This window comes from Pseudorhodobacter aquimaris (assembly GCF_001202025.1).
GTDB lineage: Bacteria > Pseudomonadota > Alphaproteobacteria > Rhodobacterales > Rhodobacteraceae > Pseudorhodobacter > Pseudorhodobacter aquimaris.
In genome coordinates this window covers 1-57,671 of sequence record NZ_LGHS01000070.1, presented here as the reverse complement: position 1 = coordinate 57,671, position 57,671 = coordinate 1, and the positions used below count along the sequence as shown (strand labels likewise).

The 57,671-nt window shown below is 58.9% G+C and carries 53 protein-coding genes, 1 tRNA gene, 1 pseudogene and 1 riboswitch (1 of these 56 running past the window's edge); of the genes and pseudogenes, 17 read left to right on the top strand and 38 right to left on the bottom strand.

The features are described from left to right. Both AKU94_RS14650 and ilvD read right to left on the bottom strand, forming a co-directional pair. Positions 1-522, bottom strand: the 5' portion of a protein-coding gene (locus AKU94_RS14650; RefSeq protein ID WP_050528007.1) for a hypothetical protein. Its footprint begins 63 nt before the window's first position; only the first 522 of its 585 coding nucleotides appear in the window; it begins with the start codon at positions 520-522; its stop codon lies beyond the left edge, outside the window. Then, positions 503-2,236, bottom strand: a complete 1,734-nt coding sequence (gene ilvD / locus AKU94_RS14645; RefSeq protein WP_050528006.1) for a dihydroxy-acid dehydratase — start codon at positions 2,234-2,236, stop codon at positions 503-505. The genes AKU94_RS14650 and ilvD overlap by 20 nt, the downstream gene beginning before the upstream one ends. Positions 2,237-2,498: 262 nt before the next feature. On the opposite strand from ilvD, the gene AKU94_RS14640 reads away from it, so the two are divergent. After that, a complete protein-coding gene (locus AKU94_RS14640; protein WP_050528005.1) occupies positions 2,499-3,383 on the top strand; it encodes a peptidoglycan DD-metalloendopeptidase family protein in 885 nt (294 codons plus the stop codon). A gap of 75 nt (positions 3,384-3,458) precedes the next feature. Beyond that, entirely contained in the window at positions 3,459-4,436 is a 978-nt protein-coding gene (gene mbfA / locus AKU94_RS14635; RefSeq protein WP_050528004.1) for an iron exporter MbfA, read from the top strand. Here mbfA and AKU94_RS14630 read toward each other — a convergent pair. Further along, positions 4,433-5,260 carry an LOG family protein gene (locus AKU94_RS14630; protein WP_050528003.1) on the bottom strand — a complete coding sequence of 276 codons (828 nt, stop codon included), beginning with the start codon at positions 5,258-5,260 and terminating at the stop codon, positions 4,433-4,435. The genes mbfA and AKU94_RS14630 overlap by 4 nt on opposite strands. A gap of 85 nt (positions 5,261-5,345) precedes the next feature. On the opposite strand from AKU94_RS14630, the gene dapD reads away from it, so the two are divergent. Together dapD and AKU94_RS14620 are read left to right on the top strand one after the other, a co-directional pair. Beyond that, positions 5,346-6,170, top strand: coding sequence for a 2,3,4,5-tetrahydropyridine-2,6-dicarboxylate N-succinyltransferase (gene dapD, locus AKU94_RS14625; RefSeq protein ID WP_050528002.1), 825 nt, complete (start codon positions 5,346-5,348; stop codon positions 6,168-6,170). A gap of 83 nt (positions 6,171-6,253) precedes the next feature. After that, on the top strand, positions 6,254-7,003 hold the full coding sequence (locus AKU94_RS14620; RefSeq protein ID WP_050528001.1) for a YoaK family protein: 750 nt from the start codon (positions 6,254-6,256) through the stop codon (positions 7,001-7,003). Here AKU94_RS14620 and AKU94_RS14615 read toward each other — a convergent pair. From AKU94_RS14615 to AKU94_RS14545, 15 genes are all read right to left on the bottom strand, one after another. After that, positions 7,000-8,589 carry a GMC family oxidoreductase gene (locus AKU94_RS14615; protein ID WP_050528000.1) on the bottom strand — a complete coding sequence of 530 codons (1,590 nt, stop codon included), beginning with the start codon at positions 8,587-8,589 and terminating at the stop codon, positions 7,000-7,002. The two genes, AKU94_RS14620 and AKU94_RS14615, sit on opposite strands and share 4 nt — an antisense overlap. 60 nt (positions 8,590-8,649) lie before the next feature. Continuing rightward, the gene (locus AKU94_RS14610) at positions 8,650-11,364 is read right to left on the bottom strand and encodes a DUF2339 domain-containing protein (protein WP_050527999.1); all 2,715 of its coding nucleotides are present in this window, start codon (positions 11,362-11,364) and stop codon (positions 8,650-8,652) included. Between the two features lie 24 nt (positions 11,365-11,388). Beyond that, positions 11,389-12,039 (bottom strand): DUF1523 family protein, encoded by a 651-nt coding sequence (locus tag AKU94_RS14605; protein WP_050527998.1) that lies wholly within the window; start codon positions 12,037-12,039, stop codon positions 11,389-11,391. A 13-nt stretch (positions 12,040-12,052) separates the two neighbouring features. Next, positions 12,053-12,319 carry a hypothetical protein gene (locus AKU94_RS14600; RefSeq protein WP_050527997.1) on the bottom strand — a complete coding sequence of 89 codons (267 nt, stop codon included), beginning with the start codon at positions 12,317-12,319 and terminating at the stop codon, positions 12,053-12,055. Then, on the bottom strand, positions 12,316-13,665 hold the full coding sequence (locus AKU94_RS14595; protein WP_050527996.1) for a DUF6638 family protein: 1,350 nt from the start codon (positions 13,663-13,665) through the stop codon (positions 12,316-12,318). The genes AKU94_RS14600 and AKU94_RS14595 overlap by 4 nt, the downstream gene beginning before the upstream one ends. Further along, on the bottom strand, positions 13,662-13,982 hold the full coding sequence (locus AKU94_RS14590) for a hypothetical protein (RefSeq protein WP_050527995.1): 321 nt from the start codon (positions 13,980-13,982) through the stop codon (positions 13,662-13,664). The genes AKU94_RS14595 and AKU94_RS14590 overlap by 4 nt, the downstream gene beginning before the upstream one ends. Then, positions 13,979-15,913 (bottom strand): AAA family ATPase, encoded by a 1,935-nt coding sequence (locus tag AKU94_RS14585; protein ID WP_050527994.1) that lies wholly within the window; start codon positions 15,911-15,913, stop codon positions 13,979-13,981. Before AKU94_RS14585 ends, AKU94_RS14590 begins: the two co-directional genes overlap by 4 nt. Before the next feature lie 18 nt (positions 15,914-15,931). Further along, positions 15,932-17,056: a hypothetical protein gene (locus tag AKU94_RS14580; RefSeq protein ID WP_050527993.1), complete on the bottom strand. Its 1,125-nt coding sequence runs from the start codon at positions 17,054-17,056 to the stop codon at positions 15,932-15,934. 1 nt (position 17,057) lies between these two features. Next, positions 17,058-18,110 carry a GumC domain-containing protein gene (locus AKU94_RS14575; RefSeq protein ID WP_050527992.1) on the bottom strand — a complete coding sequence of 351 codons (1,053 nt, stop codon included), beginning with the start codon at positions 18,108-18,110 and terminating at the stop codon, positions 17,058-17,060. 88 nt (positions 18,111-18,198) lie between these two features. Then, positions 18,199-19,038 carry a pantoate--beta-alanine ligase gene (gene panC, locus AKU94_RS14570; protein ID WP_083445087.1) on the bottom strand — a complete coding sequence of 280 codons (840 nt, stop codon included), beginning with the start codon at positions 19,036-19,038 and terminating at the stop codon, positions 18,199-18,201. Further along, a complete protein-coding gene (panB, locus tag AKU94_RS14565; RefSeq protein WP_050527990.1) occupies positions 19,038-19,877 on the bottom strand; it encodes a 3-methyl-2-oxobutanoate hydroxymethyltransferase in 840 nt (279 codons plus the stop codon). The genes panC and panB overlap by 1 nt, the downstream gene beginning before the upstream one ends. A 146-nt stretch (positions 19,878-20,023) precedes the next feature. Continuing rightward, positions 20,024-20,845, bottom strand: coding sequence for a L,D-transpeptidase (locus AKU94_RS14560; protein ID WP_083445086.1), 822 nt, complete (start codon positions 20,843-20,845; stop codon positions 20,024-20,026). A 159-nt stretch (positions 20,846-21,004) separates the two neighbouring features. After that, positions 21,005-21,844, bottom strand: a complete 840-nt coding sequence (locus AKU94_RS14555) for a C40 family peptidase (RefSeq protein ID WP_050527989.1) — start codon at positions 21,842-21,844, stop codon at positions 21,005-21,007. Continuing rightward, positions 21,844-23,220, bottom strand: coding sequence for a leucyl aminopeptidase family protein (locus tag AKU94_RS14550; protein WP_050528150.1), 1,377 nt, complete (start codon positions 23,218-23,220; stop codon positions 21,844-21,846). The genes AKU94_RS14555 and AKU94_RS14550 overlap by 1 nt, the downstream gene beginning before the upstream one ends. 102 nt (positions 23,221-23,322) lie before the next feature. Further along, positions 23,323-23,691 (bottom strand): hypothetical protein, encoded by a 369-nt coding sequence (locus AKU94_RS14545; protein WP_232295777.1) that lies wholly within the window; start codon positions 23,689-23,691, stop codon positions 23,323-23,325. Positions 23,692-23,843: 152 nt separating this feature from the next. On the opposite strand from AKU94_RS14545, the gene AKU94_RS14540 reads away from it, so the two are divergent. The 3 genes from AKU94_RS14540 (at position 23,844) to AKU94_RS14530 (ending at position 25,864) form a co-directional block, all read left to right on the top strand. After that, positions 23,844-24,491: a carbonic anhydrase gene (locus AKU94_RS14540; protein ID WP_050527987.1), complete on the top strand. Its 648-nt coding sequence runs from the start codon at positions 23,844-23,846 to the stop codon at positions 24,489-24,491. A 47-nt stretch (positions 24,492-24,538) separates the two neighbouring features. After that, the gene (locus AKU94_RS14535; RefSeq protein ID WP_050527986.1) at positions 24,539-25,153 is read left to right on the top strand and encodes a leucine-rich repeat domain-containing protein; all 615 of its coding nucleotides are present in this window, start codon (positions 24,539-24,541) and stop codon (positions 25,151-25,153) included. A gap of 120 nt (positions 25,154-25,273) precedes the next feature. Beyond that, complete coding sequence (locus AKU94_RS14530; RefSeq protein ID WP_050527985.1) at positions 25,274-25,864, top strand: hypothetical protein; 591 nt, start codon at positions 25,274-25,276, stop codon at positions 25,862-25,864. A 60-nt stretch (positions 25,865-25,924) separates the two neighbouring features. Here the strand turns inward: AKU94_RS14530 and AKU94_RS14525 are convergent. The 11 genes and pseudogenes from AKU94_RS14525 to AKU94_RS14475 form a co-directional block, all read right to left on the bottom strand. Further along, positions 25,925-26,946: pseudogene (locus tag AKU94_RS14525) on the bottom strand (aspartate-semialdehyde dehydrogenase). A gap of 70 nt (positions 26,947-27,016) precedes the next feature. Then, positions 27,017-28,252, bottom strand: a complete 1,236-nt coding sequence (locus AKU94_RS14520) for an MFS transporter (protein WP_050527984.1) — start codon at positions 28,250-28,252, stop codon at positions 27,017-27,019. A 96-nt stretch (positions 28,253-28,348) separates the two neighbouring features. Beyond that, positions 28,349-29,200, bottom strand: a complete 852-nt coding sequence (locus AKU94_RS14515) for a 2-dehydro-3-deoxygalactonokinase (protein ID WP_050527983.1) — start codon at positions 29,198-29,200, stop codon at positions 28,349-28,351. 56 nt (positions 29,201-29,256) lie between these two features. Further along, on the bottom strand, positions 29,257-29,952 hold the full coding sequence (locus AKU94_RS14510) for a thiamine ABC transporter ATP-binding protein (RefSeq protein ID WP_050527982.1): 696 nt from the start codon (positions 29,950-29,952) through the stop codon (positions 29,257-29,259). Beyond that, positions 29,939-31,477, bottom strand: coding sequence for a thiamine/thiamine pyrophosphate ABC transporter permease ThiP (locus tag AKU94_RS14505; RefSeq protein ID WP_050527981.1), 1,539 nt, complete (start codon positions 31,475-31,477; stop codon positions 29,939-29,941). The genes AKU94_RS14510 and AKU94_RS14505 overlap by 14 nt, the downstream gene beginning before the upstream one ends. After that, positions 31,453-32,433 (bottom strand): thiamine ABC transporter substrate binding subunit, encoded by a 981-nt coding sequence (gene thiB / locus AKU94_RS14500; RefSeq protein WP_050527980.1) that lies wholly within the window; start codon positions 32,431-32,433, stop codon positions 31,453-31,455. Before thiB ends, AKU94_RS14505 begins: the two co-directional genes overlap by 25 nt. Positions 32,434-32,592: 159 nt before the next feature. Beyond that, a riboswitch (TPP riboswitch) is annotated at positions 32,593-32,700 on the bottom strand. A 41-nt stretch (positions 32,701-32,741) separates the two neighbouring features. After that, the gene (locus AKU94_RS14495; protein WP_050527979.1) at positions 32,742-33,281 is read right to left on the bottom strand and encodes a dihydrofolate reductase family protein; all 540 of its coding nucleotides are present in this window, start codon (positions 33,279-33,281) and stop codon (positions 32,742-32,744) included. Between the two features lie 81 nt (positions 33,282-33,362). After that, the gene (locus AKU94_RS14490; RefSeq protein ID WP_050528149.1) at positions 33,363-34,157 is read right to left on the bottom strand and encodes a cytochrome c1; all 795 of its coding nucleotides are present in this window, start codon (positions 34,155-34,157) and stop codon (positions 33,363-33,365) included. A gap of 20 nt (positions 34,158-34,177) precedes the next feature. Continuing rightward, a complete protein-coding gene (petB, locus tag AKU94_RS14485) occupies positions 34,178-35,491 on the bottom strand; it encodes a cytochrome b (protein WP_050527978.1) in 1,314 nt (437 codons plus the stop codon). A gap of 9 nt (positions 35,492-35,500) precedes the next feature. Further along, entirely contained in the window at positions 35,501-36,064 is a 564-nt protein-coding gene (gene petA, locus AKU94_RS14480; protein WP_050527977.1) for a ubiquinol-cytochrome c reductase iron-sulfur subunit, read from the bottom strand. 249 nt (positions 36,065-36,313) lie between these two features. Next, positions 36,314-36,922, bottom strand: coding sequence for a glutathione S-transferase (locus AKU94_RS14475; protein WP_050527976.1), 609 nt, complete (start codon positions 36,920-36,922; stop codon positions 36,314-36,316). Between the two features lie 109 nt (positions 36,923-37,031). Between AKU94_RS14475 and AKU94_RS14470 the strand changes: the two genes are divergently transcribed. Next, on the top strand, positions 37,032-37,598 hold the full coding sequence (locus tag AKU94_RS14470; protein ID WP_050528148.1) for a peroxidase-related enzyme: 567 nt from the start codon (positions 37,032-37,034) through the stop codon (positions 37,596-37,598). A 27-nt stretch (positions 37,599-37,625) separates the two neighbouring features. Here AKU94_RS14470 and AKU94_RS14465 read toward each other — a convergent pair whose 3' ends face one another. From AKU94_RS14465 to AKU94_RS14455, 3 genes are all read right to left on the bottom strand, one after another. After that, a complete protein-coding gene (locus AKU94_RS14465; protein WP_232295776.1) occupies positions 37,626-38,681 on the bottom strand; it encodes a fatty acid desaturase in 1,056 nt (351 codons plus the stop codon). A 236-nt stretch (positions 38,682-38,917) separates the two neighbouring features. Beyond that, a complete protein-coding gene (ykgO, locus tag AKU94_RS14460) occupies positions 38,918-39,043 on the bottom strand; it encodes a type B 50S ribosomal protein L36 (RefSeq protein WP_050527975.1) in 126 nt (41 codons plus the stop codon). 99 nt (positions 39,044-39,142) lie between these two features. Then, positions 39,143-39,217 (bottom strand) — tRNA-Val (locus AKU94_RS14455). A 202-nt stretch (positions 39,218-39,419) separates the two neighbouring features. Here AKU94_RS14455 and AKU94_RS14450 point away from each other — a divergent pair. After that, complete coding sequence (locus AKU94_RS14450) at positions 39,420-40,274, top strand: N-formylglutamate amidohydrolase (RefSeq protein WP_050527974.1); 855 nt, start codon at positions 39,420-39,422, stop codon at positions 40,272-40,274. Between the two features lie 44 nt (positions 40,275-40,318). Here AKU94_RS14450 and clpB read toward each other — a convergent pair whose 3' ends face one another. Together clpB and AKU94_RS14440 are read right to left on the bottom strand one after the other, a co-directional pair. Then, positions 40,319-42,931, bottom strand: coding sequence for an ATP-dependent chaperone ClpB (gene clpB, locus AKU94_RS14445; RefSeq protein WP_050527973.1), 2,613 nt, complete (start codon positions 42,929-42,931; stop codon positions 40,319-40,321). A gap of 150 nt (positions 42,932-43,081) precedes the next feature. Further along, entirely contained in the window at positions 43,082-43,855 is a 774-nt protein-coding gene (locus tag AKU94_RS14440; RefSeq protein ID WP_050528146.1) for a hypothetical protein, read from the bottom strand. Between the two features lie 131 nt (positions 43,856-43,986). Here AKU94_RS14440 and pyrF point away from each other — a divergent pair, with 131 nt between their 5' ends. The 5 genes from pyrF to radC all read left to right on the top strand — a co-directional run bounded on the left by pyrF (position 43,987) and on the right by radC (position 49,613). Continuing rightward, positions 43,987-44,682, top strand: coding sequence for an orotidine-5'-phosphate decarboxylase (pyrF, locus tag AKU94_RS14435; protein WP_050528145.1), 696 nt, complete (start codon positions 43,987-43,989; stop codon positions 44,680-44,682). A gap of 16 nt (positions 44,683-44,698) precedes the next feature. After that, positions 44,699-45,319: a TIGR02466 family protein gene (locus AKU94_RS14430; RefSeq protein ID WP_050527972.1), complete on the top strand. Its 621-nt coding sequence runs from the start codon at positions 44,699-44,701 to the stop codon at positions 45,317-45,319. 241 nt (positions 45,320-45,560) lie between these two features. Next, positions 45,561-47,468: a molecular chaperone DnaK gene (dnaK, locus tag AKU94_RS14425; protein WP_050528144.1), complete on the top strand. Its 1,908-nt coding sequence runs from the start codon at positions 45,561-45,563 to the stop codon at positions 47,466-47,468. A gap of 75 nt (positions 47,469-47,543) precedes the next feature. Next, positions 47,544-48,692: a molecular chaperone DnaJ gene (gene dnaJ, locus AKU94_RS14420; RefSeq protein WP_050527971.1), complete on the top strand. Its 1,149-nt coding sequence runs from the start codon at positions 47,544-47,546 to the stop codon at positions 48,690-48,692. A gap of 156 nt (positions 48,693-48,848) precedes the next feature. Further along, a complete protein-coding gene (gene radC, locus AKU94_RS14415) occupies positions 48,849-49,613 on the top strand; it encodes a RadC family protein (RefSeq protein WP_050527970.1) in 765 nt (254 codons plus the stop codon). A 45-nt stretch (positions 49,614-49,658) separates the two neighbouring features. On the opposite strand, the gene AKU94_RS14410 is transcribed toward radC, so the two are convergent. Both AKU94_RS14410 and secA read right to left on the bottom strand, forming a co-directional pair. Further along, entirely contained in the window at positions 49,659-50,543 is an 885-nt protein-coding gene (locus AKU94_RS14410) for a hypothetical protein (RefSeq protein ID WP_157056560.1), read from the bottom strand. Between the two features lie 172 nt (positions 50,544-50,715). Beyond that, positions 50,716-53,412: a preprotein translocase subunit SecA gene (gene secA / locus AKU94_RS14405; RefSeq protein WP_050528143.1), complete on the bottom strand. Its 2,697-nt coding sequence runs from the start codon at positions 53,410-53,412 to the stop codon at positions 50,716-50,718. 205 nt (positions 53,413-53,617) lie between these two features. Between secA and AKU94_RS14400 the strand changes: the two genes are divergently transcribed. The 3 genes from AKU94_RS14400 (at position 53,618) to mutT (ending at position 56,372) form a co-directional block, all read left to right on the top strand. After that, positions 53,618-54,502 carry a peptidylprolyl isomerase gene (locus AKU94_RS14400; RefSeq protein ID WP_050527968.1) on the top strand — a complete coding sequence of 295 codons (885 nt, stop codon included), beginning with the start codon at positions 53,618-53,620 and terminating at the stop codon, positions 54,500-54,502. Between the two features lie 171 nt (positions 54,503-54,673). Beyond that, entirely contained in the window at positions 54,674-55,906 is a 1,233-nt protein-coding gene (gene argJ / locus AKU94_RS14395; RefSeq protein WP_050528142.1) for a bifunctional glutamate N-acetyltransferase/amino-acid acetyltransferase ArgJ, read from the top strand. A 67-nt stretch (positions 55,907-55,973) separates the two neighbouring features. After that, positions 55,974-56,372, top strand: a complete 399-nt coding sequence (mutT, locus tag AKU94_RS14390; RefSeq protein WP_050527967.1) for an 8-oxo-dGTP diphosphatase MutT — start codon at positions 55,974-55,976, stop codon at positions 56,370-56,372. A 1,001-nt stretch (positions 56,373-57,373) separates the two neighbouring features. On the opposite strand, the gene AKU94_RS20935 is transcribed toward mutT, so the two are convergent. Further along, a complete protein-coding gene (locus AKU94_RS20935) occupies positions 57,374-57,460 on the bottom strand; it encodes a hypothetical protein (protein ID WP_408633656.1) in 87 nt (28 codons plus the stop codon). Then, a partial coding sequence (locus AKU94_RS20930) for a transposase (RefSeq protein ID WP_198144918.1) occupies positions 57,424-57,671 on the bottom strand: 248 nt, incomplete at its 5' end. The genes AKU94_RS20930 and AKU94_RS20935, both read right to left, overlap by 37 nt.

The window sequence follows — 57,671 nt, the reverse complement described above, 5'->3', positions numbered from 1 at the left end:
ATCGCTCATCGTTTTCCCTTGGCGGGGGCGCACCGAAAGGGTCACCAGCCGCTCACCGACTGCCATCAAGGTGCGCCAGGATTCGCTTTTTTGATCCTCCGCGCTACGGGTCAGCCCCAAGGTGATACCGCCCGGAATATCGCGTAGATCATGTATGGTAATATCGTCGTTGCTGCCCGCACCACGCAACGCGTCCTTACCCTCGGGCGTGTCGAAATAGGGGGCGAGGGCGGCTTTGGTCAGGATCACGCCTTTGGCGCCCCCCTTTGGACCCACAGTCGCTGCAAGGATCGCCCCCTCAGAGCCGTCGCAGGGCGCAAAGGCAACAAATTCCGCGCCGTCAAATATCTGGCGCGTGCGCGTAAGCGGGCAAAACTCCGCAGGTCCTGCCAGCTTTACCCCCGAAAGTGCAACGCCCCTACGTTCAGCCTGACCCGACTGTGGTGAGGCTGTGGTACCGGGTGCAACGCAGCCCGATACCAGAAAGACACAGATGCAGGCCTTACTGATCCATGTAGACATGCCGCTCTTTCTGTGCGCCGGGATGCGTCACAGCGCCAAGCCGCGCGCCCCCCACAAGCTGCGCATATTTCCAAAGGGCGCCGCTGTCATATTCGGTCTGGCGCGGGCCTTTCCAATTGGCCTTGCGGGTGGCAAGCTCTTCGTCGGTCAGATCCACCGACAGCTCGCCGGTGATGGCGTTCAGAGTGATCATATCGCCGTTTTGCAGCAAGGCGATCGGGCCACCATGGGCCGCCTCCGGGCCGACATGGCCCACGCAGAAGCCACGGGTCGCGCCTGAAAAACGCCCGTCCGTGATCAAAGCCACTTTCTTGCCCATGCCTTGACCCGAAAGTGCGGCCGTAGTCGAAAGCATCTCACGCATACCGGGACCGCCAGCGGGGCCCTCGTTGCGGATGACGATCACTTCGCCTTCCTCATAGCCGCGGGCCTTGACGGCCTCAAAGGCCTCTTCTTCGCATTCGAACACACGCGCCGGCCCTTTGAACACTTGCTGTTCCTCGGACATGCCGGCAACCTTTACAATCGCGCCTTCGGGGGCAAGGTTACCCTTCAGGCCAACAACGCCGCCGGTTTTGGTGATCGGGCTAGCGACAGGGTGGATCACACGGCCGTCAGCCTCACGCTGGATCAGGTCAAGCTCTTCGCCCATGGAACGGCCCGAGGCGGTGATGCAATCCTCATGCATCAGGCCCGCCTTGCGCAATTCTTTCATCACAACCGGAATACCGCCTGCCTCATAGAGGTCCTTGGCGACATATTGCCCGCCAGGCTTGAGGTCGACAAAATAGGGCGTATCGCGGAAAATCTCACAGACGTCCGAGAGATCGAAATCGATCCCCGCCTCATGCGCGATCGCGGGCAAATGCAGCCCGGCATTGGTGGAGCCACCCGTACAAGCCACAACCCGTGCCGCGTTTTCCAGTGACTTAAGAGTGACGATATCGCGGGCGCGGATGTTTTTCTCGATCAGGTTCATCACGGCCACGCCAGAGGCCTCGCCGTATTGGTCGCGGCTTTCATAAGGTGCCGGCGCACCCGAAGAATTCATCAGCGCAAGGCCGATCGCCTCAGAGACACACGCCATGGTATTGGCGGTGAACTGGCCGCCACACGCCCCTGCCGAAGGACAAGCGACACGCTCCAAAATCTCAAGCTCGGCATCCGACATATTGCCGGCCTGATGCTGGCCCACGGCCTCGAACACATCCTGCACGGTGACATCCTTGCCGTTCAGACGGCCCGGAAGGATCGACCCGCCATAGATAAACACCGACGGCGTGTTCAACCGCACCATCGCCATCATCATCCCCGGCAGGGATTTGTCGCACCCCGCAAGCCCCACAATCGCGTCATAGCAATGACCGCGCATTGTCAGCTCTACCGTGTCGGCAATCGCCTCACGCGAGGCGAGCGAGGAACGCATGCCTTCATGGCCCATCGCAATCCCATCGGTCACGGTGATGGTGGTGAATTCGCGCGGGGTGCCGCCACCCTTTTTCACGCCCCCCTTGACCGATTGTGCCTGACGGCTCAACGCGATGTTGCAAGGTGCGGCCTCATTCCAGCAGGTCGCAACCCCGACCCATGGCTGGTGAATCTCTTCCTCGGTGATTCCCATGGAGTAGAAGTAAGAGCGGTGCGGCGCACGCGACGGGCCTTCGGTCACATGACGGGATGGCAGTTTGGATTTGTCGAAACGGGAGTTCTTCATGGCTGGTCCTTCCGGAATGTCGCTTTGAACAAGGGGATAAAGCGGTGATGCACAAGGGGCAAGACGCGATTGCACGCAGATTGCCGCAGCTATGGTATTTTAGGCAAGGAAAAGGACAGAAAGGCGCAAGATTACATCGCCCGCACCGTTGCAAGCCCCCTAAGCGGGTTATGCTAAACGGAAACCCGCTTGCAGCGAAGGTCGATCCGGTCATAGATTTGACCACCGCCAAGCCCACCGGACCGATCCTGAGGAGCAGACCATGCCCGACTATCCCGCCCTCGCAGCAAAACTGACCGATCAACCCGATCTTTATACAGCGCTTCTGCTTGCCGCCGCAGACGGGCCGTTGGCGCTGACCGAATTGCTGGGCCATTGCACACCAAAGATCAGGTCGCGGCTGGCCTCGGTCGATCAGGGCCTGCTGCGTGCGGTGTTACGCGCAGGCGCGGGCCAAGAGGCGGTCGAGGGTGCAGGCGCAATCGTCAGCCACCTAAGAGCCGTCGATGCATCTCCAGTGTTTCGGCCCGAAATCAACAGCGGCCCCAGCATCTCCTTGCCCACCGGCGGCCAGCGCGCCGATATGCCCGCCTTTTCCGATCCGGCATTCGATATCTGGTTCACCGCACAAGGCGTGCCTTATGGCATAGGACTTTATGCGGAAAACCGCACCGTCTATGCCGCCGAACAATTTGCCGATAGCGCCAGCCATGAACGCCGTACCGTTCACCTTGGCATTGATGTCTTTGCCCCCGCAGGTGTGGCCGTCCATGCCCCCCTTGCAGGTGTGGTGCGGCATCTGACCTATAACGCCGATCCTCTGGATTATGGCCATACCCTGATATTGGAACATGACGGGCCGGTGCCATTCTTTACCCTTTACGGTCATCTGGGCGGCAGCCTGCCCGACCTGCTTGCGGTGGGCGACAGGGTGGCGGCCGGTCAGGTGATTGCCCATCTGGGCGACTGGCATGAAAATGGCGGTTGGGCCCCGCATCTGCATTTCCAGGTCATGACATCAATGCTGGAGCAAAATAGGGGTAACTTCTTTGGCGTCGGCCATGCGGGGCTGTGGTCGGTCTGGTCACAGATTTGCCCCGACCCAAACCTGATCTTGCGCCTAGAACAGTCACGTTTTTCGTTCTAAGGCGGGCAAACCATTAGGGGATTGTGTTTTTGTCAGCCACGCGGTAATTAGAACCATTCTAAACTGGAGTGAGCCATGATCCCGGGATTTTCCAACCGTCGCCGCTTTTCGGACCTGTCCGAGCAGGAAATTCTAGCGCTGGCAATTTCATCCGAAGAGGACGACGCCCGCATTTATCGCAGCTACGCGGAAATGCTGCGCAAGGATTATCCAGCCTCTGCCGCCGTTTTTGATGGCATGGCCGAGGAAGAGGACAGCCACCGCCACCGCCTGATCGATCTGCATGTCGCGCGCTTTGGCAAGGTGATCCCGCTGATCCGGCGCGAACATGTGGCCGGTTTCTATGCCCGCCGTCCGGTTTGGTTGACCGAAAACCTCGGGCTGGAGAAAATCCGGGGTGAAGCCGCCGCGATGGAGCATGACGCCCAAGCCTTCTATACCCGCGCGGCCAGCCGCACCTCTGACGCCGCCACGCGCAAGCTGTTGGGGGATCTGGCCACCGCCGAAGCCCAGCACGAAGACCTGGCGCATGCCTTGCAAGATGAGCACCTCGGCAGTGATGCCCGCAGCGAGGAAGACCGCAATGCCCACCGCCAGTTTGTGCTGACATGGGTGCAGCCGGGGCTGGCGGGGTTGATGGACGGGTCGGTTTCCACGCTTGCGCCCATTTTTGCGGTGGCCTTTGCCACGCATGACAACCACACGACCTTGCTGGTTGGTCTGGCCGCAGCCATCGGGGCGGGGATTTCCATGGGCTTTACCGAGGCCGCATCAGATGACGGGCAGCTTTCGGGGCGCGGGTCGCCGGTCAAACGCGGGATCGCCGCGGGGGTGATGACCACTTTGGGCGGGTTGGGCCATGCCCTGCCCTATCTGATCCCCGATTTCTGGACCGCCACCACGATCGCCATTGCGCTGGTATTTGTAGAGCTATGGGCAATTGCCTGGATCCAGAACCGCTATATGGAAACGCCGTTCATGCGCGCCGCGTTTCAGGTGGTGCTGGGCGGCGCGCTGGTTCTGGGGGCGGGGATGCTTATCGGGGCCGGTTAATCACAAGGGGTGGAAACAAAGGCGTCAATCGCGGCAATTGCATCCTCGGCTGTTTCGACAAATCGAAAGAGGCCAAGATCTTCGGGTGAGATTGTCCCAGCCTCGGCCAGCGCCTCCCAGTTGATAATCCGTTGCCAGAATTCCTTGCCAAACAGCAAGAAGGGAATGCGGTTCATGCGGCCGGTCTGAATCAGGGTCAGGCTTTCGAACATCTCATCCAATGTACCAAAGCCGCCGGGAAAGATGCAGATCGCAGCGGCGCGCATCAGGAAATGCATCTTGCGGATGGCAAAGTAGTGGAAGTTGAAACATAGATCAGGCGTGACATATTCATTGGGCGCCTGTTCATGCGGCAGCACAATGTTCAGGCCGATGCTTTGCCCGCCCGCCTCGGCAGCGCCGCGGTTTCCCGCCTCCATCACGCCTGGTCCGCCGCCGGTAACGATCACATTCTGACGGCCATAGCTGGCCATTGAACGTTCTGTCATCAGACGCGCAAAGGTCTGCGCCTCGGCATAATATTTGGTCAATTCAGCCAGCGTCTCGGTGCGGGCGGTGTCTTTTTTTGCAGGCTCGGGGATGCGCGCGCCGCCGAACAGCACAATCGTGGATTCAATCCCACGCTCATCCATCACCAATTGCGGCTTGAGCAATTCCAACTGCAACCGCACGGGGCGCAATTCCTCACGGCACATGAATTCATGGTCGGTAAAGGCAAGCCGGTAGGCAGGCGCACGGGTTTGCGGCGTATCGGGAACCTCGCGGACCGCTTTCACATCTTGCTGGCTGTCGCGAAAAGGGTGCTTGCGGTTGTCGTCTTTCATCAATGGTCCTTGCTCTGCAATTGCGTGACTTTGCATCAACGTCTATAGCCTTGGGCAAAGCGTGACCACCGTAAAGGAATATGACATGAACAATGCAGCCCTAGAGACCGCCATTGAAACCGCGTGGGAGGCCCGCGATGGCATCACCCCCGCCACCAAGGGCGAGACCCGCGACGCGATCGAGGCAACCCTGACCGCGCTGGATTCCGGCACATTGCGCGTGGCCGAAAAGCGGGGCGCGGATTGGCATGTGAACCAATGGGCGAAAAAGGCGGTGCTGCTGTCGTTCCGTCTGACCGATATGCATGAGATTTCCGGTGCCAATGGCAACACCAACTGGTGGGACAAGGTGCCCTCCAAGGTGCAAGGCTGGACCGAGGCCGACTGGCGCAGCGCCGGTTTCCGCGCGGTTCCGGGGTCCATCGTGCGGCGCTCGGCCTATATCGCCAAGGGTGTGGTCCTGATGCCCTCTTTCGTCAACATCGGCGCCTATGTCGATGAGGGCACCATGGTCGACGCATGGGCCACCGTCGGTTCCTGCGCGCAAATCGGCAAGAATGTGCATCTGTCGGGCGGTGTCGGCATCGGCGGCGTGCTGGAACCGATGCAGGCCGGCCCGACGATCATCGAGGACAACTGCTTTATCGGCGCACGCTCCGAAGTGGTTGAGGGCTGCATCATCCGCGAAGGTTCGGTTTTGGGGATGGGCGTCTTTATCGGCCAGTCGACCAAGATCGTTGACCGCGAAACCGGTGCGGTGACCTATGGCGAAGTGCCTGCGGGCTCGGTGGTTGTTGCGGGCTCGATGCCGTCGAAGAACGGGATCAACCTTTACTGTGCCGTGATCGTGAAGAAAGTGGATGCGCAAACACGCTCCAAAACCTCGATCAACGATTTGCTACGCGACTAAACACCTTTGCCCCGAGGGCCATGCACCGTCGGGGCGGGTTAAGACGCCCAATCATCTTTGAGCGTCACACAGGGGACATGAGGATGCAGGAACGGCGGCGGACGGTAAGAAGGCTGGCGCTTTTCAATACGCTTTTGGGGATCAGGCGGTCCAGAAACGGTGACTTCGCGCTGGGGGTGGTGCTGGCCACGATTGCGGGGGCGGCCAATGCGGGGGGGTTCTTTGCCTTGGGGCAATATACCTCACATATGACGGGCTATGTCTCGACGCTGGCCGATAACATTGCGGTGCTGAACGGCAAGGTTGTACTGGTCAGCCTTTGTGCCATCGCGGCCTTTATCCTTGGGTCTGCCACAAGCACCGCCATGATTCATTGGGCCAGGCTGCGCCGACGGCGTCAGAAATTTGCCCTGCCGATGGCACTTCAGGGGTGCTTGCTGTTCGGCTTTTCCTGGGCGGGTTATCTGACCAGCACGGCGGGGCTGACCTTTGCGCTGGCGCTTTTGTGTTTTGCGATGGGGATGCAGAACGCGACGATCACCAAAATATCGGATGCGCGGATCCGCACGACCCATGTCACCGGCCTTGTCACCGATATCGGTATAGAGCTGGGCCGCGCCGGCTTTGGCATCTTGTCACCACAAACCGGCGTGGCCGCCGACAGGGGCAAGGTCAAGACCCTGCTGGCTCTGGTCCTATCGTTCCTGATCGGCGGGGTGGTCGGGGCGATCGGCTATAACAACGTCGGGTTCTTCTTTTCGATGCCACTCGCACTGGTCCTGCTGGGGCTGTCGGTGCCGCTTTTGGTGCGACACCGCCGCAGCGCGCCCTAACCCGCCTTGATCATCGCCGCCGCCTTCTCGGCGATCATCACCGTCGGGCTGGAGGTATTACCCGACACGATTGTCGGCATGATCGAGGCATCAACCACGCGCAAGCCCGCAAGCCCATGCACCCTAAGCTGCGCATCGACAACGGCCATCGGATCATCACCCATCTTGCAAGTGCCAACAGGGTGAAAAATCGTGGTCGCAATGTCGCCGATGGATTTCAACAGAGCCTCACGCTCTGTCACCTGCGCGCCGGGGAGATGTTCCTCTGGGGCAAAGGGGGCAAAGGCAGGCTGGGCCATGATCTTGCGTGTCACCGCAATGGCATTGATCGCGGTTTGCTGGTCATCCGGGGTCGAAAGGTAGTTCGGCGCGATACAAGGGGCATCACTGGCCGAGTTGCTGCGCAGCGTAACCGTACCGCGGCTGCTGGGGCGCAGGTTGCACACGCTGGCCGTAATCGCCGGAAACTTGTGCAGATCCGCGCCAAAGCTGTCGAGGGAAAGCGGCTGGACGTGATACTCAAGATCGGCCGTGGCCTTGTCGGGGCTGGAATAGGCGAATGCCCCCAGCTGGCTCGGGGCCATCGACATCGGACCAGAGCGTGACCACGCATATTCCGCCGCGATCTTGGCCTTGCCCCACAGGTTGCCCGCAATCTGGTTCAGGGTTTTGGTGTTGGAGACCTTATACACGGTGCGGATCTGCAAATGGTCCTGAAGGTTCTGCCCCACACCCGGCAGATCATGCAGCGGCGCGATGTCATGCTCGGCCAGATGCGCGGCAGGGCCGATCCCCGAGAGCATCAAAACATGCGGAGAGCCGATCGCCCCCGCCGAGAGGATCACCTCTTTATTGCAATGCGCCTGACGCGGGGTGCCGTTCTCGGTATAGGCCACGCCTGTAGCCTGCTGCCCGTCCAATATCACATTCTGCGCAACAGCATGGGTTTGCACCGTCAGGTTGGGCCGCTTCAACGCGGGCCGCAAAAACGCCTTGGCAGAGCTGACACGCCAACCGCCCCGCTGGTTCACCTGAAAATAGCCACAACCGAAGTTGTCGCCTTTGTTAAAGTCGTCGGTCTTGGGGATCCCCGCCTGATCAGCCGCCTCTTGAAAGGCATCCAGCACATCCCACCGCAGGCGCTGTCCCTCAACCCGCCATTCACCGCCCGAGGAATGCGCATCGTCTTCAAGGACGCCGTTATCCTCGGATTTCAGGAAATAGGGCAAGACATCATCCCACGCCCAGCCCGCATTTCCCATCTGCCGCCAGCCGTCATAATCGGCCGCCTGCCCGCGCATATAGATCATACCGTTGATCGCCGTACAGCCGCCCAGCACCCGACCGCGCGGATAGTTCAGCGCGCGGTTGTTCAGCCCCGGCTCGGCCTCGGTCTTGAAGCACCAATCGGCACGCGGGTTGCCCATGCAATACAGGTAGCCCACCGGAATATGCACCCAAGGGTGGGTGTCACGCCCCCCCGCCTCCAACAGCAGCACCGAGGTTTCAGGGTCTTCTGACAAGCGGTTGGCCAGCACACAGCCCGCCGCACCGGCCCCGATGATGATGTAGTCAAAACGCTGCATGAATGCCCCCCTATTTTCCCACAGGCCACGATAACCCGAAATAGCAGGGGGGTGAAATGCCTAACTTTGGGTCTGCGGCTTGCGATCCCATTGTGCCGTCATTTTGCGGTTAAGCCATGTCAGCGCCACCAGCGACAGGCCCAGCCCCATAAAGGAAAACACCCGGATCAACCCCGAAAGCCCAGACATATCGACCAAAAATACCTTGGCCACCGTCAGGGCAACCCCCGCCATTGCCACCTTGCGCAACACAGCAGACCGTTTGCCAAAGGCAAAGATCAACAGCGCCACCGCCGCGACCAGCATGGCCAGCGTATAGGTGTAAAGCTCGGGGTCCGAAAACCCCGGCACGGTCAGATCACGCCCGCGCCACAACCGCCGGATTTCCATCCCTGTATAGGCGGTCGCAAACAGGCTGGCGGCAAGGATGAACCCGATGCGCAGACGACGGCCTATATGGGTGATCTTCCACGCCGCCACCGCGAACACCGCCGCCAAGGGCAGAAAGGCCAGCGCCAGACTGTCCAGAACCGGCGGGCCGGTGATAATCTCATCATAAGCCGTCAGCGGGTTGGAAAAGGTGAACAACACCGCAAGTGTGCCCAGTGCTGCAAGCCCGTAGGCCCCCGCAACCAAAGCACGCAACAAGGTCATGAACCGGTTGCCACCCCGCATCCGATAGAGCTGGTTGAGCGTCAGCGCGACCCAGATCGTCGACATAAGACCCATGACCCAATGGCTGTCGCTTGCGGCACGCGGGGCGGCGCGCAACAGCGTCACCGCCAAAAATACACCAAGGATTGTCCAGCATGCGCTTTCCAGCACCAGCGCGGTTTTGGGCCGTCGTATGCGCGAGAATTGCCATGCAATGCCCAAAAGCACAAGCGGGCCAAGAAAGGCGAAGGCAACCTCAAAATAGGCAGTCAAATAGGCCTGATCCGCGTAATCCCAGCCCGCCGCCCAATCGAGCCCCGGCCAGATGACCAGCCTGAACGTGATGATCGCAACCGCGATTTGGATGAAAAGCGATACCGGCGGCAGGGCATGGCGGCGGTCCAGCAGGACCGTGCCCAGCACCATAACCGACAAGGCCACCGTCAGCGCGGATTTGGTCAACACAAGGAAAAATGCCAGTGTGATCAGTGTCAGCGCTGCCACGGCAAACACCCCCGTGCGCAAGGGTGCCCCCACATCCCCCAAGGCCGTGCGGGTCGCGAAAAACACCATCAACCCCGCCATCGCAATTGCGGCGAGCGCCCAGGGGTATTGCCCCAACAGCGGAGCGGGCACCCAAAGAAACTCAAGCACAAGCACGGTCGCCGGGGCGAATACCGCCGCACTCAGCGCCCAGAAGCTGGCCGCACCGGGGTCACGCCCTACTGCCCATTGCATCCGTGCAAACATCAGACAGCTTCCCACAGCGCCCATCCCCGCCAAAACCCAGACAGTTTGGGGGATGGCCGGGGCGGGTCCTGCCTCAACCGTCAGGCCCGCCGTATAAAAGTAACGAAACAGTGCACCGTAATAAATCGCCTCCAGCGCGATCACCGCCAGGAACGCCGCGCCGGGGATAAGCGCGTGATCGTAAAGAGCAGGCGCCTCCTTGGTCCAGATCGTGGTGGCAACCAACAAGAGCGCCAGCGCGAAAATCGCCAACCAAACCGTATCAGCAGAGGTTGCGTCCGACTGCACCCAAAGGGCTGCCAAACCGGCGGCCAGCGTTGCGCCAAATGCCACCCTTGTGGGGAACGCAGGCACAATCTTGCCTCGGCTGCGCAGCATATCCAACATGGTTGCCCCAGACTGACGCGGGATCAAGCCGCGTTCGGGGATGGCAAAGGCCGCCAGCGCCACAATCATGACACCTGCCAGAAAATGCAGATCAGCGCCCCGCGCCAGATAGAGCACCGCCATGCCGCCCATCGGCACAATCAGCCCCAAGACCGAAACCCAAGCCCAGCGCTTGATCGTGTCAATCCCCAGCGCCACGATCGCAACCATCGCCAGATAGTAATGCACCATCCACGCGCTATCCGAATTGCTGCCCGTCATAAAGGGGGCAAGCGTGGCCCCCAAAACGCCGACCGCCGCCAGAACCGGCCCGTAAAACCAGCCCAATATCAAAGCGCAGCCCGAGACCCCCGCCAACCCCAAAAGGGTCGTTCCCGGCCCCGTCAGATCATAAAGCGCACGGGCAGAAAACACCGCCGCATAAAGCACGACAATCCCCGCACCAGACAGGGTAGAGGGCAAAAACCGTGTGGCCCCAACCTCATCGCCCGCCCTGCGGCGAATAACCTCTCCGGCGGCAATCAGCACCGCGCCAAAGCCTAGCGCCGCCACAACCCGCCAGAACGGTGTCAAAAGCCCGTTCTCGACACCATATTGCACCATGAACAGGCCCGCCAGCGCCAGCGAGGCCGCCGCAATCGCCAAGACCCAGTTTTCGTGCAGCCATGCAAAAACCCCGCCAATCAGACCGGGCTTGAAGACAAAGGCGGGGGCGGGATGATCTTCCACCTCAGACGCGGGCGGGGGGACCGGCCATGCCGCCTTGGCCGGTTGAATAGCGGATGAATCGGTGGACGGCACGGCGGGAGGCGCGGCCGCCTCCGGATTGCTCATAGCACCGGCCTGTAGTTGCGCGACCAACTGCTCCAACTTGCGAAACCGCGCCTTTAGGCCAAGATGCGAAATAAAGAGGTAGGGGACAATCACCACAACCAAAAGCACCGCAATTGCGGCAAGGGTCAACAGAATCTCAAGCTCGCCCATAACGTATCCCCGTACCGCCGTGCATTAGCGGCCGGACTTGCCCGTCCAGCTTGCCAACCATGCCTTGAAGCGCGCCCAAAGACCGTCGGCGCGGGCGTCCACCTCATCAAAGGTGTCGCCGATACTTTCCAGCGTGGGGTCAATGGTACGTTCCCGAAACTGTGCCCACATCCGCCACAGCAAAAGCAAAACACCCGCCAGAACGATAAAGAAAATCACGTTGAACCACGGGAAAACCTTGACGTCCGGCCCCTCAACGGGACGCATGCTGATGGCGTTGGGAAAGATGCTCATGAATTCATTGCGCCAGCCGTAATGCGTGATCGCCACCCAACGCGGGTTATCGGCGCTGGAGATCATATTCTGTGCCTCGGTCTGCAGGTTGGAACCGTCCAGCTTGAAGTAGGGCGGCCAGCCCCAGCCGGTATCCTCATTGCGGTAGACCATCGGCTTTCCGTTGCTGCGAAAGGTCTGGATGAAGAACACATCACGGTTTTTATCGACCGCATTGCCCACATCCGGGCTGGCCCAGAAAAAGGAATTCTCACCGAAATCAATGCGGCGGTTTTCCGTGCCGACCACCCGCGCAATATCCCTCTGCGGCAGGGTGTAGTGGAAAAAGGAAAACAATAGCAACGCGATGATTGCAAGGAATGTCCATTTTACATAGCGCATTGGCGGGTCCCTTTCAGGCAAAATTCAATAGATAAATGGCCGCTATCACGGCCAGCGTCGGAAGGACATAGACAAGCCAGATCAGTTTCTTACGCAAACCCCTGTCATATTCGGCCATGCCCGCCTCGATATAGGCTTCCCGCTCTCCGGGGCCCTGCTCGGCATCCCATTCTTTTTCCAGTTCTTCGCGCTGGGTGGATCTGGAATAGATGCTGAGCAGAAAATACAACACCGTCAGGGCGATATAGCCAAAAAAGGCCAGCCGGAAAAACCCCATCATCGTCTCCCTTTGCGGGCCGGGCCCCAAGGCCCTGCCAGATGCGTTCTGCGGGATTTGGCTTTGGGCGCGGCGCGCTCTGCCTCATCCATCGCCGGTTCTGCCCCGAAAAGGGCGCGGCGGGCACCGGCTTTATCCACCATATACTCCCGCTCCAGAAAATCCGCGATATAGCCGCGCTTGCGGTCCGACCAGGTGGCATAGCTGCTATAGAACAGCTCTTTATGGGTGATGAACATCTGCCGCACATCCAAAGGCGCAAGCTGGGACAAAAGCATATTCACAAGATCACGGTCCGCATGGGGCCGCGCGCGCAGGGTATAGAAATAGGCCGGATGCTCGGACGTGATGCGCGGCCAGTCACCGCCCCCCTCGACCCAGGCCAAAAGCCGCGAGAGACCCTGAAACTCCTGCGGTAGGGCCGCGCCAAGCTGACGGGCGGTCTTGCGCAGGTCGTTGCGCGTGGCAAGACCCAGATCAAGGTTCAGCGCATCCGCCGCATCCACCAGAATGAAATCCATTTTCTGGCGCAGCACCGCCGCGCTATCCATGCCCCGCGCCTTTACGATAGGCTCCACCAGCCCGCAGCGTTCCAGCCAATCGGCAATGCGATTGCGCTCGGCAATGGTCATCACCAAACCGTCCAGCCCACTTTGCGGCACAACCGAGATCACCGCAGGCAGTTTCACATCGCGAAACACATAAAGCCCGCCGAAATGCGAGGTCCAGAAATTCGCTTGCTCGAATCTCATCTTGGGCAGCGCAATCGGAACCCGCGTCACATCGCCGGTCTTTTTCGCCATGCCGATCATCTCGGCGATCAACACGTCATCGCGCCAACCCGCAGGCTCTTTGCGGAAACGGTCGATCATCTGCCCCAGCCTGGCCGCATCCGCGACATGGCCACCGATTGTATCGGCCTCAATGGTGATGCGGCGCATGTCCAAAAGGCGGTCGGGGGTGGAAACCTCAAAGACGCTATTGGCCAATTCCCCCGCCACGGCATCGCGGGCGGTAAGAGCGAAGAGCTGCGCCTCATTGGCCTCGATAAACTGCCGCAAGATCCCGCGAGAGGTGGAGAACGTCACATTCAGCAAGGGTGAGGTTTTCTGCGCCGTTGTTAGCAGGATGAACTGTCGGTTACAGCCATTGGGATTGAGGTAGCGGTCATCGCCCAGCTCCTCGCCCACCTCGGGGCTAAAGCCGGAAATGTCGATGTGGAAATCGGTCAACTCGGTGCGCTTGCCCGTCAGATGCGCCAGCGCGCGGTTATAACGGTCGATCAACGCCGGAGAAGACACCTCTACCAGATTGCCGAACATCAAACCCTTTTCGATCAGGCGCTTCATTGGCTGTCCCTCAGGGCATTAACCTTGGCAGCAGCACGCCCAAAGGCATAAAGATACCACGGCACCCAGAAGATGGCCGAGAACCCCGCCAGCCCTGCCGCCTCCCAAAACCGGGGGCGAAGCGTTGCCATCTCATCGGGGTTGAACACAAACATTACCAGAACCGCAGACGCCCCACAGAGCAACAGTCCCATCATCCGCGCATGAATCGGCCCCTTGTCAAAGAGCATCGCAGGGCGGGTCACCAAAGGGACAATCACAAATGAGATATAGGCAAAAGCGACAAGGATAACCGCGAACAGGATCACAAAGGTCATGACTGCGCCTTTCCTGCCAGATACCGCCGTTTGGCCTCTTCCTGTCGGGCGAAATCGCGGACCATATTGGTGATCGCCGCCTCATCGGATTTATCGGCATAGCGGAACTCGCTATCGGCATAGCGGTTGATTTCCTGCACCACCATATCCACCGTGATCTTGCGGGTCATATCCCGGATCATCGCCAGCTTTTCATCATAGGGTTTAAACAAGAACAGATCCGGCGCCTCCATCCATTCATCCGGCAGCTCGAAATCCATCGCGCGCACCTTCACCGCATCGGTGATATTCTTGATCGCACGGCCGGTAAAGCGCGGATCGGCGACCTGAATCGCCTTCAGATAGGTGCCCAGTTTGGCAATTGTATCCAGCGGGCCAATTTCGCGGGTGATGCGCTCCCATATACGCAAAAGGCCCTCTTCATGCGGGCGGGCGTGGCCCTCAAAGCTGGCAGCAACGGCGCGCGTCATCTCTTGGGCGGCAAAAAGGTCATGGGCGCCCAAGGGGATATCGTGGTTCTTGCCCATCAACAGGGCCAGAATATCGATGTAATCCTCACGCGTTTGCGGCCCATCGACCAAAAAGCGCGCGGCGGCGCGTTGGCGCAGGGCATCATCGACATTCTCGGGATAGTTGGAGAACATGCCAAAGGTGCAATTGCCGCGCACCACCGTATTGGCACCGGCAAAAGCCTCCATGAACACGGCCGTGACCTCTTGTTGCCCGGCCGAGGATTGCTTGTTGCCGCGTTTGCCCGCGATCTGGTCGATGTCGTCAATGGTGCCGAAACCGATCACCGCAGGGTCCAGAATGTTGCTGATAAAAGCCTTGGCGTTCTGCCCCGATTTGCCCTGATAGCTGTCGATCTGGTCAATGGAGAAATTTTGATAGCGGAACGGATACCCCGCCACCTTGCAATAATCATTGAGCAAGCCCGCCATCATCTGGATCAGCGTGGTTTTCCCCGTCCCCGGCGCGCCATCGCCCATAAAGGTGAACACAAAACCGCCCATCTCGGCAAAAGGGTTCAGCTTGCGGTCAAAGTCATAGGCCATCAGCATCTTGGCCAGACGCAGGGCTTGATGCTTGGCGATATGGTTGCCGACGACCTCATTGGGCTTTTTGAAGGTCATCGTCAGCGCGGTGCCACGCGCGGCCCGCGCCGGTTTGAACCCTGCGATTGTCAGGTTGTCGGCCTCTACCCGCCAACTCGCGGCGGTAAAGGGCGCGATACGGGGGGCGTCTTGGCCGCGCAGGGCGACGCTGGCCATCAGCTGTTCGGCATAGGCAAGCACCGTGGCGACAAGGCTTGCGTCATCTTGTGCGTAGGCGGCTATGCTTTGATCCAGTTCCCATATCGCGCCGTGCAGGGCAAGGGGGGCGTTATCGGTCAGCAACTCCTCCGCCGCGCCGATGTCCACCACATGCTCAGAGGCATGCGGCGCCAGCAAAAAGGCGGTGGCATTGGCGAAACTATACAGGACGGCCAAGGCCTCTGCCGCCAACAGCTCGGTAAATTCGAGCTTGCGAGGGGTGGGGAGGCGGCCTTCGAGATTGGCCTTCTTCAGTTCCGCCAAAGGGGTTTGGCGCGCGTATTCCCCCCCCACCGCCAGCGCAATCGCCAAGGCGCGGCGCAAGCCCTGCGCGACCGTGGCCTGAAGCGGCGAGGTCAGCGGGTCATCATCCTGGGCCATCCGGTCCAACAGGCGCACCCCCTCGGCCCGCGCGGTCGGGCGCGTCACCAACCCCGGCGTGGTAGAGCGGAACCGGCGCGCGCCCACCGTCACGCCCGGCGATCTTTCCCGCGGTGCCTCGGCACGCGCAGAGGCAATGCGCGGCGTGTGGTCAAGCCCCGTCAGCATCGCGGTGGCGGCGGGGTAATGCGCGGTGATATCCTCTTCGCGCAGCTCCATCGTGTCGCGTGTTGTCATTCCTGCATTCCCTTGCAATTACCGCTGCGCAATGATGCGACCACCGGCCCCGACCACGAATTTGCGCACATCGGCAAAACCCGCGGGGCGCTTTTCGGCCAGCGCCTGATAGGGGCGTTCGGGCATGATCAGCATCCGCGTCATCGCCGTCGCGCCAATATCTGCCAACCCCGGCCCGCCAAACGGGCCAGAGGCAAAAACCTGCCGCTCAACCGAGGAAAACCACCCCGTTTTCACGGTTTCCTCACGTTCGGCCAGCAAATCCTCGATGGTCCAGACCAGCGCCCAATCCTGCCCCGCCTCGGGGCGCGCCGCCGCCAGAACATCGGAAATCGGCCCCGATTGCAGCGTGAAACTGCTGGAATACATCGGCCCCAGATGGATACGCCGCAACCGCTTGGGATGGAGATCGTCGAAATCGGTGTCAAACCCCTTGGCAATCGTCACCAGCTTGAGCCCGTCCACCGATTGCGCCATCAGATGCGCCTGCATCTGCGGCCAGCGCCGGTCGTCGCGCGGCAGAGAGGTCTTGCCGCTATCCTCAACATTTAAAAGATAAATCACCGGCAGATTGGTTTGCGTGTCGTAAACCGCCCAATGCACCAGCCATGAACGGCGGCCACGATCCTCGCCCAACCATTGCACGTCGGGATCATTGCGCGCCCAGAACGGTGTCCCTTGCATCAGGGCTTCATAGTAAAGCCGCTGCGACAGGGTGAATTGCAGCCGTGTCGGGATCACCAGTTCACCGACGATCTGGCGGATCATCTCATCTTTCAGTTCCACCTCAGAGGGCAGCTGCGACAAGTACCGCTCGGCCTGCTGGGCGTCATTGGCCATGACCAGCAATTCCTGCGCAATCGGAAAGCCGCTTTCATGACGATCAAACGTGAGCTGACCCGGCAAAGGCCCGTCAACCCGCCCGGTCATCAGGTATTTATAGCCCAAGGCCTGAAACGTCAGGTTCAACCGCCCGATATACCCCCCGATCACCCGCGCGTCCAAACGCGAAAGCTGGCCGTCCCGTTCCAACTCGGCGGCGACGCGGCCCAGATGGCCTGTGATCTTGTCAAACTTGTCGAAGTAACGCCGGATGATGGCCGCGTCGTAAAGCTCTTCGTGATCGTCGGTTAAGCCGTTCACATTACCCGCCGTATTGGTTCTTGTCGTGTTTTTCCACAATAGAGGCAAAGCGCCGCGCAAAACGTTCATCCGCCTTGGCCTTCGCCTCCAGAACCTTGCGGGCGAATACCATATGGTCGCCGTGCGCTTCCATCATATCGGCCATCCGGTTGTTGGTGGCGGTGCCAATGGCGGCCATAGCGGCTTGCGCCTCTTGATCGGTTTTAACGCCAATTTCATTGATGCGATGCGCCACATCCTGCTGCTGCGCGGTCTTGAGGCTGGAGGTCAGCGCATCATAAAGCACCACCCGCTGTTTGGTATCGGTTTGCAGCTTGTTGATCAGAACCATCTGGGTCGCCGCCTGATTTTGCAGGCTGTCCATCCAGGTTTTGCCCTTTTCGATATAACGCTCCAGCGTCTGGGATTTCGCCAGATCGACCTGCTCTTGCTGCACCAGCGCGTTATAGCGGGTATTGAGCGCGGCCAGCTCACTTTCCAGTTTGGTGCGTTTGGCGGCATCCTGTTCGACACTGATCTTGCCCTCCAGGGCGATGATCTGTGGGTCCATCCCCATGATCTCGGCGCGCAGGGTTTCAAGGCTGGCCACGGTCGCCTCGCGGTCCGTCAGCGTGCCGGTCAGATTGGCCTCCACACTGGCCTTCTGGGCATTCAGCATATCCAGCTGACCCTGCAACAGCTTGACGATAATGTCGGATTTCGCAATCAGATCCTGCAGCTTGTCATCGATAGAGGCGTTGCGCATCCGTTCCTGCCGCATCGATTCCGATTTTGCATTAGAGAAAATCCCGATGAAGCTTTCCATCCCGGTTTTGTTGCGCATCTCGTCGAAATCACGGCTGAACCCCGCCGTAACATCATCCAGCCCCATGATCAGATCGGCGATATTGGCATTCATCAAATCGGTGTGCTGGTGGACATCCTCCAGCGTGGCGGTTTCCACATCAATAGCGGTGTCGCCCGCCTCGATCTGGCTGGTAATCGCAGAGATCTTGCTCTGCACCTTTGCCACCTGATCTTGGCTTTCGCGGATCTTGCTGTCGAAATCTGCCATATAGGCCTCCGATGTGAATACTCATAAAATATGGGCGGAAGGCCCGGTCGATTCCAGCCCCACTGGTAAAAAAGCGCAGCAACAGCAGTTACACCGCGATATTATCGATCAGGCGTACACCGCCGATCATGGCTGCTGCCAACATACGCACCGGCCCGTCAAGCTGCGAAACCCGCTCCAGCATCAGCGCAGAGCGTAGCTCGATATATTCCACCTCATCAAAGCCTGCGTCCAGCACCTCGGCCCGCGCGGCCTTCATAACCAATGGCACCGGCGCGCCGCCGCGAATGGCCGCCGCCGCCCGCTGCATGGCGGCGTGCAAGGCCGGCGCACAGGCCCGCGCGTCGGTTGAAAGCTGTGCATTGCGCGAGGACATCGCCAAACCGTCGGCCTCACGGATCGTTTCGCATCCGGTGATCTTGACCGCCAAATTCAGATCCGCGACCAGCCGTTGCACCACCTGCAATTGCTGCCAGTCCTTTTGCCCGAAATAGGCCCGATCCGCCGCCGTCATCCCGAAAAGCTTGGCCACGACCGTTGCCACCCCGTCGAAATGGCCAGGACGATGCGCGCCTTCCAAAGGGTCAGAAATCCCCGAAACTGAAACGGTGGTCGCAAAGCCGGAGGGATAGACCTCCTCAATTGGTGGTGCAAAAACCACATCCACGCCCAAGGGGGCCAGCAAAGCGGCGTCCGCCTCTTCGGTGCGGGGATATTTCAGCAAATCAGCGGGGGCGTTGAATTGTTTGGGGTTGACGAAAATCGTCACGATCACCCGCGCGCAATCGCCCCTAGCCGCCCGCACAAGGCTTAGATGCCCGTCATGCAAGGCCCCCATGGTCGGCACCACGCCAACGGCATCGCCATCAGCCTTCCACCCCGCCACAATCTCACGCAACTGCGACACATTCCGCACAATTTGCGGCATCATTTCTTTGCACCTTTTGCAGGCAAGACATCGGCAAAGCCATGCTCTGGCCCCGGAAAGGCACGGGCGCGCACCTCGGCGGCATAATCGGCAATCGCCCCGGATGCGGTCTGGCCCAGTGTCGCATAACGTTTCACGAATTTGGGCTGGAAATCGGTGAACAGGCCCAGCATATCATCCACCACCAAAATCTGCCCGTCACAGCCGACGCCCGCCCCGATGCCGATCGTGGGAATGGTCAACGCCTGCGTAATCCGCTCTGACAGCCCTTGGGGTGTTTTCTCCAGCACGACCGAGAATGCCCCCGCCGCCTGTACCGCCTTGGCATCGGCCATTACTTGCGCGGCCTCATCATCACGGCCCACGACCTTATAGCCGCCCAGCGTGTTCACCGCCTGCGGCGTCAGGCCGATATGCGCCATCACCGGCACGCCGCGCGCGGTCAGAAATGCAATCGTTTCCTGCATATGAATGCCGCCTTCCAGCTTGATCGCAGGGGCACCAGTTTCCGCCATCAGGCGGCTGGCGTTGCGAAAGGCCTGCTGCGGGCCTTCTTCATAGCTGCCGAAAGGCATGTCGATCACCGGCATCGCATGGCTGATCCCTCGCATCACCGCCTGACCATGTGCGATCATCATCTCCATCGTCACGCCAAGCGTGGAGGGCAGCCCGTAAAGCACCATGCCAAGGCTATCGCCCACCAAAACCACATCGCAATGCAGATCCACAAGCCGTGCCACAGGGGTGGTATAGGCGGTCAAACAGACCAGCGGATCGGCCCCTTTGCGGGCCAAAATATCGACCGGAAGGGTCGGGCGAACGGGTGTACTTGCGCTCATGTCTCTCTTGCGCTCCTTCAAGAGGGATGGAAGCCGCCTTATACAGGCCGAGACAATGCTCCACCAGTAATAATCTTGCGTGGCGGTCCCGTTAATTGCCTTGCAAAGGGGCGGTCACAAGATTGCGCGCACCCCCTGCCCCACCATCAAAGCGGGACGTTGCCCGCATCCATTCCCGGCACCATACCGTCGCGCGGATCATCGAAAACCGGGCTGCGATCATTGGCAAGCGCCTCGTCGCCATAGACAAGCTCGGGATCGACGCGCTCGGCCGGAACCTCTGCGCCGCGGTTGAAATTCTCGGGGTCCACCCGAAGTGATTCCGCCTCAGATCGGACGTGAACACGGGTATCCAACGGCACCATATCATAAAGCGCGATCACATCCTGATTGAACATGCGGATACAACCGGCCGAGCTGGAATTCCCGATGGAATCAAGCGCATTGGTGCCGTGGATCCGGTAATAGGTATCGCGCCCGCCACGATAGAGATAGAGCGCGCGCGCGCCTAATGGGCTGCGCAAACCGCCGGGGATACCGCGTGCAAACGGCCCGTAAATTTCCGGCTCGGTGCGCAGCATGTTCTTGGTCGGTGTCCAGCCCGGCCATTTTTTCTTGACCCGAATCACGCCATCGCCGGAAAAGCTGCGCCCTGCCCGACCTGCGCCGATCGGAAAGCGCACGGAATTGGCCCCTTCGCGCACGAAATACAGGAATTTGGCATAGGGATCGACATCAATGGTACCGGGGGGCTGTTCCCCCAGATAGGTGCCGGTAATCCGGCGGTTCACCCCGCCCAGATAGGTTGAGGGGATGCCCGGCAAGGCATAGCCACTGTCATAGACCGGGCCATAGCCCTCGATAAATCCGGCTGACGGGATGATCGCCTGACTGTTGGCGCAGGCCCCCAGAAGGGCGGTGCCCGCAACAGATAAAAAAGTCCGGCGGTTTACTGGAGCAATTGTCACGCGGCGATCTCTTCCTTGGTTCATTTTGTCCAGAACGGCCATTTCCACAGGCGCAGGTCAAGGCCTAGCGGCGTAAAATCCCCGAAAAGGGGGCGTTTAGGACATTTTTTGCAGGTTTGCGGCAAATCGGCCAACAAAAGCCATCTGTCGGCAGGCGAGTCAGCCCCTTGGCCTGCGCCGCGCTGTCACCTCACCGCCGCCATTGTGCCGGATGCGGGTGATCGCCTCGGCTGCGGGCTCCATCACGGTGGCCATGAAGGCACCGGTGGCGTGGATCATCAGCTCTGTATCGACCATCATCGCAACATGGCCCTTCCAGAATAACAGATCGCCACGCCGCGGCGCCTCCCCTTCGCGCACAGCCTGACCCATACGCTCTTGCATATCGCTGTCACCGGGACAGGCGATCCCGCAGGCCAGATGCGCGAGCTGTATCAGGCCAGAGCAATCGATGCCGGAATGGCTGTTGCCGCCCCAAAGATAGGGCGTGCCCAGAAACAGCCGCGCCACCTCAACTGGATCGTTGTACCAGCTGCCCAAAGACTGCAAATGGCCCGTCGGCACAAAACCGTGCGGGGTTTCGGTAAACGCGCCCGTCTGATCAACCACATGCAGACGGGTGCCGAAACTGATGCCGACCGATTGCGGTGCCTGCGCACGCGGCTCGGAATAAAGATGGCTTGCGGGGGCGGCAAGCCAATGCGTCGCCCCTGTTGGCGCACAAAGAGCGGTTTCGGGGATATAGCCGCAATAGCCGTCCTTGCCGGCCCGCCCGAAAGCAAAACCCTCATGGTATTCAATTACATCAAAGCCATCGCCCAGCAAAAGCTGGCGGTCACGCGGGCCATCGGGGCTGCGCAACAGATCGACCACCGGCACCGCAACCTCACATGGGATCGCATCGGCATAGGCGGGGGCGGCAACCTGCCCCTGAAGGGCGATATCGGCCACCCGTTCATTCGCAAGCGTCAACCGCCGGTCAAAGACAGGTGCGTTCATTACAAATCCTTTCCAAGCATCTGCGGCAAGGCGGCCAGAATCGCCCGTGCGCCCTGCCCGGCGCCCCCTTTGGGACGCGCGGGGGCGGCTGTCGGTTGATGCCCGTAGATGTCGAAATGCACATAGGCGGGGTTATCGACGAAACGCCGCAAGAACAGGGCCGCCGTGCTGGCACCCGCAAAACCACCCGCAGGCGCATTGTCCAGATCGGCAATCCCCGGCTCAATCATCGCCTCATAGCCGGGCCAAAGCGGCAAGCGCCACACAGGGTCGCGCGCCTGCATCCCGGCCGTGGAAAGGGCTGAGGCAAAACCCTCGTCATCGGTGAAAAACGGTGCCAGATCCGGCCCGACCGCAACCCGCGCCGCCCCCGTCAGGGTCGCCATGGAAATTACCAGATCGGTCTCGCCCTCATCGGCCAGCGCCAGCGCATCGGCCAGAACCAGACGCCCCTCGGCATCGGTGTTATTCACCTCCACCGTCAAGCCTTTGCGCGAGGTCAGAATATCCCCCGGCCGCATCGCAGAGCCAGCGATGGCATTTTCCACCGCGGGCACCAAAACCCGCAAGCGCAACCGCAGGCCCAACGCCATGATCATATGCGCAAGGCCCAACACCGTCGCCGCGCCGCCCATATCCTTTTTCATCAATAACATGCTGGCCGGCGGTTTGATATCCAGCCCGCCGGTATCAAAACACACCCCCTTGCCGACAAGCACCACTTGGGGGCCTGCATCGCCCCAGCGCATATCCAGCAACCGCGGCGCGCGGGGTGAGGCGCGCCCGACCGCATGGATCATAGGCAGGTTCTGCGCCAGCAAATCATCACCGCGCGTCACCTGCACGTTGGCGCCGTGTCGATCAGCCAGCTTGCAAAACGCATCCTCCAATTCTTGCGGCCCCATATCGTTGGCAGGGGTGTTGATCAAATCACGCGTCAGATATTCGCCCTCAGCCATGGCCAACAGGCGCGCAGCGTCCACCCCTGCGGGGACTTTCAGACGCGGCTGCTCTTTGTCAGTGCTGCGGTAACGGTCAAACCGGTATTGTGCCAACAGCCAGGCCAGAACCACCTCATCCAAAGCATCGCCCGTCAGATCGGTCTGATAATGCCAATCCCCCGCAGGCAAAGACGTCGCCATGCCAAACCGGCTACGCGCCCGTGCCTTTGACGTGCCATAGCCAAGCACAGCCGCACCGACCCCGCCATCATCCCCCGGAAGCAATGCAAGCTGTCCCAACCCCGCCTTGAAGCCGGTCGTCGTCAACCATGCCTGTACCGTAGCCGACTGCGTGGCAAGCCAATCACCCAAAACCTCCTCTGCAACAATATGGATCGGACGAGAGGCACAGTCAGCAGGGGCAAATTCAACCATTTCAGAAGTTCCATCCTTGGGCATTTTCGCAGACCCTAGGACGTTTCAACCCGGAACCGAAACCCAAAAACCGGCCCTGCGCCATTTTTCTCTGTCCGGTGCCTAGATCTGCTGGTCGAGCGCACCGTTCTCGGCGGCCAAAGACCGCTTGGCAACCCGCAAGAACCGGGCCCAAACAGCCGCAAATGCGGTCACATCCTCTCCCTCCAGACAGTTGCGCACATCAAGCGCAACGCGACTAAGGCTTACCAACCCCAGTTGCGTGGCCATACGCTCCAGCCGACGCAGCTGGCGCGCAAGGGTCATCAGATCCTTGCCCTCTACCTGCTGTGCCATGCCGGATATCGACAAGGTAAGTTCGTTCAACGCACGGCTTACAACCTCTTCGGCAACCTTCGTGCCCATTGACCGATAAATCAGGGCGATCGGCTCTGCGTCCTGGCAAATCCGGTCATTCGGCTTAAGTTTCATTATCGTTGCACTCATTTCACCCTCATACTCCAACACACCGACGGCCAATCTGACCAAAAGACCTGAAGAAAAGGTTGCCGCCCAAGCATGAAACCTCTCGAATTTTTCTAAACCAGCCTCTAATACTCCACCACTTGTTCAAGGAGCACCCTATGCATAACGCCAAACCGCTGCCCAGCTATCTGATCCAACGCTATCATGGCTGGCGCGCCACGACCTATGGCGACAACAAGGCGTGGTACCGGCGACTGGCGGAATCTGGCCAACACCCGCGCGCGATGGTGATTTCCTGCTGTGACAGCCGCGTACATGTCACCTCGATCTTCGGCGCGGATGAAGGCGAGTTTTTCATCCACCGCAATATCGCAAGCCTCGTGCCGCCCTATACGCCGGACGGCAAGAATCACGGCACCTCGGCCACGGTCGAATATGCCGTGCAGGCGCTCAAGGTCGCTCATATCGTCGTTTTGGGCCATTCCAACTGTGGCGGGGTCAAGGGCTGTCATGATATGTGCAGCGGCAATGCACCCGAACTGCTGGAAAGCTCCAGCTTTGTGGGCCGCTGGATGGATATCCTGCGCCCCGGCTATGAGCGGGTCAAAGAGATTGATGAGCCTGATCGCACCCGCGCGCTGGAAAAGGAAGCGGTGCTGATAAGCCTTGAAAACCTGATGACCTTTCCCTTTGTGAAAGCCGCAGTCGAGGATGACCGTCTGACAATTCACGGCCTTTGGACCGATGTGGGCGAAGGCGCGCTGGAACAATACGACCCGACCAAAGGCGGTTTTGTCAAAATCTAAGGTAAGGGTCGGGGCCCGCCCCCGACCGCCCGCAAAAAAGGCCGCGCATGACAGACGCAGAAAAAGCCTATGCCGCCGCCGAACGGATGATCGCGAAGGCAAAGCGGGATGGTGACGAGGACCTCGACTTCAATGGAGGCGAAACCCAAGCGCTCGAAGAGTTGCCCCCTAGCATTGCCGAGCTTTCCGGGCTGGTGCATCTCAATTTCAATAGCACCCGCCTCACAGATGCGGGCATCGCGCCTCTCCGTAATCTTCCCCATGTGGACTCACTGCTCCTTTCTTATACGCCAATTACAGAAGCGGCACTGTCCCACATCAACACATTGGACATATTGAGAATACTGCATCTCAACGAGACCCAGATTTCCGACATACGCCCACTACGCGACTTTGCAAGCAAGGCAGCAGCATCAGATCGTTACCATTTAGCATTTGACCACTGCACTGCGGCCAAATCAGACGAGCGGATTGCCGCAATTTCAATGATCAAACGCCGCCAAGGACGCGCCCAAGCCCTTCTGGACCTGATCGACGCAGGCTGGGTGCCGCCGGGGGACGTCGTGGCCGATGCGCCACTGGCCCCCGGATACGTCCTGCCGCCTGATGGCCCGATGCGGTCCCAAGACAGCGCGCCGCTTGGCGGGGACGAAGATCAATAAGGCCTGCGCGAAGACCTTGTCGATAAGGCCGCAACCCTGATTGAGGCAATCGGCGCCTCGAACGAATGGGCCGGGCTGCGCCGCTCGGCAGAACATTACCGCACCCAGATTGCCAAGCCCTTGGCCGGAATACGCCTCAAGCGGCTCTATTCGGCAGGCAATACCCTGCGTGTGGCCTATGAGGCCGATGCAAAGGCCGAAAATCTTGGCCGTCTGAATGACATGATGCCCCCGCTGATCACTGCCGTCCTGAAAGATCTGGTCGAAACGCATGGGCTGTTTTTCATAGGCTTTCCCAATGCCGCCGATATTCACGCGCAGATGTTGGCAGGCCTAACCGGTCAACGCCGCCCAGAGGAAATCGCGGCCGCCGAACCGCTGGTTCAAAGCCTTGAAAACAGACCATTGGCGCTGGACGCCGAAGATCAAGCCGCGATGGCAGATGATCTTGCCGCCGCAAAGGGCAAAGGGCCATCCGCCGAGATAGGTGAGAAAACCCTGCGGGCGAGGCTGTGGAATATGCTCGGGGCCTTTGGGAGAGCGATCAAAGCGGTCACCAAAAGCGGCGGCAAAGAGATTTTGAAGCATTACTTCATCGATTGGGTGCGTAGTTATGAAACACTCATCGCAAGCTGGTTGCAGATCGCCCAAGGCAGCGCCTCTGGCTGGTTCACCAACATGATGCAGGTTCTGCGCGGATGGATCGGCTAACCAAAAGAAAACCCCGCCCCCGAAAGGGCGAGGCTTCAAGATAGATCCGTCACAGAGGGTTTAGCCCTTTTTCAAGCAGCGCTGACCCAGAACCTCGGCGATCTGCACCGCGTTCAACGCAGCACCCTTGCGCAGGTTGTCGGAAACGCACCACAGGTTGAGGCCGTTATCGATGGTGCTGTCCTGACGAATGCGGCTGATGAACGTTGCGAAATCGCCGACACATTCCACCGGCGTTACATAGCCACCATCTTCGCGCTTATCGACAACCATGATGCCCGGCGCCTCACGCAGGATATCGCGGGCCTCATGTTCGTCCAGAAACTCTTCGGTCTCGATGTTGATCGATTCGGAGTGACCGACAAAGACCGGTACCCGCACGCAGGTTGCGGTGACCTTGATATCCTTGCCCATGATCTTTTTGGTTTCCGCGACCATCTTCCACTCTTCCTTGGTGGAACCGTCATCGAGGAAAACATCGATATGCGGGATCACGTTGAAGGCGATCTGCTTGGTGAATTTCTTGGCGGGCTGGTCGTCGGTCGGGTTATAGATGCTTTTGGTCTGGTCCCAAAGCTCGTCGATACCCTCTTTACCCGCACCCGACACGGATTGATAGGTCGAGACCACAACCCGCTTGATCGTCGCGCGGTATGCAAAGGCTTCAACGCCACAACCATCTGGGCGGTCGAACAGTTCGGGTTCGCGATGATCATCTTTTTCTGATAGCCAAGCACCGCATCGGCATTCACCTCTGGCACGATCAGTGGCACATCCGGATCATAGCGGTAAAGGCTGGAGTTATCGATCACCACACAGCCCGAAGCCGCCGCCTTGGGCGCATAAATCTTGGTCGCATCAGAGCCGACGGCAAAAAGCGCCATATCCCAACCGGTGAAATCAAAGGTATCAAGATCTTTGCATTTCAAGGTCTTGTCGCCAAAACTGACTTCTGTTCCCATGGATTTACGCGACGCAAGCGCCACAATCTCATCCACCGGGAATTCCCGCTCAGCGAGGATATTCAGCATTTCGCGGCCCACGTTGCCCGTGGCCCCAACGACAGCGACTCTATAGCCCATCATGGCCTCCATTTATGTCCGTCCGCGCCATACCCCAAAGCAGCCCCGAGGGGAAGGGCCAAGCACCACTTTACGCAGTGGCCAGTTCGCTGCGCTGCTCGCGGATCGGTAGATGCACAAGCGCCGAAAAGGCACCAACGCCAACGCCGATCCACCAGACCAACGTATAATCGCCGGTCAGATCATACATCTTGCCACCCAGCCAGACGCCCATAAACGACCCCAACTGGTGGCTTAGAAACACAAAACCGTAAAGCGTGCCCATATAGCGCAGCCCAAACAGATGCGCGACCAACCCCGATGTCAGCGGCACCGTCGCCAGCCACAAAGAGCCCATCACCAAGGAAAACACCAAGACCGAAGCGGGCGTCATCGGCATCAGGATAAAGGCGGCCGCCGCAACCGTTCGTGCCGTATAAATCCCCGCCAGCAGGTATTTCTTGGAATAGCGGTTGCCCAGCCACCCCGCATAGATCGCCCCCGCAATATTGGCCAACCCGATCACCGAGATCGCCACCGCCCCCAGCGCCGAGGTCGATGAAATCCCGATCGCCGCCAGATACCCCGCTTGGTTGATCGGCCCGCACATCTCGGTCACAAAGGCCGGGAAATGCGCGGTGATAAACGCCAGCTGATACCCGCATGAGAAAAAGCCGAGGAATATCATCGTATAGCTCGGGTCCTTGAACGCGCGGCGTAAGACCGTGCCAAGGCTTTCTTGTAATTCCTGCTTAGTGGCCGTGATCGGGGCGCGCAAAAATGGCAGCGCAAAAAGCACGCATAGAATGACGACGGCAAAGATCACGAACACGGTCTGCCAGCTGTAAAATTGCAACAAAATCTCGGCACTGGGGGCGCCAAACACCTGCCCCGCCGAACCGGCCGCTGTGGCAATCCCCAGCGCCAGACTGCGGTTTTCAGCCGAGGACGCGCGCCCCACAATCGCCAGAATCACGCCAAAGCCCGTGCCCGCAATGCCAAAGCCCACCAGAATTTCCAGCAGCCAATGCTGCCCCGGCGTCACCGCCATAGATGACAGCACCAGCCCCGCCGCATAAAGCAGTGCGCCTGCAATAATCGCGCGACGGTCGCCAAACCGTTCCGCCAAGGCGCCAAAGACAGGCTGGCCAATGCCCCACGCCAAATTCTGGATCGCAATCGCCATCGAGAAATCCGACCGCAGCCAGTTGAACTCTGTCGCGATCGGGATCTGGAACACGCCAAAACTGGCGCGGATCGCAAAATTGATCATCAAGATCGCACAGCCGGCAATCAGGACCGGCGTGAACAGGGGGGATTTGGTCATTGCCGCTCTCCGTTACAGTGGTGCGCAAATTTGCGGATAGGCAAGGCAACGGTCAATCATTGAATTGTAAGGGTAGCAATTTGGGGGCGCCCCCCGTCAAAGCGCACCGCGCAATCTGGACAGCCCCGCAAGCGTGCAATCACCCGCATCCAGCATGGCCGCTGTGATGCCTTGTTGCCGCAACGCATGGGCATAATGGTCACACTCCCCCGGCGCGCCAATCAGGATTATCGGTTGGCCCAGCCAATAGGGCTTGGCGGCGGCCAGTTCCGCCCCGATCAAAAGCCCCGCCAAACGGCTGCGCGCCACCTGCGCCGAAAGCCCTGCAAGCACAGCCTCGGCCCGAAGGGAAAACAGCCGCGCCGCCAGCCTTTCTGGCCGCGAAAGCGTATCGGACAGCGCCTTTTCAAAGGCCGCAGCATCAAAACCGTCAGGCGCATCATCATGCTGCGAGAGCGCGGCGAACAGTTCCCCCGTCAGGAAGGTCTGAAAGCTGACCACCTCTTTGGCGCTGACATGGACCCATCTGGAGTGGGCGCCGGGCAAGCAGATCACACCGTCAAAATCAGGATTCAACGCCAAGGCACCGGCAATCATCGCCTCTTCGCCACGCATCATATCGGCGGGGTTGGCTTGGGACAGGCCGGGGGCGATCTGCAAGGAAATCCGCGTATCAGAGGTCGGGATATCCACCAGAGTTGCCGCATCGACAGGCGTGCAAGGAACCGCGCGATACGGAGCCTCATTCCAACCACAGGCAATAACCGGAACCGTCTGCGCCGACAGCCAAGGTGCGATCAGGCGCAACAGTGCGCCCTCGGCATCGTCACCGATATCCCCCTTAGCCTCGGCCAAGGGCCCCTCCGTGCCCATCGCCGTTGCGCGCATATGCGCAGCGGTGCACTCAACTGCAATCCAGTCGGGGCTGGTCTGTGTACCGTGGGTCATGTCATCCCCTTTCCTGTTGTTTTGCCCCCTTAACACTGCTGCTGCCACATGGGAACTCAGTTACCAAGATAGGCGGCCAGTTCCGGCGGCGGGTTCTGCAACAGATCCGGCGTCGACTGTGGCGCATGGGCAACGCCCCCTGCAACAAGACAGGTCAGCGGCGCAAAGCTGAGCGCGTCCTGCGGGTCATGTGTGACCATCAGGACACAAGCATCGGTTTCCTCGGCCAGGGTGGACACCAGCCCTAACATCTCGGATTTCAGGGCAGGGCCAAGGGCGGCAAAAGGCTCATCCAGCAGCAGGATCGGGCGCGCGCGCAACAAGGCCCGCGCCAGTGCCGCGCGGCTTTGCTGGCCGCCCGAAAGCTGTGCGGGTTTGCGCGGCCCCATCCCAGACAGGCCCACACGGTCCAAAGCCGCGCCAATCGCCGCATGATCGCCCTTTGTCAAACGCAGATCCGGCGAAATCCCCAGCCCGAGGTTTTGCGCAATCGTCAAATGCGGAAACAGATTTTGATCCTGAAACACGGTGGTAATCGGGCGCGCGGCCGCCCCCATCGGTGTCAAATCCGTGCCATCCCACAGCACCCGCCCCGAATGTGCGGCAAAAAACCCGCCGATCACCGATAAAAGCGTGGATTTGCCAGCACCGGAGGGGCCAATCACTGCAATGCGCGCGCCCTTGGCGGCCTGCCAATCGGCAGTCAGGCGGAAATCGCCTTGAGTGATTGTCAGTCGGTCAAGATGCAGCATAGCGGCGCCCCCAATGGTCAAAGGCCCAGAAAAGAGCAAAGGAGAGGGAAACCAGCAAGAGCGCGGCGCTTGCCGCCACCTCCATCCGGTACGCCCCCATCAAGCGTTGAACCAAAAGCGGAAGCGTCGCCTCCCCCTCACCGGCAAAGAGCGCGATCACGCCAAGATCTCCCATCGACAAGGCGGCCACAAGCCCCGCCGCAAAACCCAAAGGCCGCGCCAGCCGCGGCAGAACCACCCAGCGCAAACGCCCCCAACCCGTCAGCCCCAGCGAGGCGGAAAGACGGTTGTAATCAACGTAAAGACTGCATGCCTCAGGGGCCAGAATGCGAAAGGCAAAAGGCAGCGACAGCGTGGCATTGATGATAAAGGTCACCGGCAGCGCAAGGCTGGCAGGACGAAAATAGGGCTGTAAAATCAGAAATAACCCTGTCCCCAACACCAATGAGGATGCCGCAAGAGGCAAAGTCGCCGCCAATGCGGGCCACCCCCTGCCACGCGCCGCAGCCATTGCAAGGACCAGCCCCACCGCGACGCTCAGCCCGGTAGAACCAAGCGCGATCAGGATCGACCGCAGGGCCGCCGCCCAAACCTGCGAAGGCAATGCAAGCATCCCCGGCAAGCCGTTCAGCACAACTGCCAACAGCGGCAAGGCCAAAAACATGGCAGCAAAGGTGATCGCCAAAACATCCGCAATCCGGTGCCAACCTGTCGGCGCAGGTGGCCCCCCTTGACGGTCGGCCCCCACGCCAAAACCGGAAGGCAGGCTGATCCGCGTTGCCACGACATAGGCGATGGCACAAAGCCCGAACTGCAAAAGCGCCAACCGCGCGGCGGTCGGCAGATTAAAATCAAAGCGCAGCGCCTGATAGATCGCCAACTCAATCGTAGTGGCACGCGGCCCGCCGCCCAAGGTAAGGGCCACCACAAAACTGGTCAGGCAGATCACAAAAATCACCAGTGCCGCCCCCGGCAGAACCTCACGCAGCATCGGGCCCTCGATGTGACGCCGGATGGCCGAGGGCGAAAAGCCAAGGCTGGCCGCAAGGCGAAACCGCTCGGCCGGGATGGCTTGCCAACCATGCAGGATCATGCGCACCGCCAGCGGCATATTGAAAAACACATGCGCCAGAACCACACCCGACAGCCCATAAATCGAAAAGGGCGAAAACCCGAGCGCGCCCCAAAGCGCGTTGACCCAGCCCGCACGCCCAAAGACTGAAAGCAACCCCAGCACCGCCACGATCCCCGGCAAGATAAAAGGCGCGCCCAAAGTGGCGATCAAGGCGCCACGCCCGAAAAACCGCCGCCGCGCCAAGGCACGCGCCACCGGCACCGCCAGAATAACCGAAATCCCCGCTGACAGCGCAGCCTGCCAAAGCGTAAACCGCAGGGCTGCAAGCTCTGCCCCCGAAAGCGAAAACCCCCTCAGCGAGAGACCCAAGGCGCCAAGCGGGGTCAGCAGAAGCAGGATAACCGCCGCCGCCAACCCCGCTGCGGTCAACGAGAGAGCGCGCTCAGCCATTCGTCCAGCGCCTGTGTGCGGGCGGCATGCGCCTCATCCGCGGTCATCAACAGCGCCTTTTGCGGGGTGATCATCTGGTCGAACCCATCGGGCAGTCCTGCGGCGGGCATATGGGCGGGATACATCCAGTTGGTTGTCGGGATGATGGATTGAAATGTCTCTGTTCCCATGAATGTCAGAAACTGATCAGCCAGACCCGGCTCCGGCGCGGCCGCAAGTTTGCCTGCGACCTCTACCTGCATATAGTGGCCTTCTTCAAATAATGCAGCGGATTTGGAGTTGTCGCCCTCTGCGATCAGATGGTAGGCGGGCGAAGTGGTGTAGGACAGCACCATATCCGCCTCACCGGCGGTGAACATGCCGTAGGCCTCGGACCAGCCGGGGGTGACGGTGACGATATTGTCGGCTAAGCCCGCCCAAATCTCTGGCGCCCGCGCACCATAGGCCGACTTCACCCAAAGCAACAGGCCCAGACCCGGCGTCGATGAGCGCGGGTCCTGAATTACGATTTTCAGGTCAGAAGCGGCCAGCTCTTCAAATGACTTTGGCGGATCGGGCAGCTTGCTATCATGTACAAAGGCGAAATAACCCCAGTCATAGGGCAAGAAGATCGGGTCGTCGAAGGTGACGGGCAAATCATTCGCGCCCTCTTGCCCGTGCGGCGCAAAGAGACCGGTTGCGCTGGCGCGGGCGGTCATATTGCTGTCGAGCCCCAGCACCACAGAAGCGTCGGAGCGCGCCCCCTCCAACTGCAAACGGGCCAAAAGCTCTGCGCCGTCGCCCACGGCGGAAAACACCAGATCGCATCCGCAGATCGCCTCAAAAGCGGTTTCAATCGCCGGACCCGGCCCCCACTCTGAGGTAAAGCTGTCATAGGTCAGCACATTCAAAACCGGCGTTTCGGCATGGGCGGCGGGCGCGAAGACAGCAAGCGCCGCAAGGGTCAGGTATTTCATCGATATCTCCTTAGATCTGCATCACTGGCATTGCGAAGGGGTGCTACGACATCCTCGGGACAAACAGCGGATCCGCCACCAGCCGAATTGCGAGAAAGGGATACAAGATAATTCGTTTCAGCATGGTCACTCCAAGGACGACAGCGAAAGGTCGGGATGGATCATTCCATGCACCTTCCCTCCGCCGGTTCTAACCGGTTCAGGTTCAACGGGTCTTTGGCTCTTGCCAAATCTCAGCCCAATGGAATGGCCCCCCGAGGTTTGGATGAGTCTAACGCAGGGCCCGCCAAGAGCAAGGGAGAAACGCCCTAACGCATAATACGGTAGGTTGAAGAAACGAGGCCAGAAGGAAAACTGCGGGTCGTTTGATGGGTCAAGGACACCTCTTCGGGCAAGCTACCAAACAGCGAGCGCCCCTGACCCAGCAGCACAGGCACGCGGGTTTGTGTGATTTCATCCAGCAGCCCTTCACGCAGGAAGGACTGCAACACACGGCCGCCATCGACGTAGACCCGCTGCCAGCCTTCAAATGCAAGCACGGTCACAAGATCGGCCGGGGCCATATCGCTGATCACCACAGTGTCAGCCAGATCCGCGGGAACATCCTCAACCGTCAGGCTTTGGCTTAACACGATCACCGGCTGGGCATAGGGCCATTGCGCAAAGTTGCGCACGGTTTCAAAGGTGCCCCGCCCCATGATTATTCCGTCGATGCTGGCGATAAAGGCATCATAGCCGTGATCCTCGGCACCGCTGTTGAACGGGTCCAGCCAATCAATGCTGCCATCGGGACGGGCAATAAAACCATCGAGACTGGTTGCGATGAAGGCGTGGCAGGTCAGGGACATGGCGACAGCTTTCCAACGGGTTTCCAATAGGCAAAGGCCCCACCATTTCGGGCGGGGCCTTTTCATAGATGCTTGATCAGATCAGGCGTGTTTTTTCTTTGGGCCTTTGACAGCCGCCCAGATCCGCTTGTTGGTCAGATAAAGCAGAACCGACAGGATCGTCAGGAAGATCACAGCGGTAAAGCCTGCCTGTTTGCGGGCCATCATCTTTGGCTCGGCAGTCCACATCAAGAAAGCGGTTACATCCTCGGCAACATTCTCGATGCTGTTGGAGTGGCCGTCCTCATATTCCATCTGATCTTCATAGAGCGGTGGCGCCATGGCAATCCAGCCGCCAGCAAAGGCGGTGTTTTCATAAAAGATCGTGCCTGCCTCTTCCTTTTCCTCACCAGTATACCCCGTGAGGATAGAGACGATATATTCAGGCCCGCCGATACCTTTTACGAACTGGTTGATACCCGTACCTGCTGGGCCATGAAAACCGGCGCGTCCTTTGGCTATCAAGCTTAGATCAGGGGCGTTTGGATCACCCGATACCGGGAAATGGTCCGTAGCTTTGCGTGGACGGAAATCATCCAGCTCGGCATCAAAGATCTCCATCTCGGCGGCATAGGCGCGCACCTGATCATCGGGCATATGCGGCCCACCCTCATCCGCCAAAGAGCGGATGGGGACGAATTTCAACCCGTGGCAGGCCGAGCAAACCTCGGTATAGACCTGCAAGCCGCGCTGAAGCTGGTGCTCATCATAGGTGCCGAACGGACCTTCAAAGCTGAATGCCACATCCTCGACGTGACCTTCATCACCGGCGGCCATTGCCGAGCCAGCCCCAAGAACGAGGGCGGAAACGGCGCTGATTGCGATTTTACGAAACATAATCATCAGTTCCTTTGTCCTCACTCTGCCGGATCGGCGTAATGGGATTTGAAGTCTTCCTCGATCGTGGCGGGCGCTGGCAGTGGTTTTTCAAACACGCCAAGCAATGGCAGGATAACAAGGAAATAGGCGAACCAATAGGCCGATGCGATCAACGAAATCCAGTCATAAGGGAAATCTGTCGGACGCGCACCAACCCACATCAGCACCATGAAGTCGACGCACAGCAGGATAAACCAGCCTTTGAACATCGGGCGATAGCGGCCCGAACGTACCGAGGATGTATCCAGCCAAGGGGCCAGCGCCATCACGGCAATCGCACCGAACATGGCGATCACACCAAAGAACTTCGCATCGACGATACCGAAAGTCACAAAGCTGGTCAGCTGAACAACCCAGACATCTGCCGTAAAGGCCCGAAGGATCGCGTAGAAAGGCAAGAAGTACCATTCCGGCACAATATGCACAGGCGTCACCAGCGGGTTTGCCTCAATGTAGTTGTCGGGGTGGCCAAGGTAGTTTGGCATGAAGCCGACGACAGCAAAGAACACAACCATGATCACGGCAAGCGCGAACAGGTCTTTGATCACGAAGTAAGGCCAGAAGGGCAATGTGTCTTTCTCGGCCTCGGCTTTTGAGGTGCGGCGCACTTCGACACCGGTCGGGTTGTTGTTCCCGGTCGAGTGGAAAGCCCAGATATGAATGGCCACAAGGGCTGCAATCACGAAAGGCAACAGATAGTGCAGGCTGAAGAAACGGTTCAGCGTGGCGTTGTCAACGGCAGGGCCGCCCAAAAGCCAAGTCTGGATCGATTCGCCGATGCCCGGAATAGCGCCGAACAGCCCGGTGATCACGGTCGCACCCCAAAAGGACATCTGCCCCCAAGGCAAAACATAGCCCATGAACGCCGTACCCATCATGCATAGATAGATGATCATGCCGATGATCCACGTAATCTCACGCGGGGCTTTGTACGAGCCATAGTAGAGGCCGCGGAAAATGTGCAGATAAACCGCGATAAAGAACAGCGACGCACCGTTTGCGTGCAGATAGCGCAGCATATGCCCACCATTCACGTCGCGCATGATGTGTTCAACGCTGGCAAATGCAAGGCTGACATGCGGGGTATAGTGCATCGCAAGGACGATACCCGTGGCGATTTGAAGCACCAGACAGAATGTCAGAACAATACCCCAGATCCACATCCAGTTCAGGTTCTTGGGTGTGGGAATCATCAGGGTGTCATAGGCCAGACCGATGATCGGCAGGCGTTTGTGAACCCATTTCTCAATGCCCGTTTTGGGCTCGTAATGGTCGTGCGGAATTCCGGCCATGATATTTCCTTACCCGAGCTTGATGGTTGTTTCGTCCGTAAATTCCGCAACGGGAATCCACAGGTTTTCTGGCGCCGGGCCTTTGCGAATACGGCCCGCAGTATCATAGTGCGAACCGTGGCAAGGGCAGAACCAGCCACCAAAATCACCCGCGCCATCGCCGATAGGCACGCAACCCAAATGGGTGCAGACGCCGATCATCACCAGCCATTCGCCGGCCTCATCCATCGTGCGGTTGACGTCAGATGCATCGGTATCGGGCTTGTTGGGATTTTGCGACAACTGATCGATGACAAGATCCGCGAGAGGTACCGCGCGACCCTCGTCGATCTCTTCCTGGGTGCGGCGCCGAATGAAAACCGGCTTGCCAAGATATTTCACCGTCAGCTGTGTGCCCGGCTCCATACCCGCAACATCAACAAAGATAGAGGACAAAGCCTGCACATCTGCCGAGGGGTTCATTTGGTTGACAAGCGGCCAAACGGCGGCCCCTGTGGCAATGGCACCTGCGCCTGCGGTGGCGTAATACAGGAAATCCCTGCGGGTGCCTGCGTGTTCGTCTGCGTGGGACACGAGAATTCTCCCTTCCGAGGGCTACATGATGCAACCCATGTCATGATCGGGCTACGAAGAATGCGCGCCCTATGTTTTGGTATTTAGCGCCTGAATTTGGCTACGTCCAGCGGACAAAGGCGCGCACTTAGGCATTGCGTGGCCGAAATGCAACCGGACGGCCAAAGAATCAGCCAAAATCCTGATCCGCCCGTCGTTTGCCCCTTGAATCTTGACCGCAAAATCCGCCTCCCAGGCGACAAAACCGCGTTACGAGGGCGCAACTGTGGCCTTCATGCTGTCACGCGCGGCAAAATCCGCCTCCCATTTGGCAAGCGCAGGCCGCCCTTCGCGCCAGTTACGCGCGTCATGACGGAAATCCACATAGCCAAGCGCACATGCAACCGCGATCTGCCCCATGTCCAACGGCCCGTGCAAATGCGCCATCCAGCGGTTTTCCATGGCGTCAAGCGCGCGGTCAACCTTGGCCCATTGCCCCTCAACCCAATCGTCAAACCGTTTTTCTTCAGGCCGGACCCGCGTTTCATAGACCATCAAAATAGCCGCGTCCAAAATGCCATCCGCCGTCGCCTCCAGCGTCAGCGTATCCCAAAGCCGCGCGCCTTGCGGATAGAACCCTGCCTCAAAATGAGTGTCCAGATAGCGTGTGATCACCCGGCTGTCGTACAGCGCACAAGCGCCCTCCCGCTCCAGCGCAGGGATTTTGCCAAGCGGGTTTTGCGCTAGCGGGGCGGTCCCCGCATTGACCGGCGTACCGCTGGCCGCCTCTAATGTAACCGCATCGGACTTACCGACCTCCGCCAGTAAAACCAGTATTTTGCGTGCATAGGGCGATGTGGGGGAGTAAAAAAGACGCATCCGTTTTCCTTTGACCGTGGCGCATAGCGCGCGGACCTATTCTTGAGCGACAAGCTTGCAGCATGCAAGGCAATCGCCCAGAAAGGAACAAACCAATGAAGGATTATCTATCGTGACCAACACAACCGCGCTTAACCTGCCTGCCGCCGATCCGCTTGACGACGATATCGCCGCGTATTTTGGGAAATGCGAGGAAAAGCTGGGGTTGGTTCCAAACGTCTTGCGCGCATACAGCTTTGATCAGGCAAAGCTGCGCGCCTTTATGGAAATGTACAACGATCTGATGCTGGCCCCATCGGGATTGAGCAAAATGGAACGGGAAATGATCGCCGTTGCGGTCTCGGCTGAGAATCGCTGCGTTTATTGTCTGACGGCCCACGGGGCGGCGCTGCGCCAACTGTCGGGCGATCCGGCATTGGCCGAGGTGATCGCGCAAAACTGGCGGGCCGCGGCTCTGGATGCGCGGCAAAAAGAGATGCTGCGCTTTGCGGTCAAGCTGACCAACACCCCGAAAGATATGGAAGAAGCCGATCGGCAAGCCCTGCGCATGGCGGGGTTTTCAGACCGTGATACTTGGGATATCGCCGCTGTCACATCCTTTTACAACATGTCGAACCGACTTGCCGCGGCCACGGAAATGCAGCCGAATCCCGAATATCACGGTGCGGACAGATAGGGCAACCGGGCCGCCCTACCCCCGCTTTTATGCAGCAAGATACATCGCATGGGCACGGCGGAACGAAAGCAGTTTACGCTCGCTTTCGTCCCACAGATGCAACCGCGCGCAAGAGATGCTTTCGCGGATCGTCAGGCGCTGGCTGTCTGCCAGAACCGGATGGTCCTTGATCACCTCTGTCAGGCGGTAAAAGGGGATACGGCTGTACAGGTGATGCACGTGGTGAATCCCGATATTCGCAGAAAGCCATTGCAACGGCTTGGGCAGCACATAATGCGAAGACCCTTCGAGTGCGGCCTCATGCAGTTGCCATTCCTCGTTCTTGCGCCAATGGGTATCCTCAAACTGGTGCTGTACGTAAAACAACCAGACACCCGCCGAGGCAGCAACGATCCAGGTTGGCAAAACGACCAGCAACAGCGGCGCCCATCCGCCGAAATAAACCAGCGTCGCAACACCCGCAAACAGGGCGGCGTTGGTTCCCATTGCAGAAATCCAGAACGACGCCCCCGATTTCATCAAACCGTAGGGGATACGATTCTGGACCAGAAAGATATAGGCAGGCCCAAGCAAGAACAGCGTAACTGGGCTGCGGTAAACGCGGTACATAAAGCGGCCAAAGTGCGAGCGGGCCAGATATTCATCCACCGTCAAAGTCGTGACATCCCCGATTCCGCGCATATCCAGATTGCCGGCGGCGGAATGGTGGATCGCATGTTGCCTGCGCCACACGTGGTAGGGGGTCAATGTCAATACGCCCAAAGACCGCCCGACCCAGTCGCTGACCTTGCGATTCGCAAAGAAGGACGCATGGCCACAGTCATGCTGAATGCAAAACAGGCGCACTAGAAACAGCCCGTTCGCAGCCCCCAGCGCAAAGGCGGCAAGGCTGCTGTATTGCAACACCCAAAGTGCTGCGGCCCAGATCGCGATGAAAGGCAGCAGCGTCACCAGCAGCTCATAAGTGCTGCGGCTTGGATCAGGGTCACGGTATTTTGCAAGAACTTGTAGCCATTCGCGTGCAGTTCTGTTCTGGTCTGGCATGGCAGCGGATGCGGCATCCCGCAGGTTTTGGATGTTCATTCGGCTGATGTCTTCCCTGTAGGTAACTGCACGTGGTTATATTTTTGCGCAGAATGCGATTCTGACCTGTAGAGATAGGCCAATCTTGGGCTTCTGGCAATCTTGTGAAGTCCCCCTTGGGGCTTTGTGTCGCAGGATAAGCGCATAATTTGCCATCCGCCCCCGTTGCACACAGGAAAAAACCGCCGAGGTTTCCCATCAGCGGTTTTTCAAATCGTTCAAGACCGTCGGCTGGATCAGCCCTGACGTGCTTTGAAGCGGCGTTGCGTCTTGTTGATCACATAGACGCGGCCCTTGCGGCGCACGACCTGGCAGTCGCGGTGACGCAACTTCAGCGAGCGAAGCGAGTTTTTGACCTTCATGGGTCTTCTCCTTGTCGCGGCGCGCGTGCGCCGATTAAATTCTGGTGCCTCCACGTAATGCGGAGACGATGAACCTGCAACCAGTGATGGCGGCAAGAATGGTGGGCGGTACTGGGATCGAACCAGTGGCCACTACGATGTCAACGTAGTGCTCTACCGCTGAGCTAACCGCCCACGCTGCCGCAGCGATCCCGCCATGACCCCTCTTTGACCCAAGTTCCAAAGACAGGGACGCGGGCGGAACCGCGTCGGTTGGCAGGGCTATAAAAGGAGTCGCCGCGATGTTCAAGTGGTTTTGTGCAAGAGGTTTTTATCTGATGGCATTTGGCAAATGTAATTTGCAGGCTATACCTGTTGTGACAAGGGGGAACCGCAGGTGACGGACGCATATAATCTTTACCGCCCAAAGGTGCAGCGCACAGCTTTTGTCTTTTCCTCGCCCCATAGTGGGCGGGATTATATATCCACGTTCAAGGGGCAAAGCCGCCTTAACGCCCTTGCGTTACGGTCTTCCGAGGATGCTTTTGTCGATCTGCTGTTTGCCGATGCCCCTGCGCATGGCGCGCCATTGTTGACCGCATCTGCACCGCGCGCCTATCTGGACCTGAACCGCGCGCAGGATGAGCTGGACCACGCCCTGATTGAAAATGCACCGCGCAGCCCGCATAATCCGCGTGTTCTGGCTGGGCTTGGTGTGGTGCCGCGTGTTGTCGCTGCTGGGCGACATATCTATGCCGGCCGAATCACCCGCGCCGATGCCGATGACCGACTGCTTCGTTATTGGCAGCCCTATCACCAACAATTGCGCAGCCTCATGCGCGAGACGACAAAAACCTTTGGCGAGGCAGTCTTGATTGATTGCCATTCCATGCCGCATGACGCGATCGAGAACCACAGCCGCATCAACGGCCCCCTGCCCGATGTCGTTCTGGGAGACCGCTTCGGGGCAGCAGCCGGCAATAGCGTGGTCACGATGATTGAGGCGGCTTTTGTTGATGCAGGTTTGCGCGTCGCCCGCAATGCGCCCTTTGCCGGGGCCTATATCGCGCAGGCTTACGGTCGCCCGTCGCGCGGGCAGCATGTGGTGCAGGTGGAAATTGATCGCAGGCTCTACCTCGATGAGGCGCGCGTCACCCTCCGCCCCGATTTCCGGGAGTTCCAGCGGCTGATCTCGGGCGTGATTTCGCGGATCACCGGCACGGCACAGGATATTCCGATGGCCGCCGAATAAGGCCAAAGCCCCAACCAATTGGCCGGGGCTTTGGTTTTGGGCGATTAATGGACCGCCGCGATCTGGGGCTTTTCACGCCGGGAGGCGCTGATGCGATCCCCGATCAACAAGCCTTCCTCGCTGGCCGACACCTTGACCGTAGCACCGTCCATCACCTCACCCGCCAGGATCATCTCGGCAAGCGGGTTTTGCAGGCTGTGCTGAATAACCCGTTTCAAAGGCCGTGCCCCGAACACCGGATCATAGCCCTCATCGGCCAGCCAATCGAGTGCGGCCTGATCCAGATCCAGCGTGATCTTGCGGCTGGCAAGCCGGTTCTCCAGACGTTTCATCTGGATCGTCACGATGCCCGCCATATCCTTGCGTGCAAGACGGTCAAAGATGATGGTTTCATCCAGACGGTTCAGGAACTCCGGCCGGAAGTGGCTGCGCACCGCCTCCATCACCTGCGCCCGTGCCGGTGCCGGATCGGCCCCATCGGGAAGCTGGCTAAGGGCCACGGCGCCAAGGTTCGACGTCAGGATAATCAGCGTTTGCTTGAAATCCACCGTCCGGCCTTGGCCGTCCGTCAGGACGCCGTCATCCAGAACCTGCAACAGCACGTTGAACACGTCTGGATGGGCCTTTTCCACCTCGTCAAACAGCACGACCTGATATGGGCGGCGTCGAACAGCCTCGGTCAGAACCCCGCCCTCGTCATAACCGACATAGCCGGGAGGGGCACCGATCAGACGGCTCACCGCGTGTTTCTCCATGAATTCGGACATATCGATCCGCACCATGGCCTGATCGTCATCAAAGAGATATTCCGCCACGGCCTTGGTCAGCTCGGTTTTCCCGACGCCGGTTGGCCCGAGGAACAAGAAGGACCCCAGCGGACGGTTCTCGTCGTTCAGCCCGGCCCGCGAACGGCGCACCGAATCGGCCACCGCCTTGACGGCTTGTGCCTGCCCGATCACCCGTTTGCCAAGCTCCTCTTCCATCTTCAAGAGCTTCTCACGCTCACCTTCCAGCATCTTGGTGGTCGGGATACCGGTCCAGCGTTCCACCACCTCAGCAATCTGCTCGGGGCGCACGGCCTCAGAGACCAGCGCATCGGTTTCCATGCCCTCGGAGTCGGCCAATTGCTTTTCAAGCTGCGGGATGATGCCATAAGACAGCTCCCCCGCCTTGGCCAGATTGCCTTCGCGTTTTGCCGCGTCCAGATCGGCACGCGCCCGGTCCAGCTTTTCCTTCAGGTCACGACCCGATTCCATCTTGTCGCGTTCGGCCTGCCATTTCGCCGTCAGCCCGTCGGATTGCTCCATCAGATCAGCCAGCTCTTTTTCCAGCTTTTCAAGACGGTCTTTCGATGCCGCGTCATCCTCTTTTTTCAGGGCCTCTGCCTCGATCTGCAATTGCAGGATCTGACGGTCAAGCTGGTCCAGCTCTTCGGGCTTGCTGTCCACTTCCATGCGCAGACGGCTTGCGGCCTCATCCACAAGGTCGATCGCCTTATCGGGCAGGAAACGGTCGGTGATATAGCGGTGCGAAAGCGTGGCCGCAGCCACCAAGGCACTGTCAGAGATCCGCACACCGTGGTGCATCTCGTATTTATCCTTGATACCGCGCAGGATAGAGATCGTGTCCTCTACCGTTGGCTCCGTCACCATGACAGGTTGGAAACGACGGGCAAGCGCCGCGTCTTTTTCCACATATTTGCGGTATTCATCCAGCGTGGTGGCACCGACACAGTGAAGCTCACCGCGCGCCAGGGCAGGTTTGATCAGGTTGGCCGCATCCATCGCGCCATCCGACTTGCCCGCACCCACAAGCGTGTGCATCTCGTCAATAAACAAGATCACCTCACCGGCGGCGGCCTCGATTTCCTTGAGGATGGCCTTGAGGCGTTCCTCAAACTCACCACGGTATTTCGCGCCGGCAATCAGCGCGCCCATATCCAGCGCCATCAGCCGCTTGTTGCGCAAGGATTCCGGCACATCGCCGTCAATAATGCGCAGGGCCAAGCCCTCGGCAATCGCGGTTTTACCCACGCCCGGTTCCCCGATAAGGACGGGGTTGTTCTTGGAGCGCCGCGAAAGCACCTGCATCGTGCGGCGGATTTCCTCATCCCGACCGATGATCGGGTCGATCTTGCCGTCACGCGCCGCTTGGGTCAGGTCGCGTGCGTATTTCTCCAGCGCTTCATAGCTGTCTTCGGCGCTCGCGCTATCGGCGGTGCGGCCTTTGCGAATATCATTGATTGCGGCGTTCAGGTTCTGGGCATTGATCCCACCCGCCACCAGCGCATCCTTGGCGTTGGTATTGGTCATGGCCAGCGCCATCAAAATCCGTTCCACCGGGACAAAGCTGTCGCCCGCCTTCTTGGCCAGCTTTTCGGCCTCATCCAGCACCCGTGCGGTCGACGGGTCCATATAGGGCTGCGCATCGCCCGACACTTTGGATATTTTCCCGATCGACAGGTCAAGTGTCTGCACGACGCGCGCAGGATCCCCGCCCGCACGGCCGATCAGGTTGGACGCCATACCCTGATCATCGTCCATCAGGGCCTTGAGCAAATGTTCGGGGGCAAGCCGTTGGTGGCTTTCACGCATGGCGATAGTTTGGGCGGCTTGCAAAAAGCCGCGCGACCGCTCCGTGAACTTTTCTAGGTTCATCGGTATTCTCCTTTTTCTGACAAAGCGCCCGGCGTTTTGGGTGCCCGATTACGGCACACCCCCAGTTTCGGGCCTCAGGTTAAATTTGGGGGGTGCCCCTTGGCTTTTCAAGCATTTGCAACGGTTATGAGGCCAAAATTTTTCACGCCCCTACCCCCGCACCTTAGGTTTAAACAGCTTTTCAGGGCGCATCGCCTCGGCGGCTTTGAACAGGCTGAAGGTCTGGTTCACATAATTCACCGCCCCCGAGATTTTCTCCATATAGGCTTCAAGCTCGGGGGTGCGCTCGGCCTCGACCAGTTGCACGGGGCGGTCGGGGCCGTTTGCCTCAAACTGGCAATAAAACAGCGGCTCACCCCGGCGCAGGATCAGATCCTTGGAGGTGTCATGCCATTCAAACGCCCACATCAACGGCCGCGGCCACAGGTTCAGCGGATAGCGCCCGCCGAAAATCGTTCCGGGCAGCGGGTCGGGGCGGTAATGCGCAAAGGTGCCAAGCTGGGTGACATAGACGGTTTCATCCGCGATAAAACAATAGGGCAGCATCAGCTGCACCGTCGGCCTGTCGGGATAGCGCCACTCGGCCTCATTCACCATCACCGTCACCTCGGAAATCTTGTTCGACCGGATAGAGGATCCTGTCCCCGCACGGTTGATCAGATGCGGCTTACCCTTCTCATCACGCCCGAAACCAATATGCAGATCAAACGGGCAATTCACCACGAAATAGCGGCTTTCCATCTGCACCACCGCGGGGCAACGGCTGGCCGATTTCGCATGTTTCTTGTTGGTCTGCCGCATGATCATCCGCTCTGGTGGATCATAGAGCACGGCACCCTTGTCCTTGGTCAAAAACCAACCAACAGTGACGGGACCAGAGGTCGGCCCATCCTCGGGGCGTTCAAATTCGAGCGAGATTTGCATAATGCGCCTTATCATTTTGATTTTGCAACAATCCAAGCCCGCCAATGCGCCCCAAGTCAATGCGGCACGCTTGACAGGCCGCCGTTTAGCGCCCATCACGCAGCGGTTTTGCGAAGGATAAGGGGATTATGATGGCCGATGATCGTTTGATCGTTGCACTAGATGTGGCGAATGTCGTGCAAGGGTTGGAAATTGCGCGCCAGATTGGGGATGCCGTGTCATTTTACAAGATCGGCCTTGGCATGCTGACCGGCGGCGGGCTGGCGTTGGCCAATGAGCTGAAACAGGAACATGGCAAGCGTATCTTTCTGGACATGAAGTTCTTTGACATCGGGGCCACGGTTGAGGCGGCGGTGCGCGGCATTGCCCAATATGACCTCGATTTCCTGACCGTTCACGGTGACCCGCAAGTGGTGCGCGCCGCCAAAGAGGGCGCTGCCGGCACCAATCTGAAAATTCTGGGCGTGACCATCTTGACGTCGCTTGACCGCGCCGATCTGGATGCAAACCTGATCAAATCGGGCGACATCGGCCAGATTACGCTGGAGCGCGCCCATACCGCGCTGGAGGCCGGTGCCGATGGTGTCATCGCCAGCCCCCATGAGGCCGCCTTGATCCGCGCGCTGCCTGTGGCGAACGGCCGCCTGATCGTCACCCCGGGCGTGCGTCCCGCAGGGGCGGCCAGCAACGACCAGAAACGCATCGCCACCCCCGCCAGCGCGATCTCGGCAGGGGCCGATCATATCGTCGTCGGTCGCCCGATCTGGCAAGACCCCGATCCGCGCAAAGCCGCGCAAACGCTCTTGGGTGAATTGCCTGCCCGCTAATTTCAAGGACAACGACATGCCCCAGATCAACAGCCTTTTTGTCACCCGCCTTTACCGCGCCGCCCTGTCCGAGCTGGGCAAAGCCCCCACCCCCGAGGAACTGGAGGACAGCTGCCTTGGCATCGCCGAGGATGATACCGCCGGGCAGGACTGGTGCGAGGAAAACAAGTTCCCCGGCTACACCTCTTATGCCTCGCTGGATGATCTGACCTGGCGTGATCCGGTGTTCAAGGATCTGGTCAAGCTGATCGACAAACATGTCGCCGCCTTTGCCAAGGATCTTGCCTTTGATCTGGATGGCAAGAAGCTGAAGATGGATTCGATCTGGATCAACATCCTGCCAGAGGGCGGCATCCACACCTCGCACATCCACCCCCATAGTGTGATCAGCGGCACGACCTATGTTTCGGTGCCGCCGGGGGCCGGTGCGCTTAAGCTGGAAGACCCTCGCCTGCCGATGATGATGGCCGCCCCCACCCGCAGCAAGGACGCCCCCGAAGGGTTGCAGAGTTTTGTCTTTGTAACCCCCGAACCGGGCGAGATTGTGCTGTGGGAAAGCTGGCTGCGCCATGAGGTGCCGATGAACATGGCCGAGGATGACCGCATCAGCATCAGCTTCAATTATAACTGGGGCTGACCGAAACCCGCATTCCTTAGCACGCCCCTAACAATCAAGATGCAATTTCCCACAATTGAGGTGAAAAACCATCGAGGGGGGTGCTTGCAGGGGGCAAACACCCTGCCTATATACCCAGCGTAGCCGGAAAAGGCGGCGCGTTTGCCGCCAACAACTGGGCCGTAACCAAATGGGATCGGGGATCAGGGGCCATAACGGGCCTGACCCCCACAACATCGCCGAAGAAGAAGAGGTATTTATCATGGCCAAAATCATTGGGATCGACCTCGGGACAACAAACTCCTGCGTCGCTATCATGGATGGTTCGCAACCCCGAGTAATTGAAAACGCCGAAGGTGCGCGCACCACTCCGTCCATCGTGGGCTTCACGGAAACGGAACGCCTTGTGGGTCAGTCGGCCAAACGTCAGGCTGTTACAAACCCGTCCAACACAGTCTTTGCCGTCAAACGTCTGGTCGGTCGTCGTATTGACGATAAACACGTTGCCAAAGACAAGAAAAACCTGCCCTACGACTTGATCGATGGCGGCAATGGTGACGCTTGGGTGCAAGTGCGCGGTGAGAAATATTCGCCAAGCCAGATCTCTGCGTTCATTCTGGGCAAGATGAAAGAAACCGCCGAAAGCTATTTGGGCGAAGAGGTGACGCAAGCCGTTATCACGGTTCCGGCCTATTTCAACGACGCACAGCGTCAGGCTACCAAGGACGCAGGCCGCATCGCCGGTCTGGAAGTGTTGCGGATCATCAACGAACCGACAGCTGCTGCCTTGGCCTATGGTCTTGATAAAAAAGAAACTCGTACGATCGCGGTTTATGACCTTGGTGGCGGGACGTTCGATATCACCATTCTGGAAATCGACGACGGTCTGTTCGAAGTGAAATCGACCAACGGCGACACTTTCCTTGGCGGTGAAGACTTTGACATGCGCATCGTGAATTACCTCGCCGAGGAGTTCAAGAAAGAGCATGGCGTTGATCTGACCAAAGACAAGATGGCGCTTCAGCGTTTGAAGGAAGCTGCTGAAAAAGCGAAGATCGAGCTTTCCTCCAGCCAGCAGACAGAGATCAACCAGCCGTTCATCTCTATGGGCTCTGACGGCCAGCCGCTGCACATGGTTATGAAACTGACCCGTGCCAAGCTGGAATCGCTGGTCGGCGACCTGATCAAAGCCTCGATCAAGCCATGCCAAGCTGCGCTGAAAGATGCCGGCCTGTCCACTGGCGACATCGACGAAGTGGTTCTGGTCGGTGGTATGACCCGTATGCCGCGCGTTATCGAAGAGGTGACTAAATTCTTTGGTAAGGAACCGCATAAGGGTGTGAACCCTGATGAGGTTGTGGCCTTGGGCGCGGCTATTCAGGCCGGTGTTCTGCAGGGTGACGTCAAAGACGTTGTACTGCTCGACGTGACCCCGCTTTCGCTTGGTATCGAAACCCTTGGTGGCGTGTTCACCCGTCTGATTGACCGGAACACAACCATTCCGACCAAGAAGTCTCAGGTCTTCTCTACCGCCGAGGATAACCAGAACGCAGTGACGATCCGCGTGTTCCAGGGTGAGCGTGAGATGGCTGCGGACAACAAGATCCTCGGCCAGTTTAATCTGGAAGATATCCCACCCGCACCACGTGGGATGCCACAGATCGAGGTGACCTTTGACATTGACGCAAACGGCATTGTGTCCGTTGGCGCCAAAGATAAAGGCACCGGCAAGGCGCAGAACATCACCATCCAGGCCTCGGGTGGTCTGTCCGATAGCGATATCGAGCAAATGGTGAAAGACGCCGAAGCGAACGCCGAATCCGATAAGGAACGCCGCGAGCTGGTGGAAACCCGCAACCAGGCCGAAAGCCTGCTGCACTCCACCCGCAAATCGCTGGACGAGCATGGCGACAAGGTGGATCCGTCCACTGTCGAAGCCATCGAACTGGCGATGCAGCCTTTGGAAGAGGCGCTCAAGGCGGAAGATGCCGGGAAGATAAAATCCGGTATCCAGAACCTGACAGAAGCTGCGATGAAGCTCGGTGAAGCCATCTATAAGGCCAGCCAAGAGGCCGAAGACGGTGCGGAAGCCCCGGATGAGGCTCGCCCGGTAGATGATGATATCGTCGATGCCGATTTCGAAGATCTGGACGACAACAAGCGGAAGTAACACCGCCGGAACGACAGACGGGGCGGCCTAATTCAACGGGCCGCCCCTCTGCCGTTCCATGAGCAGAGGTTTGCCATGGCAAAACGCGATTATTATGACGTACTCGGGGCCTCGCGCGGCGCTTCGGCTGATGAGCTGAAGAAATCCTATCGCCGCAAGGCCAAAGAATTGCACCCCGACCGCAACTCCGACAACCCCAAGGCCGAAGAGCAGTTCAAAGAAGTGAACGAGGCTTATGAAATCCTGAAGGATGCAGACAAGAAAGCAGCCTATGACCGTTACGGCCATGCCGCCTTTGAGAATGGCATGGGCGGTGGTGGCGGCAGACGTGGCCCGCAGGGCGGTCAGGGCGATTTCGCCTCTGCCTTCTCGGACGTGTTTGACGACCTGTTCGGGGATTTCATGGGCGGCCAGCGCGGTGGCGGGCGGTCCCGTGCGCAGCGCGGCTCTGACTTGCGCTATAACCTGCGGGTAACGTTGGAAGAAGCCTTTGCGGGAATTCAGAAAACCATTAATGTTCCGACCTCTATCGCCTGCGATTCCTGCCACGGGACCGGCGCTGATGGGGGCGCGGAACCGGTCACTTGCCCGACCTGTTCAGGAATGGGGAAAGTTCGCGCACAACAAGGCTTTTTCACAGTTGAGCGTACCTGCCCCACCTGTAACGGCATGGGTCAGACCATCAAGAACCCTTGCAAGAAATGTGCAGGCGCAGGACGGGTGGAACAGGAACGCGCGCTCTCGGTTAATATTCCGGCAGGCGTTGAAACCGGTACGCGCATTCGGCTTGCCGGTGAGGGTGAGGCCGGTTTGCGGGGTGGTCCGACCGGCGATCTTTATATCTTTATCGAAGTGCGCGAACACGCGATTTTCCAACGTGAAGGCGCGCATCTTTTCTGCCGCGTTCCTGTGACGATGGCGACCGCAGCCCTTGGTGGCGAAGTGGAAGTGCCCACCATTGACGGCGGCAAGAGCCGCGTCAAGGTGCCCAGTGGCAGCCAGACAGGCAAGCAAATGCGGTTGCGCTCCAAAGGGATGCCCGCACTGCGTGGCGGCGGCGTCGGGGATATGCTGATCGAACTGGCCGTGGAGACACCCGTTAATCTGACCGGAAAGCAGAAAGAGCTTTTGCGGGAGTTTGAAAAGCTGTCGGAAGATAATAATCCCGAAGGCCGGACATTCTTTTCCCAAGTGAAAACATTTTGGGAAGGGATGAAAGGTTAAGGTGCTGCAAAATGCGGAGGGATCGACCCTCCGCATTTTGCCCTACCGGGGCACAGATCGACTGCCGGTTATATCCTGCTGGCGCAGCGGATGTTTTCTTTTGGGCCGCCTGATCCCGTTAACACTTAGTTTACCATGGCGTGGCACTATCTCGGTATGAGCCAGAACCGCGCCTTTCAAGAAGCCTCCTTGCCGCTGTTTCCCGAAATGGATGAAGCAGTGGTCGTGATACCCCCTTCGGGTAAGGTTCCGTCATATCTTGCAGATCACCGCAAACGCTTGCGCACCCGCTTCATGGAGGGCGGGGCGGCGGCTATGCCTGATTATGAACTTTTGGAACTGGTCTTGTTCCGCGCCATTCCCAGACAGGATGTGAAGCCTTTGGCGCGCCGGTTGCTTGATACCTTTGGCGATTTCAACCGGGTTGTGACCGCACCGTCTGCGCGATTGGTCACGGTACAAGGTGTCGGGAGTGCCGTGGTGCAAGAGCTGAAGATTGTAGAAGCGGCTGCTCAACGTATGATGCGGGCGAAGGTCATGAACAAGGCTGTTCTATCCTCGTGGGATGCACTGCTGGACTATTGTCACACCGCCATGGCGCATAGGGAAACAGAGCAGTTCCGCATACTTTTTCTGGATCGTAAGAACGTGCTTATCGCAGATGAGGAACAGGCGCGGGGGACGGTGGACCATGTCCCTGTCTATCCTCGTGAAGTGGTAAAGCGCGCCCTGGAGCTGAACGCCAGCGCCCTGATACTGGTGCATAATCATCCATCCGGTGACCCTACGCCATCAGAGGCGGATATCCTTATAACCGGCCAGATACAGGATGCAGCACAGGTTCTGGGCGTCACATTGCACGACCATCTGATTATCGGAAAAGAGCGGGAACTTAGCTTTCGGGCCAGCGGCTATCTTTAGCAGACGACCACCAGAGATAGCTGAGGCCTATTTATCAGCGCCTTTTTATCTGGATGATACGGCCCTCAGCTCAGGCAACGGATTGGCCAAAACCAACATATCACCAACTGCATCACAGGATGGCGTTGCCATGGTCAGATTGGTTTTGCTCACCACTCCTGCTTCGCTCAGCAATATCTCGCCCAGCAATTCACGGTTGCAGGTCCGATCCGTCACAAGAACCTCAATCGCCAGTTCAACCGAAATGTCTCGACCAAGCGGGAAAGTATAAATGACAGCCTGCATAGGCAGCGGCGTGGTCGCATCACCCAGCACAGTCAGATACCCGCCGTTTTTGGCCGTGTCAGACATGTTCCCACCCGCCTTATGGGCAGAACGCACACCGTTTTCATATGCGACCAGATCAAAGCGGTCCTGAGCAACCCACTGCAATGCAAACCGGCGGTACAGCCCCAGATTGGGCAAAGGCTCTGCGCCTCGGATACGTCCGCCATCCTTGAACTGGACGGTCACCTCTCCATCCGGCTCCATGCCCGGCAATGAGGTAAAAAGCATGCCGCTTGCCGAGGTCATAGCCGTCACAGCCAATCCACCATGACGTAGCACAACCCGCTCTGAAGCATGACAAGGGGCGGTCAAGGTCAACCCCAGCGCGGCGCCAGGGCCGGCGATCACATCCAACGTGACCGGACAGCTTGGGGCGGCAGGCGGGCGCAGCAGTTCGGGCGGGGGGACAGCAGCGACTGGCATCACCCGCGCAGGGGGCACTGCCACAGTGTCCAGACTGGCGGCAAGCGTCGTCACCGACTGTGGATCAATCTTACTGGCCGCTTCAACGCTGTGCCTAGAATCGTTATGCAGCAGCCCTGCAACACCAATCGTGACAGCAAGAGCAGAAATCGCCAGTGCCAGTTTACGTTTCATATCCATCTTCAAGCCCCCCACCGCTACAGCCCAGCCTCAGGGCAAAGCAAGGCAAGGGCGTGGCGCGAATAAGGGGCGCCTCCAGCATGTCGCGACAATATCAAGGATAATGCATCAAAAGATAAGAAAAAGGGGCGGTAAATGCTGCCCCCCCTTCCCTCATGATGTGATGCCAGTCTTATGTCAGCTTTCCGTGGCAATGCTTGAACTTCAGCCCCGATCCACAGGGACAAGATTCATTCCGGCTGGGGTTGCCCCAAGTCGAAGGGTCGTTTTCATCAAACCCATTTGCTGCAACTTTGGCCGCTGGCTCGTCATGGCTTGTCTTGGCGGCCTGCGCAGTGGCGGCTTGCTGGGCCTGATATTGTTCCAGCATCTGGCGCTGTTCTTCTTCGGTCAGCGGGCGCACCTGCGCAAGGCGCTGCGTTACATCGCGCCGCAAAGAGTTGAGCATGGATTCGAACAGCCCGAAACCCTCGGTCTTATACTCTGACAGCGGATCACGCTGGGCATAGCCGCGGAACCCCACGACAGAGCGCAAATGCTCCAGCGTCAACAGATGCTCGCGCCATTTGGCATCGATCGTCTGCAACAAGACCTGCTTTTCGATGTTGCGCATCGCCTCATCGCCAAAGGCATCCAGCTTTTCCTTCATCTTGACGTCAGAGGCTTCGCAGATCCGCTCGCGCATCAATTCCTGATCGACGCCCTCTTCCTTGGCCCAATCGACGGTCGGCAGATCCAGTGCAAGTTGCTCCACAATCGCATCATGCAGCCCCTCAACGTTCCATTGGTCGGCATAGGATTTTGGCGGCAAAAAGTCGTCAACCAGATCATCGATCACCTGATGACGCATATCTTCGGTGATCTCCGAAAGATCATCGGCTTCCATGATCTCCAACCGCTGGCTAAAGATCGCCTTGCGCTGGTCGTTCATAACATCATCGAATTTCAACAATTGCTTGCGGATGTCGAAGTTGCGACCTTCAACCTTGGCCTGCGCCTTTTCCAGCGATTTGTTGACCCAAGGGTGAACAATCGCCTCGCCTTCCTTCATGCCCAGTTTGGACAGGACCGAATCCAGCCGTTCAGAGCCGAAAATCCGCATCAGATCATCTTCGAGCGACAAGAAGAACGAGGACCGCCCCGGGTCGCCCTGACGGCCCGAACGACCGCGCAGCTGGTTATCGATCCGGCGCGATTCGTGGCGCTCGGTGGCCAAAACGAAAAGGCCACCTGCCGCGATGACCTTGGCCTTTTCGTCGGCATGTTCCGCCGCGATACGGGTGCGCAATGCGTCTGGATCGGCCTCAGGATCGGCGGCAAGCGCCTCCAGCACCTTCATCTCGACGTTGCCGCCAAGCTGAATATCGGTGCCGCGACCGGCCATATTCGTCGCAATCGTCACCGCGCCCAGTTTACCGGCATCAGCCACGATCTGGGCCTCTTGCTCATGCTGGCGGGCGTTGAGCACGTTATGCGGCACGCCTTCGGTCTTGAGCATCTCTGACAACGCCTCGGATTTTTCGATCGAGGTGGTGCCGACAAGGATCGGCTGGCCCTTCTCATGGGCTTCCTTGATCGACTTCACCACGCCTGTGAATTTCTCGGCAGCGGTGCGGTAAACCTGATCGTGATCATCGACACGGGCAATCGGCCGGTTGGTCGGCACTTCGACCACGCCAAGCCCATAGATCTCCATGAATTCCTCGGCCTCGGTGCTGGCCGTGCCGGTCATGCCGCCCAGCTTATTGTAAAGCCGGAAATAGTTCTGGAAGGTGACGGAGGCCAGAGTGATGTTTTCAGGCTGGATCGCCACACCCTCTTTGGCCTCAATCGCCTGATGCAACCCGTCCGACAGCCGCCGCCCGCGCATCATGCGGCCAGTAAATTCGTCAATCAGCATCACCTCGCCATCACGCACGATATATTGCTGGTCGCGTGCGAACAGCTTATGCGCCCGCAAAGCTTGGGTGACGTGATGGACCAACGTGGTGCTTTCGGGATCATAAAGGTTCTGCCCCTCGGGCAGCAGGCCCGCCTCGCGCATGGCCTCCTCGATGAACTCGTTGCCCTCATCCGTATAGGTCACGTTGCGGGTTTTCTCATCCAGCTTGAAATGTTCCGGCTGGATTTGCGGGATCAACGCGTCAACGGCCGTATAAAGCTCGCTGCGGTCTTGGGACGGCCCCGAGATGATAAGCGGCGTGCGCGCCTCATCGATCAGGATACTATCCACCTCATCCACGATGGCATAGAAATGCCCGCGCTGCGCCATTTCCTCGATCGAGGATTTCATGTTGTCGCGCAGATAGTCGAACCCGAGCTCGTTGTTGGTGGCATAGGTGACATCGGCGCGGTAGGCCTCACGCTTTTCATCATCGGGCTGATAGGGGTAGACAACACCGGTGGTCATCCCCAAGGCACCGTAGACTTTGCTCATCCATTCGGCATCCCGTTTGGCCAAGTAGTCGTTGACCGTAACGATATGCACGCCCTTGCCCGCCAGCGCATTCAGATAGGCCGGGAAGGTCGCCATCAGCGTCTTGCCCTCACCGGTTTTCATTTCCGCGATATTGCCCTGATGCAAGAAAATCCCGCCCTTCAACTGCACATCAAAGGCGCGCAGACCCAAGGCGCGGCGCGCAGCCTCGCGGCAGTTGGCAAAAGCCTCGGGCAAAAGCGCATCGAGGCTTTCGCCCCCCTGCGCCCGCTCGGCAAGACTATGTGTTTTGGCTTTGATTTCATCGTCCGTCAGGGCTTTGAAGTCCGGCTCCAGCGCGTTGATCTTGGCGACCAGCGGGCGAACCGATTTGACCTTGCGGTCATTTGGCGTTCCAAAGACCTTTTTGGCAAGTGTTCCAATACCCAGCATGTTTTCTCCGTGGCGCGTTCCTGCCATATCAGGGCTTCCTGACATGATCGTGCAAGCGTCTGGCCTTGCCCGCCCCCCCTTGGTTCCGTAAATAAGGGGGAAAGCCAATGGTGGCACGTCTTACAACGACCCACGCGATGTAAGCGGCACTGGGGCCCAAGTCAACGTTGCGTATCCGCGCAGCACCAGCCTAAGGATAATAAAGATGCGTAAATCAGTAACTCTTGCGGCAATTTTCGCGGTTTCCGCCATATTTTCGGCCGACGCGGTCGCCGCACAAGAGGCAGGACCCGCCGAAGCGCCAGCGGCCGTCGTGCCCGAAGGCGGGGCAAACGCAGTCGTCGCAAGCGTGAACGGCACGAATATTACCCTGGGTCATATGATCGTGTTGCGCGAAAACCTTCCACAGCAATTGCTGGCGCTTCCGGATGAGACCCTGTTTCAGGGTATTCTGGAACAGCTTATCCAGCAAGCAGCCCTTGCACAAAGCATGACCGACAAGATCACTCTGCGCGATACTTTGGCGATGGAAAACGACCAGCGTGGCTACCTCTCGGGGACGGCCTTACAAACGGTAGCCGGCAGCGCCGTTACCGAATCCGCCATTCAAAAAGCCTATGACGCCAAGTTTGAAAATGACGCCGGCACCAAGGAATACCACGCCGCCCATATTCTTGTGAAAACCGAGGATGAGGCAAAAGCCATCAAGACCCAGATCGACGGGGGCGCGAATTTTGGTGACATGGCCAAAGAACATTCCTCGGACGGGGCTGCGGCCAATGGCGGTGATTTGGGCTGGTTTTCAGAAGGAATGATGGTTGCCCCTTTTCAGGATGCCGTCTTTGCGATGGAGGTGAATTCCGTGTCCGATCCGGTTGAGACACAATTCGGCTGGCACCTGATCGAGTTGAAGGAAACCCGTATCAAGGCCGCCCCTCCGCTGGACGAAATGCGTGAGGAGTTGGCCGCAGAGATTGAACAGGCAGCCGTCACCGCCCACATCAAATCCATCATGGATGCCGCAACGGTTGAAAGCTTCGGCGACGGGTTAGACCCCGCATTGCTGCGCAACGACACATTGCTCGATTAATCACCAGCCAACAAAGGGGGCGTCATCGTGGCCAAAACCGACTGGAAAGCAAAGTCCAAGAAGCTGAAGAAAAAGTACAAGGCGCTGCAGGCAGAGCTGGAGCTGCGCATCCAGGATGCCGCCGCTGCAGTGGCCCTGACCACAGGCGTCCCCGCACCCAAGACCAAGTCCATCGCCATCTCTCCCTTGGCACCCAAGGACGGCTTTCCCGCTCTGCCCAGCATCGCAGGTGTCGAATTCGCGGCGGCCGCGGCCGGGGTGAAATACAAGAACCGCAAGGATGTGATGCTGGTACGGCTGGCACCGGGTACGGCAGTGGCGGGCGTGTTTACGAGATCCTCTACCCGTGCGGCCTGTGTTCTGGATTGTCAGGCCAAGTTGGCCATGAAAGTGCCCGAAGGGGCCGGGGCTGCGATTGTTGTCAACTCGGGCAATGCCAATGCCTTTACCGGCGCTTTGGGGCAAAAGTCGGTTGATACGGTGACGGGCGAGGTGGCAAAGGCGCTTGGGGTTCCGGCCTCGCGCGTGTTTTCATCCTCTACCGGGGTGATCGGGGAACCCCTGCCCCATGACCGCATCACAGCCGCCATCCCCGAGCTTGTGGCCGAGTTGAACACCGATGCGGTGGAAATGGCAGCGCAGGCGATCATGACCACCGACACCTTCCCCAAGGGTGCCTCTGCAACCATCGAGGGCGACGGCGGGCCGATCCATATTGCGGGCATCGCAAAGGGTTCCGGGATGATCGCACCGGATATGGCGACCATGCTGGTCTATATCTTTACCGATGCCAAAATCGCGCCCGCCGCGCTGCAAAAGATGCTATCGCGCAATGTGGACGACACCTTCAACGCGATCACGGTGGATAGCGACACGTCTACCTCGGATGCGCTGCTGCTGTGTGCCACCGGCCAATCTGCCGCGGCCCCGTTGCAGGGTGCTGTCACCAAGGCATTTGAGGCGGCCCTACAGGACGTCATGCTTGATCTGGCAAAACAGGTCACCCGCGACGGAGAAGGCGCCACCAAGTTGGTTGAGGTGCGTGTCACCCGTGCTGCAAACGCCAGCGACGCCCATCTGATCGCAATGGCCATCGCCAATTCCCCCCTCGTCAAAACTGCGATTGCGGGCGAGGATGCCAATTGGGGCCGCGTTGTTATGGCGATCGGGAAATCCGGCGCGCAGGCTGATCGTGACAAGCTGGCCATCCATTTTGGCGACCTTCTGGTAGCTGAAAAAGGCTGGCGCAGCCCCAAATATTCCGAAGATGCAGCCTCGGCCTATATGAAACAGGATGAGCTGCTGATCAGCGTCGATATGGGCCTTGGCAAGGCCAGAAAATCGGTTTGGACCTGCGATCTGACCCACGCCTATATCGATATCAACGCCGATTATCGGTCTTGATCCTATTTAAGTAACGATATTTCAGGGCGCCGGGGTCTACGCCCCGGCCCCCAATCAGAAAGCCCTTATGAAAATCATTCTCGTCTCCGCCGTCGCCCTGATTGACCCTGACGGCCGCGTCCTGTTGGCGCAACGCCCCGAGGGCAAGTCCTTGGCCGGCCTGTGGGAATTCCCAGGGGGCAAGGTCGATCCCGGCGAAACGCCCGAGGTCGCCCTGATCCGCGAATTGCAAGAGGAGCTGGGCATCGACACATGGGCCTCTTGCCTTGCCCCGCTGACATTCGCAAGCCACAGCTACCCCGAGTTTCACCTGTTGATGCCCCTGTTTGCCTGCCGCAAATGGCAAGGAATTCCATCAGGGCGTGAGGGCCAGCGGCTTGCATGGGTCCGCCCCGAAGCCTTGAAAGAATACCCGATGCCCCCCGCAGACATCCCCCTGATCCCAATTCTGCGCGATTGGCTGTAAAAATGTCTCACCTGCGGCACTAATACACACGTATAGGCAGTATTGTTGCTGGACGTTAACAGTTTTCAGAGTAAATTAAGGTCTTAGCGTTTTTGGGAGGAAACGATGCTACGGACCATCACATTGGGCAGCTATATTTCAATTCAGGGATTTCAGGTTGGACAGGCCGTGGATGGCAAGATTACCGTTCGCGTCGACAAAAACATTTCACGGGCATTCCGATTGAGTCGGCTCGGAAATCCTAAGATTTAGACCTTAGAACAAGCGCAAAAGGCCGGACGAATCGCTGATGCATTCCGCTTGGTGAAGGCTTGACGCAATCAGACCTGTCGCATAAGGCGCGGCAGGTCTTTGTCATTTATCGTTTAAAAGCGCCGGTAATCCAAGGCTCCGATGGCAGGCTTAGGGGCTTCCAACGTCAAACCTTCCCCGGTCTATCGGGACTGGGGTTGTCAGTGTTTCTTGCTGCACCAAACACCCCTTTAGGCCAATTTCCGTTAAAAAGCGACGGGGCTTTCCCAGCCCAATGCCGCGTGTCGACACCGCGGATTATGGAACCCGTGTGTGGATGCCCCTTTCAATGCAAGAAGTTTTTCAGATTGCTCAGAACATGTGATCAGTGCAGTCGTGTGTCCGGCCTATATATGCAGCTTTCACACGCCGCTGGCCTGTATGGTGTCCGTGGATGGGTCCAAATCGTTGATGCGAGCACAAAGCTCCTGGCTTCTATCTGGTGTTCCCAACCCCGTCTTATGACCGTTGTTCCTTACTCTCCTTCGCCCTTCTCACATTGCCGGTTTACTCCAACGCATGGTGCAAAGCTTATGCAGCCAGCGGTGGAATTCGATCGTTCTCTTTTGTGGTTATTAACGCCCAAACAGTACGGGCAAGCTTGTTTGCCAATGCAGTCGCCACCAGCATCCGAGGCTTGCGCGCCAGCATCTTGGCACGCCATGATCCAGGTGGTGGGCCTTTCCGGATGGTCCAACGGATGACGGCCATCACGCCAGAGGCGTGCATTCGCACGACGCGCCTGTGATCAGCAACCGCCTTATATCGCGCTGCCCCATTTTTGAGGTTCTACCCAGGATTTGTCGCCCACCGGTCGACTTCTGCCTTGGTACAAGCCCGCGACCCGGGCTGCAAACTCACGCCCATTAGAAAATTCTTCCATTGGTGGCGCAAAGGCCTGAATGGTCGTAGCACACATAGGCCCAACTCCGGGGATCGTCATAAGCCGTGATGGTGCTTCATCTGTTTTTGCGCGGCCTTTGATCTCGTGGTCCAGCGCCATAATCC

Bases quoted from the DNA above. Each gene is read 5' to 3' on its own strand.
- AKU94_RS14590 (WP_050527995.1), bottom strand. From the start codon at position 13,982: ATGACCTTTGTGATCCTGTTCGCGGTTATCCTTGTCGCTTTTGCCTAT.
- AKU94_RS14610 (WP_050527999.1), bottom strand. From the start codon at position 11,364: ATGGGCGAGCTTGAGATTCTGTTGACCCTTGCCGCAATTGCGGTGCTT.
- secA (WP_050528143.1), bottom strand. From the start codon at position 53,412: ATGCTGGGTATTGGAACACTTGCCAAAAAGGTCTTTGGAACGCCAAAT.
- dapD (WP_050528002.1), top strand. From the start codon at position 5,346: ATGAACAATGCAGCCCTAGAGACCGCCATTGAAACCGCGTGGGAGGCC.
- panB (WP_050527990.1), bottom strand. From the start codon at position 19,877: ATGAGCGCAAGTACACCCGTTCGCCCGACCCTTCCGGTCGATATTTTG.
- AKU94_RS14540 (WP_050527987.1), top strand. From the start codon at position 23,844: ATGCATAACGCCAAACCGCTGCCCAGCTATCTGATCCAACGCTATCAT.
- ilvD (WP_050528006.1), bottom strand. From the start codon at position 2,236: ATGAAGAACTCCCGTTTCGACAAATCCAAACTGCCATCCCGTCATGTG.
- AKU94_RS14545 (WP_232295777.1), bottom strand. From the start codon at position 23,691: ATGAAACTTAAGCCGAATGACCGGATTTGCCAGGACGCAGAGCCGATC.
- petB (WP_050527978.1), bottom strand. From the start codon at position 35,491: ATGGCCGGAATTCCGCACGACCATTACGAGCCCAAAACGGGCATTGAG.
- AKU94_RS14440 (WP_050528146.1), bottom strand. From the start codon at position 43,855: ATGCAAATCTCGCTCGAATTTGAACGCCCCGAGGATGGGCCGACCTCT.
- AKU94_RS14555 (WP_050527989.1), bottom strand. From the start codon at position 21,844: ATGAACGCACCTGTCTTTGACCGGCGGTTGACGCTTGCGAATGAACGG.
- dnaJ (WP_050527971.1), top strand. From the start codon at position 47,544: ATGGCAAAACGCGATTATTATGACGTACTCGGGGCCTCGCGCGGCGCT.
- mbfA (WP_050528004.1), top strand. From the start codon at position 3,459: ATGATCCCGGGATTTTCCAACCGTCGCCGCTTTTCGGACCTGTCCGAG.
- pyrF (WP_050528145.1), top strand. From the start codon at position 43,987: ATGGCCGATGATCGTTTGATCGTTGCACTAGATGTGGCGAATGTCGTG.
- AKU94_RS14615 (WP_050528000.1), bottom strand. From the start codon at position 8,589: ATGCAGCGTTTTGACTACATCATCATCGGGGCCGGTGCGGCGGGCTGT.
- AKU94_RS14595 (WP_050527996.1), bottom strand. From the start codon at position 13,665: ATGAAGCGCCTGATCGAAAAGGGTTTGATGTTCGGCAATCTGGTAGAG.
- panC (WP_083445087.1), bottom strand. From the start codon at position 19,038: ATGCCGCAAATTGTGCGGAATGTGTCGCAGTTGCGTGAGATTGTGGCG.
- AKU94_RS14550 (WP_050528150.1), bottom strand. From the start codon at position 23,220: ATGGTTGAATTTGCCCCTGCTGACTGTGCCTCTCGTCCGATCCATATT.
- AKU94_RS14605 (WP_050527998.1), bottom strand. From the start codon at position 12,039: ATGCGCTATGTAAAATGGACATTCCTTGCAATCATCGCGTTGCTATTG.
- clpB (WP_050527973.1), bottom strand. From the start codon at position 42,931: ATGAACCTAGAAAAGTTCACGGAGCGGTCGCGCGGCTTTTTGCAAGCC.
- thiB (WP_050527980.1), bottom strand. From the start codon at position 32,433: ATGAAATACCTGACCCTTGCGGCGCTTGCTGTCTTCGCGCCCGCCGCC.
- dnaK (WP_050528144.1), top strand. From the start codon at position 45,561: ATGGCCAAAATCATTGGGATCGACCTCGGGACAACAAACTCCTGCGTC.
- AKU94_RS14640 (WP_050528005.1), top strand. From the start codon at position 2,499: ATGCCCGACTATCCCGCCCTCGCAGCAAAACTGACCGATCAACCCGAT.
- AKU94_RS14410 (WP_157056560.1), bottom strand. From the start codon at position 50,543: ATGGATATGAAACGTAAACTGGCACTGGCGATTTCTGCTCTTGCTGTC.
- AKU94_RS14515 (WP_050527983.1), bottom strand. From the start codon at position 29,200: ATGACCCACGGTACACAGACCAGCCCCGACTGGATTGCAGTTGAGTGC.
- AKU94_RS14620 (WP_050528001.1), top strand. From the start codon at position 6,254: ATGCAGGAACGGCGGCGGACGGTAAGAAGGCTGGCGCTTTTCAATACG.
- AKU94_RS14495 (WP_050527979.1), bottom strand. From the start codon at position 33,281: ATGTCCCTGACCTGCCACGCCTTCATCGCAACCAGTCTCGATGGTTTT.
- AKU94_RS14630 (WP_050528003.1), bottom strand. From the start codon at position 5,260: ATGAAAGACGACAACCGCAAGCACCCTTTTCGCGACAGCCAGCAAGAT.
- AKU94_RS14585 (WP_050527994.1), bottom strand. From the start codon at position 15,913: ATGACAACACGCGACACGATGGAGCTGCGCGAAGAGGATATCACCGCG.
- AKU94_RS14510 (WP_050527982.1), bottom strand. From the start codon at position 29,952: ATGCTGCATCTTGACCGACTGACAATCACTCAAGGCGATTTCCGCCTG.
- ykgO (WP_050527975.1), bottom strand. From the start codon at position 39,043: ATGAAGGTCAAAAACTCGCTTCGCTCGCTGAAGTTGCGTCACCGCGAC.
- AKU94_RS14575 (WP_050527992.1), bottom strand. From the start codon at position 18,110: ATGGCAGATTTCGACAGCAAGATCCGCGAAAGCCAAGATCAGGTGGCA.
- radC (WP_050527970.1), top strand. From the start codon at position 48,849: ATGAGCCAGAACCGCGCCTTTCAAGAAGCCTCCTTGCCGCTGTTTCCC.
- AKU94_RS14490 (WP_050528149.1), bottom strand. From the start codon at position 34,157: ATGTTTCGTAAAATCGCAATCAGCGCCGTTTCCGCCCTCGTTCTTGGG.
- AKU94_RS14505 (WP_050527981.1), bottom strand. From the start codon at position 31,477: ATGGCTGAGCGCGCTCTCTCGTTGACCGCAGCGGGGTTGGCGGCGGCG.
- AKU94_RS14400 (WP_050527968.1), top strand. From the start codon at position 53,618: ATGCGTAAATCAGTAACTCTTGCGGCAATTTTCGCGGTTTCCGCCATA.
- AKU94_RS14535 (WP_050527986.1), top strand. From the start codon at position 24,539: ATGACAGACGCAGAAAAAGCCTATGCCGCCGCCGAACGGATGATCGCG.
- AKU94_RS14520 (WP_050527984.1), bottom strand. From the start codon at position 28,252: ATGACCAAATCCCCCCTGTTCACGCCGGTCCTGATTGCCGGCTGTGCG.
- mutT (WP_050527967.1), top strand. From the start codon at position 55,974: ATGAAAATCATTCTCGTCTCCGCCGTCGCCCTGATTGACCCTGACGGC.
- AKU94_RS14475 (WP_050527976.1), bottom strand. From the start codon at position 36,922: ATGCGTCTTTTTTACTCCCCCACATCGCCCTATGCACGCAAAATACTG.
- AKU94_RS14600 (WP_050527997.1), bottom strand. From the start codon at position 12,319: ATGATGGGGTTTTTCCGGCTGGCCTTTTTTGGCTATATCGCCCTGACG.
- AKU94_RS14430 (WP_050527972.1), top strand. From the start codon at position 44,699: ATGCCCCAGATCAACAGCCTTTTTGTCACCCGCCTTTACCGCGCCGCC.
- AKU94_RS14465 (WP_232295776.1), bottom strand. From the start codon at position 38,681: ATGAACATCCAAAACCTGCGGGATGCCGCATCCGCTGCCATGCCAGAC.